This window comes from Niveispirillum sp. SYP-B3756, from assembly GCF_009495745.1.
Classification (GTDB): Bacteria; Pseudomonadota; Alphaproteobacteria; order Azospirillales; family Azospirillaceae; genus Niveispirillum.
The window spans coordinates 573652-630508 of sequence record NZ_WIDQ01000002.1; the positions used below are offsets into that span (position 1 = coordinate 573652).

Annotated in this window: 51 protein-coding genes and 1 pseudogene (2 of these 52 running past the window's edge); 21 read left to right on the plus strand and 31 right to left on the minus strand. The window is 63.7% G+C overall.

From position 1 onward, the window contains the following. Nucleotides 1-1091, minus strand: partial view of an MFS transporter gene (locus GE253_RS06430; protein WP_247878503.1) — the 5' portion only. 91 nt of this gene lie to the left of the window's left edge; only the first 1091 of its 1182 coding nucleotides appear in the window; its start codon is at nt 1089-1091; its stop codon lies beyond the left edge, outside the window. A gap of 99 nt (nt 1092-1190) precedes the next feature. Here GE253_RS06430 and GE253_RS06435 point away from each other — a divergent pair, with 99 nt between their 5' ends. Continuing rightward, entirely contained in the window at nt 1191-2063 is an 873-nt protein-coding gene (locus GE253_RS06435; protein ID WP_153203288.1) for a LysR family transcriptional regulator, read from the plus strand. Between the two features lie 214 nt (nt 2064-2277). Here GE253_RS06435 and GE253_RS06440 read toward each other — a convergent pair whose 3' ends face one another. Together GE253_RS06440 and GE253_RS06445 are read right to left on the minus strand one after the other, a co-directional pair. Beyond that, entirely contained in the window at nt 2278-2715 is a 438-nt protein-coding gene (locus tag GE253_RS06440) for a YkvA family protein (RefSeq protein ID WP_153203289.1), read from the minus strand. A 55-nt stretch (nt 2716-2770) separates the two neighbouring features. Beyond that, nucleotides 2771-3967: a citrate synthase family protein gene (locus tag GE253_RS06445; protein WP_153203290.1), complete on the minus strand. Its 1197-nt coding sequence runs from the start codon at nt 3965-3967 to the stop codon at nt 2771-2773. A 90-nt stretch (nt 3968-4057) separates the two neighbouring features. Here GE253_RS06445 and GE253_RS06450 point away from each other — a divergent pair, with 90 nt between their 5' ends. Both GE253_RS06450 and GE253_RS06455 read left to right on the plus strand, forming a co-directional pair. Continuing rightward, on the plus strand, nt 4058-5131 hold the full coding sequence (locus GE253_RS06450) for a citrate synthase/methylcitrate synthase (protein ID WP_153203291.1): 1074 nt from the start codon (nt 4058-4060) through the stop codon (nt 5129-5131). Between the two features lie 98 nt (nt 5132-5229). After that, the gene (locus tag GE253_RS06455; RefSeq protein WP_153203292.1) at nt 5230-7017 is read left to right on the plus strand and encodes a di-heme-cytochrome C peroxidase; all 1788 of its coding nucleotides are present in this window, start codon (nt 5230-5232) and stop codon (nt 7015-7017) included. 48 nt (nt 7018-7065) lie between these two features. Here the strand turns inward: GE253_RS06455 and GE253_RS06460 are convergent, their stop codons facing one another. Further along, nucleotides 7066-7950 carry a LysR family transcriptional regulator gene (locus GE253_RS06460; protein WP_153203293.1) on the minus strand — a complete coding sequence of 295 codons (885 nt, stop codon included), beginning with the start codon at nt 7948-7950 and terminating at the stop codon, nt 7066-7068. Nucleotides 7951-8056: 106 nt separating this feature from the next. Here GE253_RS06460 and GE253_RS06465 point away from each other — a divergent pair, with 106 nt between their 5' ends. From GE253_RS06465 to pcaD, 7 genes are read left to right on the plus strand one after another with little or no spacing between them, the layout of a single operon-like run. After that, a complete protein-coding gene (locus GE253_RS06465; protein ID WP_153203294.1) occupies nt 8057-9202 on the plus strand; it encodes a muconate cycloisomerase family protein in 1146 nt (381 codons plus the stop codon). A gap of 14 nt (nt 9203-9216) precedes the next feature. Next, nucleotides 9217-9507: a muconolactone Delta-isomerase gene (catC, locus tag GE253_RS06470; RefSeq protein ID WP_153203295.1), complete on the plus strand. Its 291-nt coding sequence runs from the start codon at nt 9217-9219 to the stop codon at nt 9505-9507. A 54-nt stretch (nt 9508-9561) separates the two neighbouring features. Beyond that, nucleotides 9562-10479: a catechol 1,2-dioxygenase gene (catA, locus tag GE253_RS06475; RefSeq protein WP_153203296.1), complete on the plus strand. Its 918-nt coding sequence runs from the start codon at nt 9562-9564 to the stop codon at nt 10477-10479. Between the two features lie 51 nt (nt 10480-10530). Then, the gene (locus GE253_RS06480) at nt 10531-11244 is read left to right on the plus strand and encodes a CoA transferase subunit A (RefSeq protein WP_153203297.1); all 714 of its coding nucleotides are present in this window, start codon (nt 10531-10533) and stop codon (nt 11242-11244) included. Next, nucleotides 11244-11891, plus strand: coding sequence for a 3-oxoacid CoA-transferase subunit B (locus tag GE253_RS06485; protein ID WP_153203298.1), 648 nt, complete (start codon nt 11244-11246; stop codon nt 11889-11891). Before GE253_RS06480 ends, GE253_RS06485 begins: the two co-directional genes overlap by 1 nt. After that, complete coding sequence (gene pcaF, locus GE253_RS06490; RefSeq protein ID WP_153203299.1) at nt 11888-13087, plus strand: 3-oxoadipyl-CoA thiolase; 1200 nt, start codon at nt 11888-11890, stop codon at nt 13085-13087. The genes GE253_RS06485 and pcaF overlap by 4 nt, the downstream gene beginning before the upstream one ends. After that, nucleotides 13084-13875, plus strand: coding sequence for a 3-oxoadipate enol-lactonase (gene pcaD / locus GE253_RS06495; protein ID WP_211101364.1), 792 nt, complete (start codon nt 13084-13086; stop codon nt 13873-13875). The genes pcaF and pcaD overlap by 4 nt, the downstream gene beginning before the upstream one ends. 63 nt (nt 13876-13938) lie before the next feature. Here pcaD and GE253_RS06500 read toward each other — a convergent pair whose 3' ends face one another. The 8 genes from GE253_RS06500 to antA all read right to left on the minus strand — a co-directional run bounded on the left by GE253_RS06500 (nt 13939) and on the right by antA (nt 21987). Next, a complete protein-coding gene (locus tag GE253_RS06500) occupies nt 13939-14925 on the minus strand; it encodes a transporter (RefSeq protein ID WP_153203300.1) in 987 nt (328 codons plus the stop codon). Between the two features lie 125 nt (nt 14926-15050). Beyond that, a complete protein-coding gene (locus tag GE253_RS06505) occupies nt 15051-15572 on the minus strand; it encodes a flavin reductase family protein (protein WP_153203301.1) in 522 nt (173 codons plus the stop codon). Between the two features lie 16 nt (nt 15573-15588). Further along, nucleotides 15589-16827, minus strand: coding sequence for a styrene monooxygenase/indole monooxygenase family protein (locus GE253_RS06510; RefSeq protein WP_153203302.1), 1239 nt, complete (start codon nt 16825-16827; stop codon nt 15589-15591). Between the two features lie 102 nt (nt 16828-16929). Beyond that, the gene (locus tag GE253_RS06515; protein WP_153203303.1) at nt 16930-17715 is read right to left on the minus strand and encodes an SDR family oxidoreductase; all 786 of its coding nucleotides are present in this window, start codon (nt 17713-17715) and stop codon (nt 16930-16932) included. 16 nt (nt 17716-17731) lie between these two features. Continuing rightward, on the minus strand, nt 17732-18979 hold the full coding sequence (locus GE253_RS06520) for a dienelactone hydrolase family protein (protein ID WP_153203304.1): 1248 nt from the start codon (nt 18977-18979) through the stop codon (nt 17732-17734). A gap of 109 nt (nt 18980-19088) precedes the next feature. Then, nucleotides 19089-20111, minus strand: coding sequence for an anthranilate 1,2-dioxygenase electron transfer component AntC (gene antC / locus GE253_RS06525; RefSeq protein ID WP_153203305.1), 1023 nt, complete (start codon nt 20109-20111; stop codon nt 19089-19091). A gap of 11 nt (nt 20112-20122) precedes the next feature. Beyond that, nucleotides 20123-20614, minus strand: coding sequence for an anthranilate 1,2-dioxygenase small subunit (gene antB, locus GE253_RS06530; RefSeq protein ID WP_153203306.1), 492 nt, complete (start codon nt 20612-20614; stop codon nt 20123-20125). Then, a complete protein-coding gene (gene antA, locus GE253_RS06535) occupies nt 20611-21987 on the minus strand; it encodes an anthranilate 1,2-dioxygenase large subunit (protein WP_153203307.1) in 1377 nt (458 codons plus the stop codon). The genes antB and antA overlap by 4 nt, the downstream gene beginning before the upstream one ends. A gap of 319 nt (nt 21988-22306) precedes the next feature. Here antA and GE253_RS06540 point away from each other — a divergent pair, with 319 nt between their 5' ends. Next, entirely contained in the window at nt 22307-23350 is a 1044-nt protein-coding gene (locus GE253_RS06540) for an AraC family transcriptional regulator (protein WP_153203308.1), read from the plus strand. A 14-nt stretch (nt 23351-23364) separates the two neighbouring features. Here the strand turns inward: GE253_RS06540 and GE253_RS25780 are convergent. From GE253_RS25780 to GE253_RS06565, 5 genes and pseudogenes are all read right to left on the minus strand, one after another. After that, nucleotides 23365-24312 (minus strand): annotated as a pseudogene (locus GE253_RS25780) (AraC family transcriptional regulator); the annotation flags it as partial. 178 nt (nt 24313-24490) lie between these two features. Next, on the minus strand, nt 24491-25039 hold the full coding sequence (locus GE253_RS06550) for a DUF4166 domain-containing protein (protein WP_153203310.1): 549 nt from the start codon (nt 25037-25039) through the stop codon (nt 24491-24493). A 3-nt stretch (nt 25040-25042) separates the two neighbouring features. Next, nucleotides 25043-25513 carry a DUF2269 domain-containing protein gene (locus GE253_RS06555; protein WP_153203311.1) on the minus strand — a complete coding sequence of 157 codons (471 nt, stop codon included), beginning with the start codon at nt 25511-25513 and terminating at the stop codon, nt 25043-25045. Then, nucleotides 25506-26804, minus strand: coding sequence for an SDR family oxidoreductase (locus GE253_RS06560; protein WP_153203312.1), 1299 nt, complete (start codon nt 26802-26804; stop codon nt 25506-25508). The genes GE253_RS06555 and GE253_RS06560 overlap by 8 nt, the downstream gene beginning before the upstream one ends. Continuing rightward, entirely contained in the window at nt 26804-27148 is a 345-nt protein-coding gene (locus GE253_RS06565) for a hypothetical protein (RefSeq protein ID WP_153203313.1), read from the minus strand. The genes GE253_RS06560 and GE253_RS06565 overlap by 1 nt, the downstream gene beginning before the upstream one ends. Nucleotides 27149-27311: 163 nt before the next feature. Between GE253_RS06565 and GE253_RS06570 the strand changes: the two genes are divergently transcribed. The 6 genes from GE253_RS06570 to GE253_RS06595 all read left to right on the plus strand — a co-directional run bounded on the left by GE253_RS06570 (nt 27312) and on the right by GE253_RS06595 (nt 34738). Continuing rightward, entirely contained in the window at nt 27312-29147 is a 1836-nt protein-coding gene (locus GE253_RS06570; protein WP_173012531.1) for a sensor histidine kinase, read from the plus strand. Next, on the plus strand, nt 29144-30508 hold the full coding sequence (locus GE253_RS06575; protein ID WP_153203314.1) for a sigma-54 dependent transcriptional regulator: 1365 nt from the start codon (nt 29144-29146) through the stop codon (nt 30506-30508). Before GE253_RS06570 ends, GE253_RS06575 begins: the two co-directional genes overlap by 4 nt. Further along, the gene (locus GE253_RS06580) at nt 30505-30951 is read left to right on the plus strand and encodes a DCC1-like thiol-disulfide oxidoreductase family protein (RefSeq protein WP_153203315.1); all 447 of its coding nucleotides are present in this window, start codon (nt 30505-30507) and stop codon (nt 30949-30951) included. The genes GE253_RS06575 and GE253_RS06580 overlap by 4 nt, the downstream gene beginning before the upstream one ends. Before the next feature lie 119 nt (nt 30952-31070). Next, nucleotides 31071-32693 carry an ABC-F family ATP-binding cassette domain-containing protein gene (locus GE253_RS06585; protein ID WP_153203316.1) on the plus strand — a complete coding sequence of 541 codons (1623 nt, stop codon included), beginning with the start codon at nt 31071-31073 and terminating at the stop codon, nt 32691-32693. A 26-nt stretch (nt 32694-32719) separates the two neighbouring features. After that, nucleotides 32720-33331: a TetR/AcrR family transcriptional regulator gene (locus GE253_RS06590; protein WP_211101365.1), complete on the plus strand. Its 612-nt coding sequence runs from the start codon at nt 32720-32722 to the stop codon at nt 33329-33331. Nucleotides 33332-33514: 183 nt separating this feature from the next. Beyond that, nucleotides 33515-34738: an NAD(P)/FAD-dependent oxidoreductase gene (locus tag GE253_RS06595; protein WP_153203317.1), complete on the plus strand. Its 1224-nt coding sequence runs from the start codon at nt 33515-33517 to the stop codon at nt 34736-34738. A gap of 64 nt (nt 34739-34802) precedes the next feature. On the opposite strand, the gene uxuA is transcribed toward GE253_RS06595, so the two are convergent. Next, the gene (uxuA, locus tag GE253_RS06600) at nt 34803-35981 is read right to left on the minus strand and encodes a mannonate dehydratase (RefSeq protein WP_153203318.1); all 1179 of its coding nucleotides are present in this window, start codon (nt 35979-35981) and stop codon (nt 34803-34805) included. Nucleotides 35982-36579: 598 nt separating this feature from the next. Between uxuA and GE253_RS06605 the strand changes: the two genes are divergently transcribed. Next, a complete protein-coding gene (locus GE253_RS06605) occupies nt 36580-38862 on the plus strand; it encodes a TonB-dependent receptor (protein WP_153203319.1) in 2283 nt (760 codons plus the stop codon). A gap of 45 nt (nt 38863-38907) precedes the next feature. Beyond that, a complete protein-coding gene (locus GE253_RS06610; RefSeq protein WP_153203320.1) occupies nt 38908-41592 on the plus strand; it encodes a glycoside hydrolase family 2 TIM barrel-domain containing protein in 2685 nt (894 codons plus the stop codon). 153 nt (nt 41593-41745) lie between these two features. On the opposite strand, the gene GE253_RS06615 is transcribed toward GE253_RS06610, so the two are convergent. Then, on the minus strand, nt 41746-42528 hold the full coding sequence (locus GE253_RS06615; protein ID WP_153203321.1) for a FadR/GntR family transcriptional regulator: 783 nt from the start codon (nt 42526-42528) through the stop codon (nt 41746-41748). Between the two features lie 290 nt (nt 42529-42818). Between GE253_RS06615 and GE253_RS26465 the strand changes: the two genes are divergently transcribed. Next, nucleotides 42819-42950 carry a hypothetical protein gene (locus GE253_RS26465; protein WP_282183187.1) on the plus strand — a complete coding sequence of 44 codons (132 nt, stop codon included), beginning with the start codon at nt 42819-42821 and terminating at the stop codon, nt 42948-42950. Here the strand turns inward: GE253_RS26465 and GE253_RS06620 are convergent. From GE253_RS06620 to GE253_RS06630, 3 genes are all read right to left on the minus strand, one after another. Next, nucleotides 42943-43476, minus strand: a complete 534-nt coding sequence (locus GE253_RS06620; protein WP_153203322.1) for a flavin reductase family protein — start codon at nt 43474-43476, stop codon at nt 42943-42945. The genes GE253_RS26465 and GE253_RS06620 overlap by 8 nt on opposite strands. Nucleotides 43477-43494: 18 nt before the next feature. Next, nucleotides 43495-44694, minus strand: a complete 1200-nt coding sequence (locus GE253_RS06625) for an acyl-CoA dehydrogenase family protein (RefSeq protein WP_211101366.1) — start codon at nt 44692-44694, stop codon at nt 43495-43497. Nucleotides 44695-44771: 77 nt separating this feature from the next. Then, nucleotides 44772-47075: a TonB-dependent receptor gene (locus GE253_RS06630; protein ID WP_153203323.1), complete on the minus strand. Its 2304-nt coding sequence runs from the start codon at nt 47073-47075 to the stop codon at nt 44772-44774. Nucleotides 47076-47330: 255 nt separating this feature from the next. Between GE253_RS06630 and GE253_RS06635 the strand changes: the two genes are divergently transcribed. Further along, complete coding sequence (locus GE253_RS06635) at nt 47331-48260, plus strand: LysR family transcriptional regulator (protein ID WP_153203324.1); 930 nt, start codon at nt 47331-47333, stop codon at nt 48258-48260. Nucleotides 48261-48307: 47 nt separating this feature from the next. Here the strand turns inward: GE253_RS06635 and GE253_RS06640 are convergent, their stop codons facing one another. From GE253_RS06640 to GE253_RS06680, 9 genes are all read right to left on the minus strand, one after another. Next, nucleotides 48308-48865, minus strand: coding sequence for a cytochrome b (locus GE253_RS06640; protein WP_153203325.1), 558 nt, complete (start codon nt 48863-48865; stop codon nt 48308-48310). Nucleotides 48866-48920: 55 nt separating this feature from the next. Further along, nucleotides 48921-49697: an SDR family oxidoreductase gene (locus GE253_RS06645; RefSeq protein WP_153203326.1), complete on the minus strand. Its 777-nt coding sequence runs from the start codon at nt 49695-49697 to the stop codon at nt 48921-48923. Continuing rightward, nucleotides 49694-50866 carry an MFS transporter gene (locus GE253_RS06650; protein WP_153203327.1) on the minus strand — a complete coding sequence of 391 codons (1173 nt, stop codon included), beginning with the start codon at nt 50864-50866 and terminating at the stop codon, nt 49694-49696. The genes GE253_RS06645 and GE253_RS06650 overlap by 4 nt, the downstream gene beginning before the upstream one ends. A gap of 40 nt (nt 50867-50906) precedes the next feature. Beyond that, entirely contained in the window at nt 50907-52466 is a 1560-nt protein-coding gene (locus tag GE253_RS06655) for an acetolactate synthase large subunit (protein WP_153203328.1), read from the minus strand. After that, nucleotides 52463-53833: an aminotransferase gene (locus tag GE253_RS06660; protein WP_153203329.1), complete on the minus strand. Its 1371-nt coding sequence runs from the start codon at nt 53831-53833 to the stop codon at nt 52463-52465. Before GE253_RS06660 ends, GE253_RS06655 begins: the two co-directional genes overlap by 4 nt. Further along, on the minus strand, nt 53823-54752 hold the full coding sequence (locus GE253_RS06665) for an alpha/beta hydrolase (RefSeq protein ID WP_153203330.1): 930 nt from the start codon (nt 54750-54752) through the stop codon (nt 53823-53825). The genes GE253_RS06660 and GE253_RS06665 overlap by 11 nt, the downstream gene beginning before the upstream one ends. Nucleotides 54753-54755: 3 nt before the next feature. Continuing rightward, a complete protein-coding gene (locus GE253_RS06670; RefSeq protein ID WP_153203331.1) occupies nt 54756-55364 on the minus strand; it encodes an amino acid synthesis family protein in 609 nt (202 codons plus the stop codon). 431 nt (nt 55365-55795) lie between these two features. After that, nucleotides 55796-56599: an SDR family oxidoreductase gene (locus GE253_RS06675; protein ID WP_153203332.1), complete on the minus strand. Its 804-nt coding sequence runs from the start codon at nt 56597-56599 to the stop codon at nt 55796-55798. Beyond that, nucleotides 56599-56857, minus strand: the 3' end of a protein-coding gene (locus tag GE253_RS06680; RefSeq protein WP_153203333.1) for a hypothetical protein. The gene runs 542 nt beyond the window's last position; the window shows 259 of its 801 coding nt (coding positions 543-801); the start codon falls outside the window, past its right edge; the stop codon is at nt 56599-56601. Before GE253_RS06680 ends, GE253_RS06675 begins: the two co-directional genes overlap by 1 nt.

Below are 56857 nucleotides of genomic sequence, written 5' to 3' on the forward strand. Positions count from 1 at the left end.
AGCTGCATGGCGGCGGCCGAACCGAAGCCGCCCCCGATGAACATGGAGCCCATGAACAGCGTGTTCAGCCGGGCGCGGGCCTGCGGCCGCAGGGAGAAGACGATATGCTGGTTCGAAATCAGGGCCGCCTGCACCGCCAGATCCAGCACGATCACCCCCAGCACCAGCCCGGTCAGGCTCTGCCACAGGCCAAAGATCGTCCAGGCGGCCAGGGTCAGCGCGGCACCGGCGCGCACCACCGCCGCCGGCCCGCCCCGGTCGGCCAGCCGGCCGGACAGCGGGGCGGCCAGAATGCCCACCAGCCCCAGCACACCGAACAAGCCGGCGACATCGGCACCCAGCGCGTAATCCGGCTGTTGCAGGCGCAGGGCCAGCACGGTCCAGAACACGCTGAAGGCACCGAACATCAGAGCCTGGGTCAGGGCCGCCAGCCGCAGGGCCGGCAGTTCCAGCCACAGATGCAGCAGCGATTTCAGCATGGCTCCATAGCGCAGCCGGCCCTCTGCCGGGCTTTTCGGCAGGTGCAGGGCCATCCAGCCGGCCATGGCCAGCGCCACCGGCACAGCCAGCCAGAACATGGTGCGCCAACCGCCATGGCTGGCCACCAGCCCGGCGACGGTGCGGCTGAGCAGGATGCCCGTCAGCAGGCCGGACATCACCGTGCCCACCACCGCACCCCGCTTGTGTGCCGGGGCCAGATGGGCAGCAAAGGGCACGATCTGTTGCGCCACGGTGCTGAACAGTCCGATCAGCAGCGATGCCGCGATCAGCGTGCCGGCCCCCGGTGCCAGGGCCGCCCCCGCCAGCGCCAGCGCCAGGGCCAGAAAGGTGCCCACCACCAGGGCACGGCGTTCCAGCATGTCGGCCAGCGGCACCAGCAGGAACAGGCCGGCGGCATAACCCAACTGGGTCGCCGTGGGCACCAGACTGACGCCGCCGCCCAACTCCTGGCCGATCAGCCCCAGCATGGGCTGGTTATAATAGATATTGGCCGCCGCCACCCCGGCCCCCGCCGCCAGGGCAAAGGTCAGCGCCCGGTTCAGCGGCTGCGCCTGGGTGACAGGGCCGGCGGTCATTGCGTGGGTGTCCATGAAGATCACTCCGTTAGCGGTTCATGGACCACACTCTGGATTATCTCCTGAAATGGCGGTAGTTTGCAGGATTGATATGCCAGCCTATCGGAAAACGATATGATCAACCTTGCCGATGCCGAGGTTCTGGTGGAGGCCGTGGCCAGTGGCAGTTTGGCTGCTGCCGCCCGGCGGCTGGGTATTGCCCCCATGGTGGCCTCGCGCCGGCTGTCAGCGCTGGAGGCGGAATTGGGTGTGCGGCTGGTTCACCGCACCACGCGCGCCCTGTCGCTGACCACGGCGGGGGAGGCATTTCTCCCCCATGCCCGCGCCCTGCTGGAGGGGGCGGCCGGCGCGCGCGATGCCGTGCGGCCGGAGGCGCTGGGCGCATCGGGCCTGCTGCGGGTCAGTGCTTCCAGCGCCTTTGCCCGCAAGGTGATTGCCCCGTTGTTGCCGCCCTTCCTGGCGGCCCATCCAGCCTTGCGGATGGAACTGGTGGTGACTGACCTGCGGCTGGATCTGGCGGCCGACGGGGTGGATCTGGCGATCCGTGTCGGCAAGCCGCTGGAAAACAGCCAGATGGCCCGCCGGCTGGGGGACAGCACGCGCCAGCTTTTCGCGTCCCCCGCCTATCTGGCAGCACGCGGTTGCCCGCGCCGTCTGACCGATCTCGCCCGGCATGATTGCCTGATCCAGACCAGCCTGCCTTACTGGGATTTTGTCACCGACGGGCGGGTGCTGCACCATCGGATGGAGGGGCGGTTGACCGCCAACAGCATTGATGCCGTGCAGGCCGCCTGTATCGCCGGGGCCGGCATCGCCTGCATGGCGGCATGGAACGCGGCGCAGGAGGTGGCGGCGGGGGCGCTGGTACCGGTGGAGCTGGCCGATGCGGTGGTGGAGCCCTGGGGCATCTGGGCCATCACCCCCAGCCCAAGACTGATCCCGCCCAAGGTACGGCTGTTCATCGCCGCCTTGCAGGAGAGGCTATAATACCAAAAGCCATTCCCTCAGTGTCTGTTTGAAATTTTTTCGTTTATTATCAATTCATTACTTTATCTTCACCGTCACCCCGGCGAAGGCCGGGGTCCAGAATCACAGGCGCCTTGCTTCACGAAACTGGACCCCGGCCTTCGCCGGGGTGACGGTGATACGGAATCTTAAATCGCGTAAGAGCTTGAAAAAAGAAAGCTTTCCGGACAGACACTCAGTTCTCAATCACTGGTCCGGCCTGGATTTCCGCTTCGTCCGTCGGGCTGACCTTGTGGCTCACCAGCCAGGCGCGGGCCTGATCCTGGTGGCGGGGCAGGACGGCGCCACTGACAGCCCGCAAGGCCAACAACAACACAGCCGCATCATCGGTGAAACCCAGCCCGACGATGAAATCGGGGATGACATCCACCGGCATGATAAAATAGGCCAAGGCCCCCATCAGGATGGCTTTGGCGCGGAACGGCGTTGCCGGGTCGGTGGCGGCATAGAAGGTGGCGATCAGCTTTTCCGCAAAGGGAATGCGAGCAAGGTTATCACGCAGCTTGCCCCAGAAGCGGGCCAGCACCAGCTTGCTGTCGCGCACCAGCTTCTGCGGATCGACGCGCAACGCCTCCTCGGCGGCCTCATCCATCTCGGGTGTCTGTTCGGGCATCCATCGTCTCCCTTCCCCGTTTCATATGTGGTCCGGGATGGGCGATGCCAAGCCGTCACCCTGGGCGGATACCGGTGTAACGCGCCCGTGGCCGGATCAGCACGGGCGAGCGCACCTGTTCCAGCAGATGCGCCATCCAGCCGACGGTGCGCCCCACGGTGAACAGGATCAGCGGGGCGGTGGGCGGCAGGCCCAGTCGGTCGGCCAGCAGCACCAGGGCAAAATCGATGGTGGGGGGCAGGCCGGCAATCTCCTTGCCGGCGCGGGCCAGTTCCAGCGCACGGCCCAGCCGCTGGTCCTGTGGCCAGGCCTGTTTCATCCGGCGCAGCAGCCAGTGCGCCCTGATGTCCCCCTCCGGATAAAGCGGGTGGCCAAAGCCATGCGCTTCCTCCCCCCGTGCCAGCAGGGCGGCCAGGGCCTGGGCGGGCATCTCGGGACCATCCAGCAGACGGGGCAGCAGGGCCGCCACCAGTCCCGTCGCCCCACCGTGGCGGGGGCCGCGCAAGGCGCCGATCCCGGCCGATATACAGGCATAGGGGTTGGCCCCGGTGGAGGCAACGCAGCGCACGGTGAAGGCGGACGCGTTCAGCTCATGATCCGCGCACAGCACCAGCGTGGCGCGGATCAGCGCCTGTGCTGTTGCCTCCCGCATGTCCCAGGCGTCGGCCAGCATCTGGTGCAGCGGCTGGCGGGTTGGTTCGGTCCCGGTCAGCACCGCGCCGGTCAGCCGCAGGATGCGCGCCCCGGTGCGGGCCAGCCCCGCCGGGGTACGGTTCACCGCCTTCAAATCCGCCGCCCCCGCCAGCGGTAACAGGATCAGCAGCCGGTCCAGCGGGTCCATCGCGGCGGGCAACTGCGCGGCCAGTGCCGGCAGGGGCATCGGCGCCTCCCCGGCGAAGGCATCTTCTGCGCACTCCCACAACAGGCCGGCGACAGTTTCCAGGCTGGCTTCCTGCGCCAGGGCCGTGGCGTCGCGGCCCCGATAATAAAGCCCACCACCGGTGATCAGGGTGATGGACGATTCCAGCACGGGGGCCCCCCAGTCCAGCGCCCGGTCGGGCGTGGCGTCGGCGGGGCGGTCGCGGCGGGCCACCAGCGCGTGCACATCATCGGCCCGGTAAAGCCGCGTCCGCCCGCCGCCCGTCGCCTCCGACCGGATCAGGCCGCGGCTGACATAGGCGTAAAGCGTGGCGAGGCTGACGCCCAGCTCGGCGGCAGCTTCCTTGGCGCTCAGGGTCAGGGGATTGTTCATGATATATTGATCAACTCAATCAAGATTGACCATATATGCACGCTCCCCCGACACTGTCCAGCGATCAAGGTTTCATTGTTGGAGGATGTCATGAATATCGGTCTGGATGGTGTGGTGGCGGCGGAAACGGTGTTGAGCCATGTTGATGGCGCCGCCGGGGTGCTGGTGCTGCGCGGTCTGCCGGTGGAGCGCGCGGCAGCCAGCCTGGATTTCGAAGGGGTGACAGCACTGCTCTGGCGCGGCTTCCACCCGCTGGCCGATCAGGGCGAGGCCAGTATCCGCCAGCATCTGGGCCGGGCGCGGCTGACGGCCTGGGCGCTGGTGCCCCGGCTGCTGCCGGGTACGCAGGGGCTGACCCCGGTGGAGGGGTTGCGGCTGATGCTGTCTGGTCTGCCCGACGCCATGGAAGAGGATGCCGCCATTCTGGTGACGGCGGCGGTGCCCGTCTTCATCGCTGCCCAGCACCGCCAGTCGCAGGGGCTGGCCCCGGTGGCGCCGGATGCCAGCCGGGGCCATGCGGCGGATTTCCTGCGCATGGTGACGGGGGAACCGGTCGACGCGGCGCTTGCCCGCGCCCTGGATACCTATCTGGTCACGGTCAGCGACCATGGGCTGAACGCCTCTACCTTCGCCGCGCGTATCGTGGCATCCACCCGCGCCGGCATGGTGTCCAGCATTGTGGCAGGGCTCTGCGCCCTGAAAGGCCCGCTGCATGGCGGCGCGCCGGGGCCGGTTTTGGATATGCTGGATGCGGTGGGCGATGCCGGCAATGCCGGCCCCTGGGTGGCGGGTGAACTGGCGGCGGGTCGCCGGTTGATGGGCTTTGGCCACCGTATTTACCGGGTGCGTGACCCCAGGGCGGAGGTGCTGAAGGCGGCCGTCCGCCGGCTGTCCAGCCCGCGTATCCAACTGGCTGAACAGGTGGAGGCGGCGGCCATCGCCGCCCTGCGCCAGCACCGGCCCGACCGGCCGCTGGAAACCAATGTCGAATTCTATACCGCCCTGCTGCTGGATGCGGTTGGCCTGCCGCGCGACCTGTTCACCCCCGTTTTCGCCATGGGCAGGGTGGCCGGTTGGGCGGCGCATGTGATGGAGCAGGAGGCCACCGGCCGCCTGATGCGCCCGCAATCGCGCTATATCGGCCCGGTTGCGGTGGCCGCCTGACCGCCTATCCCCCGCTCCCGCTTAGCGATTTTAATTCCGCTACAAAACAACCTGTGGCATAGGTTGTTCGGATAGAAATCCGCTGTGAGGGGGAAAAGATGCGGGCATGGGGGAAGATGTTGCTGGCCGGGGCTGCCTTGTCAGTCCTGGCCGGTTGCGGAGGGGAATTGCCGGATCGCCCGGTGGAGAAGGTGGTCTGGGCTGAACAGGGGTGGAGCGCGGAGGACCGCGACTTCTATGATTACACCGCCCAGGGTACGGTGATCGCGCCCGTCTCCTGGTTTATGGCCCTGGAGCGCCCCTTCAGCAGCGACAAATTGTCGGACAGCGGCTTCCTGTCCCAGCTGGGTTTCCTGCCGCAGGCGGTGACCCAGCGCAACCCGCTGGGTCTTCCCGTTGGTTTTGCCGTGCATAGTGACCAGGGGCCGCCCAAGGATAAGGGGATGGGGCCGGTGGTGGGCTTCACCTGTGCCGCCTGCCATACGGGGCAGCTCAGCTACAAGGGTACGGCCTTCCGGGTCAGTGGCGGGCAGGCGGGGGCCGATGTTACCGGCTTTTCCAGCGCCTTTGGCCTGACGCTGATCGAAACCTATTACAACCCCTTCAAATGGCGGCGCTTTGCCAAATCGGTGCTGGGCGACCGGTACGAGGATGAGGGGGCCTATACCGTTCTGAAGGCGGCCTTCAAGGCCGCCGCGCATAAGGCCATCGCCACCGTCTGGTACGGCTTCACCAAGGATATCTACCCCACCAAGGAAGGTTTCACCCGGCTGGACGCGCTGGGCCGCATTGGCAATACGGTGTTCGGCGATGACCTGCATCAGCCGGAAAATTATCGCACCGCCGATGCGCCGGTGAACTTCCCCTATCTGTGGGACATCTGGAAGTTCGACTGGGTGCAGTATAATGGCTCCGTGCATCAGCCCATGGCCCGCAATGTCGGGGAAGCCTTGGGCGTGCGGGCGCGCACCAATTTCGTCACCGTCAACGGGGATCCGATTCCCCAGCCGGACAACTGGGATAGCTCCATCCCGGTGACGAATTTGAAGGATATTGAGGAACGGCTGTGGCATCTGACCGCGCCGAAATGGCCGGCGGCGATCTTCGGCGCCTATGATCAGGCCAAGGCCGAACAGGGCCGCGCTCTGTTTGAAGAAAATTGTTCCCACTGCCATGCCCCGCGCCCGATCAAGGAAGGCCAGAACGAGAAGGCGAAATGGGCGGTCACCATGGTGCCGCTGGAACGGATCGGCACAGACCCGACGGCCGCCGGCAACTTCGCCGACACGGTGGTCGATCCCACGAAACTGACCGGCAAACCCGGTGATATCGATCCGGCAACGGGGCTTTATGTGGTGACCACTGGGGTCAAGGATCGCGCCTATGATCTGCTGGGTCTGAATGAACAGCAGCGTCAGGATTATGATGGATTCGGCCGGGAAAACCTTGTTCGCGCCCCCTGCGCCTACAAGGCCCGGCCGCTGGATGGCGTTTGGGCGACCCCGCCCTATCTGCATAACGGGGCCATACCCAATGTCTATGAACTGCTGAGCCCGCTGGCTGAACGCTCCAAAAGCTTCTGGCTGGGCAATTATGAATATGACCCGGCAACGCTCGGTTACGTCACCACCAAGATCAAGGGCGGGTTCGAGTTGGAGACGAACAAGACCGGCAATGCCAATAGCGGTCACCTGTTCAGCGACAAGACCGGTCCCGGCATCATCGGCCGCGCCCTGTCGCCCGAGGAGCGCCGGGCCATCATTGAATATCTGAAGGCCATGGACGACATGCCGCCGACCCCGCTGGAGCCGGTGGATGCCAATTGGGGTGACAGCTATGCCTGCCAGTCGCAAGCAAAATGGTGGGAAAAACTGACCAAGGGTTGATCAGCAGTGCGGGCGCCGGTTTGCCCGGTGCCCGCCTCCCGACCATAATCAGGTCTGGTAATTGGCCTGCATCACCTTGCGGAAGGTCTGCACCAGGGGGGAGGCTTCATCCTTGCGGTAATTGATGATGATGGGGGATGTCGCCTTCTGGCGCAGCGGCCGATAGGCGACATCCCTTCTTTCCAGCCGCTGCACCGATTGCGGCACAATGCAGATGCCGGCCTCCGCCGCCACCAGGCCGATGGCCGTCTGTAACTCCCGCACCTCATGCGAGGTGGGGTAAAGCGCATGGTCGTGGAACAGGGCCAGCACCTGATCGGCGTAGGACGGGCGTAGTTCGCGCGGATAGATGATCACCGGGTCGCGCGCCAGCTCGGCCAGATCCAGCGGGCCGTCCTGTGCCAGTGCCGGATGGCCCTGCGGCAAGGCGGCGACCAGCGGTTCCTCCAGCAGCACTTCGCGCCGCAAGGCGGGTTCATCGAAGCGGATGCGGCCGACGCCGATATCGATCTCCCCATTCTTCAAGGCGCCGATCTGCTCCACACTCATCATCTCCACCAGCCGCAGGTCGATATTGGGCAGGGCGGTGCGGAAATCGCGCAGGACGGAGGGCAGCCGGCCATAGATGACCGATGGCACGAAGCCGACGGTGAAGCGCACCTTCTCGCTCGACCGCAACCGGCGCATCATCAGCCGCAGATCATCCATTCGCTGCGTCACCAGTTGGGCCTGTTCGTGGAAGATCTGCCCGGCCGGGGTCAGTGCCAGGGGCCGGCTGTCGCGGTCGAACAGGGCCATGCCCAGTTCCGCCTCCAATTGCTGGATCTGCCGGCTCAACGGTGGCTGCGCCATATGCAACCGGTCGGCGGCACGGGTGAAATTGCGTTCTGCTGCAACGGCCAGAAAATAGCGCAGGTGCCGGAGATCGATCATTTCCATACTCTGTAGGTATCATCAGGGACCGAGATAGTCTTTCAAGGCGCGGCTGGCAACCGTTACCGTCTTGAAAGAAAGAAACGGGAATAACCCTGGAAGCGCCATGTCCAAGATCGTCTCCATCGATACCTGTCTGGTTGACCTGCCCACCATCCGCCCGCATGTGCTGGCGATGGCGACGATGCAGGTGCAGACCCTGGTGATCGTGCGCATCCGTACCCAGGATGGGGTTGAAGGGATCGGGGAGGCGACCACCATCGGTGGCCTGTCCTATGGTCCGGAAAGCCCGGAAGGCATCAAGCTGACGCTTGACCATTATATCACGCCGCTGCTGCTGGGGCATGATGCTTCCCGGCCGGCGCTGCTGATGGATCTGGTGGGCAAGCTGGTGGTCGGCAACCATTTCGCCAAATGCGCGGTGGAAACGGCCCTGCTGGATGCCGCCGCCCGCCGGGCCGGCCTGCCGCTGTCGGACCTGCTGGGCGGGCGGCGGCGCGACAGCCTGCCGGTGGCCTGGACCCTGGCCAGTGGTGACACGGGCAAGGATATTGAGGAGGCGGAGCGGATGCTGGCCGCCCGCCGCCACAACATCTTCAAGCTGAAGATCGGCAAGCGCGCTGTGGCGGCTGATGCCGCCCATGTCGCCGCCATCAAGGCCGCCCTGGGCGACCGGGCCAGCGTGCGGGTGGATGTGAACCAGGCCTGGGACGAACCGACCGCAGCCCGTGGCATGGCCCTGCTGGAACAGGCCGGCTGCGATCTGGTGGAACAGCCGGTGGCGGGGCATTTGCGGGGCGCCATGGCGCGCCTGTCGCAGCGTTTCACGCTGGCCGTGATGGCCGATGAAGGGTTGACCGGGCCCGCCAGCGCCTTTGCCCATGCGGCAGAGGCGGCGGCCGATGTGTTTTCGGTGAAAATCCAGCAATCGGGCGGGCTTTACGGTGCAGCGCGCGTCGGGGCCATCGCCGATGCGGCGGGGATCGGCCTCTATGGCGGCACCATGCTGGAAGGCGGGGTGGCGACGGCAGCATCCGCGCACCTGTTCGCCTGCTTCCCGCAGCTCTCCTATCAGACGGAACTGTTCGGCCCCCTGCTGCTGGTGGAGGATATTCTGGCCGAGCCGCTGACCTATGCCGATTTCGCCCTGACGGTGCCAACCGGCCCCGGCCTGGGCATCCGCCTGGATGAGGACAAGCTGTCCTTCCATCGCCGCGACGCCGACCGGCCGCGGCACCACATCCTTTCCTGATCAGGGGTGGCCTTATGCTTTTCCATGTCCGTATGGATGTGCGCTTGCCGCACGATCTGGCGCCCGAACGCGCCGATGAATTGAAACAGGTGGAGCGCGCCCGCGCGCAGGAGCTTCAGCGCCAGGGCAAGTGGCGCCACCTTTGGCGGATCGCCGGGCACTATGCCAATGTCAGCATCTTCGACGTGGCCGATGCCCAGGAACTGCACGATCTGTTGAGCACGCTGCCGCTCTTCCCCTTCATGGAAATCACGGTGACGGCACTGTGCCGGCACCCATCCTCCATCCATGCCGATGAGCGTTGATACCGTTTCCGTCACAATCAAGCAGAGCGCCCAAGCGCGCCAGGGAGAGGAAAGATGACCCAGCGTTTCGTGGACCAGGCCGATGTGCAGGCATTGCTGGACAAGTTGAGCGGCCAGGATCAGCCCCGGGGCGATGCAAGGCTGAAGGCGATCATCCGCCGCATCGTCGGTGACCTGTTCGCCACCATCGATGAATTTGACATCAGCGACGATGAATTCTGGGCGGCGATGAATTTCGCCATTGCCGGTTCGCGGGAATTCGGCCTGTGGGCTGCCGGGCTGGGCATTGAGCGTTTTCTGGATATGCGGGCCGACGCCAAGGATGCGGCGGCCGGCATTGCCGGGGGCACGCCGCGCACCATCGAAGGCCCGCTCTATGTCTCCGGTGCGCCGGTTTCCACCGGCTTTGCCCGGCTGGATGATGGCAGCGAACAGGGCGAAACCCTGCTGATGCATGGCACCGTCCGTGACGCGGATGGCAAGCCGGTCGAAGGGGCGACGGTGGAAGTCTGGCACGCCAACCGGCTGGGCAACTATTCCTTCTTCGACAAAAGCCAGAGCGATTTCAACCTGCGCCGCACCATCGTGACAGGGCCGGACGGGCGCTACGCCTTCAGCTCCATCGTGCCGTCGGGCTATGCCTGCCCGCCGGGCGGGTCGACGGAGGCCATCCTTCAGGCGATTGGCCGCCATGGCTGCCGCCCCGCCCATATCCATTTCTTCGTCTCTGCCGAGGGGCAGCGCCATCTGACCACGCAGATCAATATCGATGGCGATCCCTATCTGCATGATGATTTCGCCTATGCCACCCGTGACGAACTGATCCCGCCGGTCACCCGGCGCGATGCCGGGGCCGAGGCCCATGGCATCCAGGGTGCCTATGCCGAAATCGCCTTTGATTTCGTGCTGCACCCGGCGCGGGACACGGCGGAAACCGCTGCGTCCAGCCGCGCCCGCGTCCAGGCTGCCTGATCCATAGCCACAGCCCCGGCAGCCCCCTGGCTGCCGGGGAAGGAGAGCGGAATGTCCCGCAAGATCCATGCCTCGCCAGCCTCTGCGCTGGACGGGGTGCTGTTTGACGGCATGACCATCATGTCGGGCGGGTTCGGCCTGTCCGGCAATCCGGAAAGCCTGATCCCGGTGATCCGCACCGCCGGCGTGCGCGACCTGACGGTGATTTCCAACAATTGCGGGGCGGATGGTTTCGGCCTCTGGCAATTGCTGAATAATGGCCAGATCGCCAAGATGATCTCCTCCTATGTGGGGGAGAACAAGCTGTTCGAGCAGCTCTATATGTCGGGCGAGCTGCAACTGGAACTGAACCCGCAGGGCACGCTGGCCGAACGTATCCGGGCCGGCGGGGCCGGCATTCCTGCCTTTTATACCCCCACGGGTGTCGGCACCGTGGTGGCCGAGGGCAAGCCGGTGGAGGTTTTTGAGGGGCGACGTTACGTGCGCGAGACCTGGCTGCGTGCCGATCTTGCCATCGTCAAGGCCTGGAAGGCCGATCCGGAGGGCAATCTGGTCTTCCGCAAGACGGCGCGCAATTTCAATCCCGTCATGGCCACGGCAGGCAAGGTGACGGTGGCGGAGGTGGAGGAGATTGTGCCGGCAGGCGCCATCGACCCCGACCATGTGCACACGCCCGGCATCTATGTCGACCGGGTCGTGCTGTCCACCGTCAATGAAAAGCGGATCGAAAAGCTGACCACCCGCCCCCGGCCGGAGGAAGCCTGATGCCCTGGACCCGTGACGAGATGGCGGCCCGTGCCGCTCGTGAATTGCAGGATGGGTTTTACGTCAATCTGGGGATCGGCATCCCGACCCTGGTGGCCAACCACATCCCGCCCGGCATCGATGTGGTGCTGCAATCGGAAAATGGCATGTTGGGCATGGGGCCGTTTCCCTATCCCGATCAGGTCGATCCCGACCTGATCAATGCCGGCAAGCAGACCATCACCCAATTGCCGACGTCCAGCTTTTTCAGCAGTGCCGACAGTTTCGCCATGATCCGGGGCGGCCATGTCGATCTGACCGTGCTGGGCGCCATGGAAGTTTCGGCCAATGGCGATATCGCCAACTGGACCATTCCCGGCAAGATGCTGAAAGGCATGGGCGGGGCCATGGATCTGGTGTCCGGTGTGCGCCGCGTGGTGGCCGTGCTGGAGCATGTCAGCAAGAACAACGAACCCAAGGTGCTGGAACGCTGCACCCTGCCGCTGACCGGCGCCGGGGTGGTGGACCTGATCATCACCGACCTGTGCGTTTTCGCCTGTGACAAGGAAAAGGGCGGCCTGACCCTGCTGGAACTGGCCCCCGGTGTGACACTGGACGCGGTGCGGGCCAGGACGGCCGCCCCCTTCACCGAAAGGCTGACAGCATGAGTGAAGCCTTCATCTGCGACGCTGTGCGCACCCCCATCGGCCGCTATGCCGGCGCGCTTTCCGGTGTGCGGGCCGATGATCTGGCGGCCATTTCGTTGCGCGCACTGCTGGCGCGGGCCGGGATCGATCCGGCCGCCATCGATGATGTCATCCTGGGCTGCGCCAATCAGGCCGGCGAGGATAACCGCAATGTCGCCCGCATGGCGGCGCTGCTGGCGGGCTGGCCGGTATCGGTGGGCGGCACCACGGTCAACCGGCTCTGCGCCTCGGGCCTGCAGGCGGTGGGCGATGCCGCCCGCGCCATCCGGTCGGGCGATGCTGACCTGATTGTGGCCGGCGGGGTGGAAAGCATGAGCCGGGCGCCCTTTGTGCTGCCCAAGGCCGAAACGGCCTTCAGCCGCAACACCAGCATCCAGGACACCACCATCGGCTGGCGCTTCATCAACCCGGCCATGGCGGCTAGCCATGGCGTCGACACGATGCCGGAGACGGGGGAGAATGTGGCGCAGGACCACGCCATTTCCCGCGCGGATCAGGATGCCTTCGCGCTGCGCAGCCAGCAGCGGGCCGCCGCCGCCCAGGCTGCCGGCTTCTTCGCAGCGGAGATCACCCAAGTCACCATCGCCGGCCGCAAGGGGGAACTGGTGATCGACCGGGATGAACATCCACGGCCGGAAACCGACGCCGCGGCCCTGGCGAAGCTGAAACCCGTAGTGCGGCCGGATGGTACGGTGACGGCGGGCAATGCCTCGGGCGTCAATGACGGGGCGGCCGCCCTGCTGATCGCGGGGGAGGTGGGGGTGAAGACCCATGGGCTGCGCCCGCGCGCCCGCATCCTGGGCATGGCCAGCGCCGGCGTGCCGCCGCGCGTCATGGGTATCGGCCCGGTGCCGGCCACACAGAAGCTGTTGGCCCGGCTGGGCCTGACCATTGATCGCTTTGATGCCATCGAACTGAACGAAGCCTTTGCGTCCCAGTCGCTGGCGGTGCTGCGCGGGCTGGGGCTGCCGGATGATGCGCCGCAGGTCAATGCCATGGGCGGGGCCATCGCGCTGGGCCACCCGCTGGGCATGTCCGGTGCCCGGCTGGTGCAGACGCTGGTGCATCGGCTGGAGGTCGAGGGCGGCCGTTACGGTCTGGCGACCCTGTGTGTCGGGGTGGGCCAGGGCCTGTCCCTGGCGGTGGAGCGGGTATGATGCAGGACCGTTCATTTCTGATCCTGCGGGATGGTTGCCGACTGGCCTATCGTTTTGATGGGCCAGCGGAGGCCCCGGTGCTGCTGCTGTCCAATTCGTTGGGCACGGACCTTGGCATGTGGGATGCACAGATGCCGGCCCTGTGCCAGCGCTTCCGGGTGCTGCGTTATGACAGCCGGGGTCATGGTGCCTCTGCCGCACCGCCGGGTGCCTATTCCATGGACCGGCTGGGCTGCGATGTGCTGGAACTGCTGGGCGCGCTGGGCCTGGACAAGGTCGATTTCTGCGGCCTGTCCAAGGGTGGCATGGTTGGCCAATGGCTGGGCTGGCGGGCACCGGACAGGTTCCGCCGGCTGGTGCTTGCCAACACGGCGGCCTTTATGGGGCCGCCGGAGAACTGGCAGAAACGCATCGATAGCGTGCTGCGTGACGGGATGGGGCCGCTGGCAGAGGCATCGCTGGCCCGCTGGTTCACGCCGGGCTTCATCGCGGCCGGATCGCCGGCGCTGGCGGCGATCCGTTCCATGCTGCTGGCCAATGATCCGGTGGGCTATGCCGGTTGCTGTGCGGCCATCCGCGATATGGACCAGCGCCGCCTGCTTTCCTTGATCGATCTGCCCACTCTGATCATCGGCGGTAGCCACGATCCGGCCACGCCGATGGCCGAAGCGCGTTTCCTGCGGGACCATCTGCCCCAGGGCCGGTTGGTGGAGCTGGCGGCCGCCCATCTATCGAACGTCGAACAACCGGCGGGCTTTACGGCAGCGTTGCTGGATTTTCTGGGCTGACGCGTATTCTTGCAGGATGAAAAAGGGGGCATCGGCTTGGCCGATGCCCCCTTTTTCTGAAGATCAGAAGGAGAAGGCCGCCTTCAGCCAGAAGCGGTCGCCTTGGGGCATATTCTCCGCCACAAATTCATGCTGCCAGGCGCCGATGAACTGGATACCGTTCCAGGCATAGCGCACGCCGGGGCCAAAGGCGAACAACTGTCCACGATTGCCATCCAGGGCGGTTTGCAGGATGGCGTTGGCGGCAGCATTGCCCTTGATCTCATCATCCTCAATCTGCTTCACCCAATAACCCTGGGCGCCGATTTCAAAGGACTGGCTGATATTATAGCCGATGGCAAAATCGGCGGCGATTTCGTCACCCGAACGGTAATCCGCCCCGGTCGGGTTGATGCCACTGAAGGCGCCATCCTTGTTGGTGTAATTGTGATTATAGCGGGCCTTGATCGACAGATCGACCGGCCCGGCCAGATAGGTGACGGAGAAGACGCCGCTGAGGCTGGTATAGTTGCGGCCGACATTGGCCAGCGCTGTGCGCTTGTAAGAACCGGTGGGCACCGTCAGTTCCGGGGCCAGCACCATGTTCAGCGCCCCCAGATGCCAGGTGAGATAGACCGGGTCCAGCATGATGTCGCCGAAGCCGAAATCGCTGTCCTTCATCCCGTTGACGGAAACGCTCAGGTTCACCAGCGGCACGATGGCCTGGGTGCCCAGATTGCCCCCCAGGACTTTGACATCATTGAAGATATAGCCAAAGCGCGCGATATAGGCCGTGGCATCCAGATCAAATTTCTTCACCGCCGGATTGCGGTCACCATTGCCGTCATTCAGGCGGCTGGCGCTGTACCAGTTCAGATGGCTGACCAGATAGCCCCCACCTTGCGGCGGGGTGAAGCCGGCGAAAAAGCTCTCCGCCCCGGTCGGGTCATGGCTGCCACCACCTTCGCCGGCCATGGCGGGGCCGGCCAGCGACAATGCCAGCAGGCTGCCACCGCACAGCAGGCGGCGGACGGTGGGGACAAAACGCGAAATCTCTCTCTGTTCCATCATATTGGCTTCCTTCTTTATTTGGGGGTGAAGGTGGGTGGCCCTTCTGCGGGGCCGTTGGGATGTGGGGGACCGTTCCCGCACCCTGGGCGGGTGCGGGGGGTATCGATTTTGATGCAGGGGATGGGTCAGGCCGCGCGGGCCGGGTGCGGGGCGCTGCTGCGATATTGGCCGGCATGGAACAGCAGGGGCGCCCCGCCGGCCAGATCGAACCGTTCGATCCGGCCGATGAAGATTACATGGTCGCCGGCTTCCACCCTGTCGTGCTGGCGGCAAAGCAGGGTGGCCAGGGTGCCGTGCAGCACCGGCACGCCTTCCGTCGTCTCCCCATGCGCCACACCGGCGAACTTGTCGGCGGACGGGGTGGCGAAATGCTGTGACAGGCTATTCTGTTCCTCCGCCAGCACATGGATGGCGAAATGCTCGGCCGTCAGAAAGTCCCGCATACTGGGGGCGTTGTTGCCCAGACACCAGAGCACCAGCGGCGGGTCCAGCGAGACGGAGGTGAAGGAATTGGCCGTCAGCCCCACCTTGCGCCCGTCGGCGGCGCGGGTGGTGACGATGGTGACCCCGGTGGCGAACTGGCCCAGCAGGGAACGCAGGGCCCGCCGGTCATCGGCGGGCACGGGTTGCAAGTGGTTGGCGGACATTGCTCCTCTCCCCCGATCAGGCGGCGCGCGGCAGGGTGCGGCCCAGCAGGGCTTCGCTGGCGGCAGGGTCGAACCACCAGGGATGGAAGCGGCGCGGATCATCAAAGCCATTGCTGATCAGCGACGCCAGTTCCGGCGCGCCGGTGGCGCTGGCCAGCAGCTTCAGCACATGCGGCGGCGGCGGGGTCAGCAGGCTGTTGGTCCAGCTCACCACATGCTGGGCATAGGCCCAGAAATTCTCGAACGTGGCGTTCATCCAGGCCGCATTGAAGGGCTTGGCCCCACGCGCCAGAATGGCATCCAGATAGACCTTGCCGGCCTTGGCGGCGTTATTGGCCCCCTGGCCGGTGATCGGGTCATTCACCACCACGGCATCACCCACGCCAAAGACCAGCCGGCCGGACGGCAGGGTCAGCACCGGTTCGCGCACCGTGGGCGGGAAGCGGCCGGACAGGATGCCCTTGGCGTCGGTCAGGGCGATGTTGCGGCAGCGCTCCGCCTCCCAGGGGATATATTTCTCCAGAATGCCCAGGCTGGTTTCCAGATGCTGTTCGGGGGAGGTGATGCCCTGCCAGCAATCCATCGGGCCGCCGGGAATGCCCTCGAACACCATGATTTCGCAGGGGCCGGACAGGGTCAGGGCCGGGAAGACGAAATATTCACCGATGCCGGGGATCAGGTTGAAATTCACCCGCGAATAGTCCGGCATCGGCGTCATGCCGGTCACATAGGTCAGCGCCAGGGCCCGCATCGGCTGGTCGAAGCTGCTGCGCGCAGCGTCACGCTTGAACTGGCGCACCACCTCGCCCTTGCCGGCGGCCAGCAGCACCAGATCATGTTCGGCGGCGAGCACCTCCAGTTCGGCGATGCCGACATCCTGGATGCGCAGTTCCGCCCCCCGGCGCACGATCTCATCAATCCAGACGGGCATCTTCAGGCGCTGATCGACCGACTGCGCCTTCTTGTCCAGCCGGGCCGCCCAGGCGAACAGGATTTCGCCGAACGCTTCCGGATTGACGGCGTTCAGGCCGATCCCTTCCACCGGCGGGCAGGTATCTTCCCAGAAATTCAGGCCCAACTCCCGCTCGATCTCCAGCGAGGCATCGAACATGCACTGGCTGGAGGTGACATTCCCGGCGCGGATATCTTCGGCGGCGCGGTTGGTGACCAGGGTGACGTCGTAATTGCGGGCCAACAGGCCGGCGGCGATCAGCAGACCGGCCTGTCCGGCCCCGACAATGGCGATACGGCGCATGGGGGTAACTCCTTGATGAAGGAAGATGCAGAAGGCGAGGGGAGGGGGTTGACGGCCCGCATTGCGGGCCGCCTGAAGCCAGATCAATCAGGGACAGGTGTATTATTCCGCCAGACGCGGAATGGCGGGCTTGTTGCCCTCCGGCCCCATGGCGGAATAGCCGCCATCGACGGCGTAATCCGCCCCGGTCACGAAGCTGGCGGCGGGCGACAGCAGGAACAGCACGACATTGGCCACCTCTGCCGGATCGCCCAGACGGCCCAGCAGGTGGAAATCGGCGGCCACGCGGTCAGCCTTGGCCCGGTCACCGCCGGAGACTTCCGAAATCACCCGCGACCATGTCCAGCCGGGGGAGACGGAATTGACCCGCACCCCGTCGGGGGCGAAATCCATCGCCATGCTGCGGGTCAATTGCAGGATTGCCGCCTTGGAGACGGGATAGAGCCAGCGCCCCGTCTGCGCCACGCCGGAGGAGATGGAGGTGAAATTCACCACCGCCCCCTTGCGCGCCTTCAGATCGGGATAGGCGGCCTGGGTCAGCGCCACCAGGGAGACGAGGTTGATATCCAGTGCCGTCAGCCATTCCGCCCGCGGGGAGGCAAAGCCGTTATCCAGATAGGAGCAGGCAAGATTGACCAGCAGATCGACGCCGCCAAACCGGTCCCGCACAGCCGCCACCGCCTGGGCGATGGCGGCATCCTGGGTCAGATCAACCGGCATGAACAGCACGCGGGGGCCGATATCGCGGGCGATGCTTTCGCCGGCCGGGTTGATATCAAAAATGGCGACCTGGGCACCGGCATCGGCCAGGGCCTTGACGACAGCGGCCCCGATCAGGGTGGCACCACCGCTGACAATGGCGGTCTTGCCCTTGAAAGTAAGTTCCATGGCCTGATCCTCCTGATCAATCAACCGGCTTGCCTGCGCTGGTGGGCCAGCTTGGCATCAGACTGTTGGAAGGAAGGCTCTCATCGCGCAGCTTGTGCGCCGTCTCGGCCCCGGCTACGGGCAGGCCGGCGGGGTTCAGCAGGCCGATCTGCACCAGCACGCTGGCCTGATCCCAGTAGATATGTTCGTGATAGAGCTTGGAACCGCGGAACTTCACCACCCCCAGCATGGGGATTTCCACATATTTGCCGGTCGGCGCCACGCCGGGCAGCAGCCAGTCAATCTCCCGATCATGGGTGAAGCAGAGGATGAATTCATCCACCACCTGCGAGGCGCCAACCGTGCGGGAAATCGGTTCCAGCCGCATGTCGGCCGGATTGTTATGGATGAAATGGTGGCGGTAGAAGCGGCTTAACTGCTTGTACCCCACGCCGCCCGTCATGGTGGGGATGTGGTTGACATAGGGTTCGGCCACCATGGTTGCCATGGTATCGGGCACGTTGCGGGTGTCGAACTCATGCCGCACATGTTCGTCCCACAGGGCGGACAGGTTGTAATGCGGGCCGATGACCGGGCGCAGGGCGGTGATGCTGCGTTCATGCGCCAGCAGGGCGGCGGCCCGGTTGTAATGATCGCCGGCGGGGCGGGCAAAGGCATGGTCCACGCCGGGATAGACGAAGATTTCGACCTTGGGATTGCCGGCGGCGGCGGCCTGGATTGCCGCGCGCGCTGGGGCCGGGCAATAGGCATCCTCGCCGGCGATATGCAGCACCAGCCGGCCCTTCAGCCCGGCCAGCCGATCCAGCGCCTTTTCAATCCCGACGCCGTAATAGCCGATGGCGATATCCACGCCCGGCACGTCGCAGGCGGCCAGATAGGCCAGCTTGCCCCCCAGGCAGTAACCGATCACCCCCAGCCCATCGCCGGACCAGCCGGGCAGGCCGCGCAGATGGGCGGCCGTATCGGCGATATCGCGCAGGGCCGCCTGTTCATCAAAGGCCTGATAGAGCGTGAAGGCCCGGTCGAAATCAGCCGGCGTGTAGCCCAGATCCACGCCCGGCTGCTGGCGCCAGTAAAGATCGGGCACCAGCACGGTATAGCCTTCCTCGGCCAACTGGTCGGCCAGGGTGCGCATGGCGGCATTGACGCCGAAAATCTCCTGACACAGCACGATGCCGGGGCCGCGCCCATCGGCCGCGACGGCCAGATAGGCGGTGAATGTGCCATCCGCCCCGGTAATTTCCACGAAGTGACCCGTACCCATGTCCTGCTCCTGTTGAATTTATTTTGTCCAGCTTGCGGGAAGCTGCCTTGTCAGGCTATCCGCCCAGCGCAGCCTTTATCCGCGCAGCGCAGGGAAATGCATTTTTTGTTCAGCCCACCCCGCTGGCCAGGAATTTCTCGAAATACAGCTTATGGTCGGGGTGGGCGTGGCGGTCCAGCCAGCCCCGCACGCTGTCCACCATCGGCGGCGGACCGCAGACATAGATATCGGCGGCGCGGTTGGCGAAGAAACCGGGATCGAAATGATCGGTGACATAGCCACTCAGCCCCGCATAATTTTCCGGCGGCTGGGTGATGACTGTTACGAAGTCGAAATCAGCCAGCCTTTCCTTCAGCGCTTCCAGCCGATCGCCGGCGCAGAGATCATCCACCCGGTTGACCCCGTAATAAAGCCGGATGGGCGGCATGGGCTGGGTGCTGTCCGCCATCTCTTCCAGCATTCCCAGGAACGCGGCCAGCCCCGTACCGCCGGCGGCCAGCACCAGGGGACGTTCCACCTGACGCAGGAAGAAGCTGCCGAAGGGCGCTTCCAGGGACAGTTCCACGCCCGGCCGGCATTCATCGGCCAGAAACCGTCCCATCAACCCGCCCGGCAGCAGCCGGATCAGGAACTGCAGCCGGTTTTCCGCATTGGGCCGGTTGGCGAAGGAATAGGCCCGCGTCTGCGTCCAGCCCGCTGCCGAGAGGCGGGCATATTGGCCGGGCAGAAAGTCCAGCTGCGGCCCGGCCACCTGCACCGACAGGATGACGGTTTCCGCCGATACCCGCTCCACCCCGGTCACCACGGCCCGGCGCGGGGCTTCGGCGGCGACCTGGCACAGGCGGGAAGGGATGTCGAAGCTGAAGGCCGCGTCGGACGTCACCCGCGTCTGGCAGGCCAGCACGGCGCGGGCGGCCAGATCGGCTTCGCTCAGCGTTTCCTCATCCACATAATCCAGGGCGTAGGTGCCACTGTCGCAGCGGCCCCGGCAGGTGCCGCATACGCCTTCCCGGCAATCCACCGGCAGGGAAATGCCGTGTCGCATGGCGGCATCCAGCAGCAATTCCCCGGGCCGGGCGCTGGCGAACACGGTCTTGCCGTCGGCAAAATTGATGGCGAGCCTGTGTGTCATGCTGCCCCCCATCACAGATGGTAGAAATCAAGGACGGAATTGATGGTGTCGTTCAGCAGCAGCACATGCTTGCGCAGGATACGCCAGTCATCGCCCTCGGCCCGCAGATGATAGGTTGCATGGCCATAGAACTGCTCGCTGTTGCCCAAACGGTGATACAGCGTGTGCCAGTTCGCCTTGACCTCCAGCCGATCATCGGCCAGCGGGGCGATGCGGACATTGCTGATCTGGTGCAGGGTGCGCGGCATGGGCGTGCAGGCGGCGGATTTGCCGGTGCGGATGCGGAAAACGCGGTCTTCCAGCCCGGCCCGGCTGCTGTAATAAATCAGTGACATGCCCGTGCGCGGGTCACGGGTATAGTCATGCTCGCTGTCCCATTGCGGCAGATGGAATTCCGCCGCCGGGTCGAACAGCGCCAGATAGGCGTCCCAGTCCTGGGCGTCGCACAGGGCGGATTTACGGTACAGGAACTGTTCGATGCGATATTGCAGTTCGGGGGTCATGCCTGCTGCTCCTGCTTCTTGGCCAGACCGTTCAGCATGAAGCGCTGCCAGTTGGCGTGCTGGTTGACGTAAAGCCCTTCATGGGTGAATTCCTGGCCCGTCAGGGTGGGGCGGATGCCCAGCGTTTCGCTGTGCCGGCTGGGGCCTTCGACCCAGCGGCCAGCACCACGGGAAATATCGTTCCAGCGTTCCAGCCGGGCCTGGAAGCCGCGCTGCGCCTCGCGGAATTCCACCAGATCGTCCGGCGTGCCCATGCCGGAGACATTGAAGAAATCCTCAAACTGGCGGATGCGGTTTTCCCGGTCGCTGGGGCTTTCGCCCTTGACGCCGATACACTGGCTGATGATTTCCGTCTTGTTCCAGGCCACCGGGCGGATGATGCGCAACTGGGAACTGATCTGATCCATGAAGAACAGGCTGGGATACAGGTTCAGATTGCGCAGCCGGTGCATCATCCATTCTGCCCGCGCCTGCCCATGGTCGGCCAGCAGGCGCGGCATCACCGTGGCATAGCCGGGACGGACGCTGGGGTTGGGCATGTCGCTGAACAGCAGCGAATGGCCATTATGGAAGGAGAACCAGCCATCATCGGTGGCGGCATCGCCGGCCCCCAGCTTGCTGTAATCCAGCGTTTCGGTAACAGCGCCGCTGGCGGCATTCACCTGATGGCGGTGCTGCACCGTGGCAACGTAATTATAATGCACGGTGCTGACATGATAGCCGTCCAGCCCGTTCTCGCACTGTAATTTCCAGTTGCCGTCATAGCTGTAGGTGGAACGGCCCGGCAGCACTTCCAGCTCCCCGGTGGGGGATTGCGCCACCATCATGTCCAGGAAGATGCGGGCATCGCCCAGATAGTCTTCCAGCGTGTCGGTGGCCGTCGTGTCCAGGCTGATGAAGACGAAACCGCGATAGCTGGCGATGCGCGCCTTTTTCAGGCCGCGCGCATTCTTGTCGAAATCCTCGGGATATTCGCCCGGTGCCTTCACCTTCACCAACCGCCCGTCAGACCGGTAGGTCCAGGCATGGAAGGGGCAGGCGAAGGTAGATTGCTTGCCCTTGCAGACCCGCGTCAGCGTGGTGCCACGATGCTGGCAGGCATTGACCAGGGCGTGCAGGGCCCCGTCGGCGCCACGGGTGATGATCATCGGCTGGCGGCCGGCCCGCATGGTGATGAAATCATGCGGGTTGGCGATTTCGCTCTCGTGACAGGCGTAAATCCAGTTCTTCTCGAAGATCAGTTCCATTTCGAGATCGAACAGGTCGGGTTCGGTGAAGATATCACGCGCCACCCGATATATGCCGTCCTGCGGACGGAAATCGAGGCAGCCGGTGATATATTCCTGCCATTGCGGTACGCTGCGGGGGTTCATCGGGCCTTCCTTCCAAAAAAGGGATGGCCCATGACGCCGTATCCGGCCCCGCCGCTCTAGCCGCTTTTCCCGAAATGCTGGCCGCTTTTTCCGCCTGTCCGGATTCCGCAGGTAAAAGCTGTCATACTTGCGCAATCTGGATAGCCGGGACCGACAGGTGCGGCATAATCGGTGTTATACTAATCTGCCAAGGGATTGCCCCTTGGCAGATTGGAGGCTGGCGACCGCCAGCCCTGCACTGAGGGAACATGAAATCTGCCTTGGTCGGTCACGATCGAGGCAGATTGGTATTATTAATTCCTGGTGTGGAGTGACGACCATGAAGACGACGGAACTGGCCATCGCCCATCACCAGATCGAACCAGCCCGGCAATGGATGAGCCGGATCTGCGGTCCGCATGATCTTGCCGCCCGTCAGGGCGGGTTGCTGGAGTTCCGGCACGAGGCGGTGCGCTTTCCCGATCTGGGCACAGTGATCGGCCGCATCCGTTATGGCACGGATGTCACCATAGGCGTTCGGCGGGGGGAGCATTTCGAATCCTTCAGCCTCAGCCTGCCGCTGGTGGGGCGGCAGTCGTTGCATTGTACCGGCGAAAACCATCTGTCCGATGTGCGCCGGGGGTTGATCGTCGGTCCCGACAGCGACCAGAATCTGGACATGGCCGAAGGCTGCCGGAAATTACAGGTGATCATCCCGCGCAAGGCATTGCATCGCGTGGCGGAAAACCTGTTGAGCCGCCCGGTCACCCAGCCAATCCGTTTTGATCCCATGATGGATCTGGGCCGTCCGGTAGTGACAGCTTGGTGGCAGATGGTGCGCCAGACACTGGAGGGCTGGGGGCATCTGGCCGCCCTGTGCCAGATGCCGGCCATGGCGGCCGATCTGGAGATGATGCTGATCAAAGGGCTGTTGCTGGCCCAGCCCAACAACCTGTCGCCCGCCCTGGACCCGGCCCTGGCCTCTGACTGTCCAGATTTCGTCTGGCGGGTGGAACGCTATCTCAACCAGCATTTACAGGATGATATCGATCTGGCGGATATCGAGGTGGTGGCCGGCGTTTCCCGCCAGAAGCTGTACGATGCGTTCCACACCTGGCGCGGCTGCACGCCGCTGGCCTATCTGAAGCGCCGCCGGCTGGAGGCGGCACGGCAGATGATTTTGGACAGCCCGCGCTCTGGTCGCACCGTGGCGTCCATCGCGCTTTCCTGGGGCTTCAACCATTTCGGCCGTTTCGCCAATGCCTATAAGGAGGCGTTTGGCGAACTGCCCTCTGAGACCGCGCTGCGCCGCCGCGAGGGGGAGGAGATCGGCGACCCCCGTTCCCGCGTGATGGAGGGGGATTCCCCGAAGCGGCGCTTATAATCCTGAGCGAAGCGGCCCAGATGGCTGAAACCCCAGCGTAGCGCCACCTCTGTCACCGCATCCTTGCCCTGCAACAGATCCTCCCGCGCGCGGGCCAGCCGCAGGTCGCGCAGATAATTCAGCGGCGTGGTGTTGCGATAGGTCTGGAAGCCGGCGTGCAGTGTGCGCACCGATATCCCCGCCTGTTCGGCGATGGTTTCAATGCTGAGCGGCTGGGCCAGGTTGGCGCGGATGAATTCCTCCGCCCGGCGCACATAATAGGGGGAGACAGGTGCCGCCGATCCGCCCGCCAGGGCGCTGCTGAACGTGCTAGGCACCCCGAACAACAGGCTGTTGAACAGGGTTGATTTGAAGGAACGCAGCGCCATCGGGTGATGCAGCGGATGCTGGTCATCGGCCAGGGCCTGGATCAACAGCCCGATCACCTGTCGCACACCGGCACCGCCAGCGGTGGTGAAATCAAGCGCTGGGGCAAATTCCGGCATGGAAGCCGGCTCGCAGCCCAGCAGCTGGCGGCAATGGTTCAAGATATCCTGCGCTTCGATCCGCAGGATCACCTGCGGGCTGCTGGCGCCCCAGCGCATCCGCAAGGGCATGTTGGGGGAGACGAAGGAGGCCAGCCCGGCATGGGACACAAACCGGTGCCCCCCGCATTGGATGGTGGCTTCGCCCTGCAACGGGATCTGGATCAGATAGAAATGTTCCAGCCGGCCGGGATCGATTTCCACATCCCCGCCATATTCCAGCAGGCTTAAGGAAAGTTGACCACGCGCGAGATGGTACATGCCGGCTTCGACGGTGGCACCACCCTGGGCAGGGCGCAGATCATGCGGCTTGAAGACCTGCCCGACCGCCTTGCGTACCTGATCGGTTTCAGTGAAGCGAAATAATTCATGCGCCGGCTGCGCCAACAGCCGGCGCACCGATCCCCCGTCGGGAGGTGCTCCCGCAAGCAGTTCCATGACCCGTACTCCCGTTCAGCGCTTGTTTGGCTGGCCGGGCCTTTACGACACCTTGATCCCTTGGGGAAATGGCCATGCCTTATTTCAAATCCATCCTATTTCTCCCCGATATGGTTTGGAAGAAAAATCGTCTGTGGCGCCCGATCACCACAATGTCGAGGCATCGTCCGGGTCAGTTTCACGGGGCCACAAGCCGTCCACGGTAATGAATGATGCGCCCCAGCCAGGGCAGGGTGATTGGAATATCGAAAGCAAAACCCGCATCCTCCTGCCGCTCTGTCGCCGCACAACGCGGCGCCAGCCAGCCGGGCATGGGGATGCCCAGAAAGCGACAGCCCACCAAGGTCAGGTGCAGCGCCTCGGCCGTCACTTCGAGCTGAAACAGGTTGGTGATCATTCCCATCTGCTCGATCAGCAGGCCCTTTTCCGCCCCCGTGCCGGCCGTCAGGCGGCTGGCATAGTGGCGGTTGCCGAAGCGGCGCTGCCACTGTTCGGCGGTGGGCGTGCGGTCGAAAATCACGGTGACCGGCACGTTGCGCCCAGACCTGGGCAATCCCGTCAGGGTGCAGATCAGCCCGGGCAGCAGACCCGGCATCACATCGACCTGGGCCAGGCCTGACAGTTCCAGGCGGCCGCTGCCGTCATGCACGCGACGGACAGCGTCTGGCAGCAGGTCCATGGCCGGGCCCAGCAGGCGGCGGAAAAGCGGCGTCTCGTGCATGGCCATGGCTCAGACCTCCGGCTTGGCGATCATCAGATAGAAAATGGCGAGCACGCCGATAAAGGCGGGCCATCCCAGGGTAAACCAAAGGGCGGCATAGCGATGATAGAGCGGCGGCAGGCCGGTGCCGGTGGCCAGCGCTGCCTCAGCCATGCGCCGCATCTGGATTTGCAGCCAGACCACAGGCAGCCAGCAGCCCCCCACCAGCAGATAGAGCAGGACGGCCACCAACAGCCAGCCGCTATCCATTGGGTATCCTGCGAGACGGGCCAGCCAGACGCCCGTTATCGGCTGCACGATGACGGCCGGTGTGGTGAACAGCCAGTCGGCTCGGACGACATTGCGGTTCACCACGGCGGCAGCTGACAAGTTGCCGGATCGGTTGGCCATCCAGCCATGGAAAGCGGTGCCCAGGCCGGTGCCGAACAATAAGGTGGAGCTGAGAATATGGACATATTTCAACAGGACATAGTCATCCATTTTCCGCCTCCATCGCCATCATGACCAGCGTGGCGCCGGCGACGACCAGATTTTTTGTGATCGCCCCGAACGGGTGCAACCACAAATCGGGCAGGTAGAGGCTGATCAGGACGGTGTAACCAACCATCAGCACCAGCTGGGCGGCCCCCACCGCAACGGGCCGCCAGCGGCAGAGCAGTGCCAGCCCCAGTGTCAGGTCCAGCAAGGCGCCCGTATAGAGAGCCACGCCGGCCGACAGACCCGTCAGCCCCAGCGGTGCCAGCAGCGCGTCGCTGTCCGATACCGGGTAGAGCCCCAGTGAGACGATGCCCGTCCAAATCCAGAGTGCCGCCAGCAGCAGGCGCAGCGGCAGGGCCAGTGGCAGCAGCCGCGCCCGCCAGCGGTCCGCTGCCATCGCCGGATGCCGGGCCAGCGCCACCGGCAAGGCGCGTGCCGGGCGGCCCAGCAATTCACGCACCGGCCTGTCATCGCCGACATTGCCGGCTTTCAGCATGATCAGACTGTCCCGCGATGCCGGCCCCAGCCCGAAACGGTCGCCCAGCACCGCCCCCAGCATCAGCAAGGTGGGGGGCAGGGGCAGGAAGGGGGCCGGGCGAAGGCCCAACCAGTTGCGCAGGGCCCTGGTAACCCCATCCGTCGTCATCGCGACCGGTCCGGCAAGGTCCAGCCGGCGGGTGAAGGGCCCCGCGCGGTGCAACAGGTGGATGATCACCTCGACAACATCATCAACATGGATCGGTTGCACCTGCCAGGTACCGGGGCCCAGACGCAGGGGCAGGGGGGCGGCCGCCAGCGCCAGCAACATCTCTGTGCTGGCCCCGCCGCGCCCGATGATCAGTGACGGGCGCAGGATGGCCCAATTCATGTGCTGGCCGGTGGGGTCCAGGCTGGCCAGATGATCGTCGGCCGCCTTCTTGCTGCGGTGATAGGGGCTGATCCCGGTTTCGTCGGCACCCAGGGCTGAAAGCTGAATAACTTGGCGGACACCAGCGGCCAGACAGGCATTGAACAGGGCTTTGGCCCCCTGATCATGCACGGCAGCGAAACGGCCGGCCCCATCGCGGATCACGCCCGCCAGATTGATCACGGCGTCGATGCCGTGTAACCGGGCTTGCCAATCGGCCGCCCTGTCGTGGGCCAGGTCGCATGACATCGTGGCTGTTTCAGGAAACCGGCGTTGCAGCCGGGCGGGATTGCGGCCGGCGACGATGACCGTATCCTCCCCCTCCATCAGCCGGGCCAGCAGGTGCCGGCCGACAAAGCCGCCGGCACCGATGATCAGAATGCGCATCACATCACCTCCCGCCGCAGCGGCAGGTCATTGCCGCGCGGCGTGCGCGTCCAGATGGCATAGCCCATTCCCAGCAGTGCCACCATGATGCCGCCCAGGGCGTAAAAGACCACAGTGCGCAGGACGCGCACCGCATCGCCGGTAAGATCGACGGCTGAGACCGCCAGCAGCGGCACCAGAATCACCATCGTCACCGACCAGATGGCCCAGAAACGTGACCTTTGTTCAATACCGCAAAGGTCACTCAGCAGCGCCAGCAGCGGTCGCCACAAGGCCGCTGCGGCAAGCGAGGACAGGGTCAGCGTGATGAACCAGCCCATCAGCGTCAGGGAAAGCGAGCCCATGGCAAATCTCCGTTTCGTCCGTATCGGCGCCCCCGGACCTTCTTTGCGATTGGTATGCCATGTGCTGTATCGGCGGCGTAAATGCCGGATTCAGGCGCTTTCAGCCCCGGTCGCGCTGGTGGCACTGTTAACGGCGTGAACAGTTCCTGGTAGGATGCTGTCAATGATGTTTACAGAAACCATGCTCCCCACCCTGTTCTATGTCGGTGCCCTGGTGTTGTCGGGGCTGGCCGGTATCGGGCTGGCTTTGCTGTTGCTGCTGAAGGCAGCCCCGGTGCCAGGGGCACGCCTGCTCGCCCTGTTCCTGGTTGGTGTGGCGGCCTGGAGCGGCGGGCAAGCCCTGCCGCCCCTGTTCGGGCCGGTCAGCGATGGGGTGGTCGGTCTGCTGTTGGCGCTGGCGCCGCTGCCGTCCGCGGTGTTTGTGCATCTGGTGCTGGCCTTCGTGCGTTGCGGTGCCCCGGGGCCGCTGGTGCGGGCCGCCTATGGGCTGGCGGCGGCGGCGACGGTTTTGGGCCTGCTGGTCGATCCGGGTCAGGTGATGGCGTGGCGCGACTTCTGCGGTGTCTTCATCCCCAGTACCGCCGGCTGGGTGGTGATCGCTGTCTGCGGGCTATTGTCGGTTACCGGGCATCTGCGGCTGTTCAAGGGCTGGCTGGACCTGACGGGCCTGCGGCGGCGGCAGGCGGCAGCCATCGGCTGTTCCAGCCTGATCGGGCTGATCAGCCTGACGGGGTTTGCCTTTCCGCCCCTGGGCATCGATGCCTATCCCTGGCCGGTGCTGGGCCTGCCGCTTTATTCGGTGGCGCTGGTCTATGGCATTCTGCGCTATCAGTTGATGGATGTGAACCTGTGGGCGCGTCGGATGCTGGTCTGGCTGCTGCTGATGGGGTTGATGGCGGCGGCTGCCACGCTGGTAATGGCGCTTCCCCTAGCGTCAGGCACGCCGTTTGCCGGTGTGGAAACGTGGCTGCTGATGACGGTCATGACCTTGATCGCGCCGGCGATCTGGAAGCCTCTGCGCCTCGTCGCCGATCGGTTGGTTTTTCCCGGTGGGGATGTCTCGGCGGCTGACCTGGAAAAATGGCGGGTGGCCTTGGCCGCACCGGCTGACTGGCCGGCGCTGCTGGATCGCGCTTCCGCGCTGATCGGTGGGCGTCTGGGGCTGCCGGTCGCTGTGCGCCTGAAGGAAGCGGAGGGGCCGGTGCCCGCCCTTATCCTGTCGCGGGATGTGCGGGGCTGGCGTTGCGATCTGGTCGGCTGGCAGGATGCACCGCCCGGACCCCGCCACGCGGCCGGCCTGTTCGCCGGCTGCCTGGCGGAGGCGGCTGGACGGCTGGACCGGGCGGAAGCGCTGGCCAGGGCAGAGCGGGAACGCCAGCGGGAGGCGCGGTTGGTCGAGCTTGGTCAATTGGCTGCCACCGTGGCGCACGATTTGCGCAACCCGTTGAACATCATCACCATGGCCGCCACCGGCGCCCCGCCGGAGATACGGGCCGACGTCGCCGAGCAGGTGGGCCGTATGGAGATGCTGGTCCGCGACGTGATGGATTATGCCGGGACTGCCCGGCTGGATCGCCGCACCTTGTCGGTGGCGGATGCCGTGGCGCTGGCCCTGTCGGGGCTGCCGGGGCTGCGGGTGGAGACCAGCATCGACCCGGCATTGTCCGTTCAGGCTGACCCGCGCCGGCTGCGCCAGATGCTGGTCAACCTGCTGGAAAATGCCGCCGCCCATGGCCAACGTCTGGCCGTATTGGCGGAGCGGGTGGGGGGTGCCGTGCGAATCCATGTCTGCGATGACGGCCCGGGCGTTCCCGCCGACATCCGTGACCGGTTGTTCCAACCCTTCGTATCGCGCCGGCCCGGCGGCACGGGCCTGGGCCTGGCCATCGTCGCCCGCATCATGGAGGCCCATGGCGGAACGGTGGCGCTGGGCGACCGGTCGGGCTGGTCCACCTGCCTGACCCTGACCTTTCCTGATGACAGGGAGAACCGGATATGAACCCGTCGCGCATCCTGCTGGTTGATGACGAGCCGGCCTTCCAGCGCCTGGGCGCCGCCTGGTTGCGCGCGGCCGGCCATGTGGTGGAGGTGGCGGGCGATGGGGAGGCGGCGCAAACTGCCTTCCGCCGGCAGCCGGCCGATCTGGTCCTGCTGGATCTGTCCATGCCGCCGCACCATGACCCCGTGGCAGGACTGGATCTGATCACCGGTTTCGCGCCGTCGCCCGTGGTGGTGATCACCGGTCATGCCGATCATGCGCTGGCCTTGAAGGCGGTGGAACGTGGCGCCTGGGATTTCCTGGGCAAGCCGCTGGACCCCGACCTGCTGCGCGTCGTGGTCGACCGGGGGCTGGAGCGCGGGCGGCTGGTTGCCGAACTGCGACGCCTGCGTGAAATGGCCGGGGCGGCTGACGATCTGGGGATTGTCGGGACCAGCCCCGCCCTGGCCCGCCTGCGTGATCTGGTGCGCCGCATTGCGCCAACGCAGCTTTCCGTTCTGGTGCTGGGCCCCAGCGGCACGGGCAAGGAGCTGGTGGCCCGCGCCCTGCATGATGGCGGCCCCCGGCGCGATCAGCCCTTCGTTACCGTTCATTGTGGTGCCATTCCAGCTGAATTGCTGGAAAGTGAGCTGTTCGGTCATCTGAAGGGCAGTTTCACCGGTGCCCATGCCGACCGGCCGGGTCTGGTGGAAACCGCCCATCGCGGTACGCTATTCCTGGACGAGGTGGGGGAGATGCCCCCGCCCATGCAGGTAAAGCTGCTGCGTTTTTTGCAGGAAGGCACCTATCAGCCCGTCGGCGGGCGGGAACCGCGCAAGGCCGATGTCCGCACCGTTGCCGCCACCCATCGTGATCTGGAAGCGATGGTGGGCGAGGGTAGCTTCCGTGAAGATCTCTATTATCGGCTGAAGGGCATGGTGTTGCGCACCCCATCTTTGTCGGAAAGGCCGGAGGATGTGCCCGTGCTGGCCACCCTTTTCCTGCGCCGCGCGTCGGGCGGGGGTGCACGCTTCACCCCTGACGCGCTCGACTGGCTGGGGGGCCGTGACTGGCGGGGCAATGTGCGTGAATTGCGGGCCCTGGTGGAATGCGCCGTTGCCCTGGCGGGTCCGGCAGAGGCCGACGAGCGCTTGCTTGACGCGGCTGATTTGGCTTTTGCCGCCGGGGAGGAAGCCCGAATGCCGGCCGCCGCCGGCACATCCAACCGCCCGACACTGGATCAGGAGGTGGCGATGCTGGAACGTCGGCTGATCACCCAGGCGCTGGCGGAGGTGGGGCACAATCACACCCATGCGGCCCGGCTTCTGGGCCTGTCGCGCGTGGGGCTGTTGAAGAAGATGGACAGGATGGGCCTGCGATGAGCGACGCGAACCCCACTATACCGGACCCCGCTGCTCTGCTGCGGTTGCTGCGTGGGCCGACCTGCCTGTTTGATGGGGTGTGCAACCTGTGCAACGGGTCGGTGCGCTTCATCCTGGCGACAGAGGCTGACCACGACATCCTGTTCGTGGCCATACAATCGCCGGCAGGTAGGGCGGTGCTGGAAGCCATCGGCCTGCCGCATCTGACCAACAGTTTCGTCTATATCGATGAAGGCGTGGTTTCCTTGCGCTCGGTCGCGGCTTTCCGTCTGGCCCGACGATTGCGGGCCCCCTGGTCGTGGGTGAGGCTGTTCAGGCTGCTGCCGACTGGGCTGACCGATTGGCTCTATGACCGGCTTGCGGACAATCGGTATCGTCTGTTCGGCAAGCGTGACCTGTGTCTGGTCCCCTTGCCAGGCCAGTCGCACCGTTTCCTCAGTTGAGATCGTGGGCGACACCATCTGTACCCTTTGTCAGCCACACGGCCGAACAGAACAATGTCGCATCCGGCATCTTGTGGCATAAGGGGGCCCAATCTTAAGCACCTGGACCCCGGCCTCCCATGATCCGCCTTGAAAATATCAGCAAACATAATGGTCATCGCATTCTGTTCCTTGAGTCCTCCGCAGCACTGAACCGGGGGGAGAAGGTGGGGCTGGTTGGTCCCAACGGGGCCGGCAAGACCACCTTGTTCCGCATGATCACGGGGGAAGAACAGCCGGATACGGGGCAGGTATCGGTGGAGAAGCAGGTTTCCATCGGCTATTTCAGCCAGGATGTCGGCGAGATGGCCGGCCGCAGCGCCGTTCAGGAAGTGATGGATGGCGCCGGGCCGGTCAGTGAAGTGGCCAAGGAACTGGCCAGCCTGGAACAGGCCATGGCCGACCCTGATCAGGCCGACCAGATGGATGCGATCATTGAACGCTATGGTGAGGTGCAGGCGCGCTTTGATGAGCTGGGTGGCTATGAGCTGGAGGGCCGCGCGCGGGAGGTGCTGGCCGGGCTCAGCTTCAGCCAGGAAATGATGGACAAGGATGTCGGCGCCCTGTCGGGCGGCTGGAAAATGCGCGTGGCGCTGGGCCGCATCCTGCTGATGAAACCCGATGCCATGCTGCTGGACGAACCCAGCAACCATCTGGACATTGAAAGCCTGATCTGGCTGGAAGGGTTTCTGAAAGCCTATGACGGCGCCCTGCTGATGACCTCCCACGACCGGGAATTCATGAACCGGATCGTCAACAAGATCATCGAAATCGATGGCGGATCGCTGACCAGCTATTCCGGCGATTATGCTTTCTATGAACAGCAACGGGCGTTGAACGAAAAGCAGCAGCAGGCGCAGTTTGAACGCCAGCAGGCCATGCTGGCCAAGGAGATCAAGTTCATCGAACGGTTCAAGGCGCGGGCCTCGCACGCCAGTCAGGTGCAGAGCCGGGTCAAGAAACTGGACAAGATCGACCGGGTAGAGCCGCCGAAACGCCGCCAGACGGTGATGTTCGAATTCCCGCCGGCCCCGCGTTCGGGCGAGGATGTGGCGGTCCTGCGCAATGTCCACAAGGGCTATGGCAGCCGCGCCATCTATCAGGGTTTCGACTTCACCATCCGCCGCAAGGAACGCTGGTGCGTCATGGGTGTCAATGGTGCCGGCAAGTCGACCTTGCTGAAGCTGATTGCCGGGGTTGATCAGCCTGACAGCGGCACGGTCAATGTCGGGGCCAGCGTGAAGATGGGCTATTTCTCCCAGCACGCGATGGAGCTGCTGGACGGCGATCAGACCGTGTTCGAGGCGCTGGAAAGCGCCTTCCCGCAGGCAGGCCAGGGATCGCTGCGGGCGCTGGCCGGCTGTTTCGGCTTTTCCGGCGACGATGTGGAAAAGCGCTGCCGGGTGCTGTCCGGCGGGGAGAAGGCGCGGCTGGTAATGGCGATCATGCTGTTCAACCCGCCCAATTTCCTGGTGCTGGACGAGCCAACCAACCATCTTGATCTCGATACCAAACAGATGCTGATCACCGCCCTGGCGGCCTATGAAGGGACCATGCTGTTCGTGTCGCACGACCGGCATTTCCTGGCCGCCCTCTCCAACCGGGTGCTGGAACTGACGCCGGATGGCATCCATCAATATGGCGGCGGCTATACCGAATATGTTGCCAGCACCGGGCAGGAGGCCCCCGGCCTGCACAGCTGATCAGGGGTGCAGGGAAGTAGAGATGAATGATGTCACGTAAAACTGGATCGACCCATTCTTACCACCGTGAGAATCTGCGGCGTGATCTGCTGGAGGCCGGCTTTTCCTATGTTTGTGAACATGGGCACGATACGCTGTCGGTCCGGACGCTGGCCAGTATCGTCGGTGTTTCCTCCGGTGCCCCCTATCATCATTTCGCGGACCGGCGCGCCTTGCTGCTGGCGCTGGCCTGTGATGGCTATGACCGATTGAGTGGGGTGGGGGCGGATAATCTGCGGGCGATTTCCGATCCGTTGGAGCGGCTGAGGGCGATCAGCCGGCACTTCCTGCTTTTCGCACACCAGTACCCGCGGCTGTTTGACCTGATGTATGAGAGTGAGCTGACCCGGCCGCAACTCGACCCTTTGATTAAAGAGGCGCAACTTCGCGGCTTTGCCTTGTTGAAGGAGGCAATGGCGGAGGTCGTTCCAGACATACCGGAGAAGGATTTTGCGACGCGTATTCTGAGTGTGTGGTCCGCTTTATTCGGATTTGCGATGATCAGGAATAAAGAAATAATCAAGCCCTATGAAATGTCGCAGGATATAGCGGACTCTGTGGTGGAATACATTATTGGTATAGCCGCTTCCGTTCGGTAAATTTTCACCCCCATCTGGTGATGGGGGCGGTCAGCATCGCAAGCGCTGGCATTAAAAGCGCTCCCTGGGTGGCGCGTACCAAGGCGCTTGACAGTCCTGCGCACCCAATCTAAGCATTGCTTAGATTGGGTGCGCCACAATGCACCGGTCAAATAAAAATCAAACGAACTCTGGGAGGGCTTGATGAGCAAGGCTATCAAGGGGACCATTGCCATCGTTGGCGCTGGGCCGGGCGGCATGGCCGCTGCATTGGCGGCGATCAGGTTGGGATTTCAGGTCGTGCTGTTTGAACGCGCCGCGGAAATCAAGGCCGCCGGCAATATCCTGAACCTCTGGCCGCCGCCGCAGAAGATATTGAAACTGATCGGCGTCGATACGGATGATCTTGGCGCACCCTGTCAGACATTCTTTGAACGGTATGATGGCAAGCAGCGTGCCGAAGTGGTGCTGCCCGATGCGGTGGTGAGAGAATATGGCGGCGGGTTTATCGGCCTGCTGCGCTGGGGGCTTTACAAGCGGATGTTGGATGCGCTGCCGCCCGGTGTCCTGCGTCTCGGCCATAATCTGACCAGCATTCACGATGAGGGACGGCAGGTTAGGCTTAAATTCGCCAATGGCCAGGAATTTGTCGCCGACATCCTGGTCGGGGCGGACGGGATCAATTCATTTGTCCGCAAGCAATTATGGGGAGAGGAGCCGATCCGCCATCAGCGCCTGCATCTGGTTGGCGGCTATCTTTTTCTGAACAGTGCGCCGGAAGGCAAGGGGGTGATTGCCCATAACCGCACCACCCAGGTCAGCTATACCCCCATCCGGCATGAGGGGAAATGGGGATATGAATGGTGGGTGCTGGAGGCCTGCGACCCCAACCAGCCGCCCCCGGCGGATTTGCTGGCGTTCAGCCGGGAGCGGGCCGCCGGGTTCACCCGGAAGGTCAGGGAATTGATCGACGCAACCCCGGTTGCCCATCTCCAGCGCTGGGAAATTCGTGACCGTCCACCACTGAAACAATGGTCTAAGGGGCGGGTCACCCTTGTCGGGGATGCCGCCCATCCCACCTCGCCCTATGCCGCCTATGGTGCCGGCATGTCCATTGAGGACGGTTACTTCCTCGCCCGTGAACTGGATGCGGTTTCGCTAGATGATACGGCCGCAGTCCGTGGCGCGCTGCAACGGTTTGAGGATCGGCGCAAGCCGCATACGGCACAGGTCAGCCAGGGTGCCTTCCATACCGGGCGCATGTTCCACCATATGCCGAAATTGCTGCGACCGCTGCGGGACTGGGTGTTCGACAACACGCCGCTGCTGCAGAAATTCGTCGGTGACGCCATGCCGGGGCACATCCTGTCCCAACTTGCCGAAATCGAGGATGCCCCACCATTCCGGCGCATCAAAGCTGTCCCGTAAGCGGACCAGCTGCGGAGAAAATGTATTACACCCCGTGATCACTTTTGATCACGGGGTGGCGGTGTCAGCGAGACAGGCCGCGCTGGAAACGGATGCCGCGTTCCAGCCCGCGCAGTTCCGCCAGACCGCGCATCCGGCCCAGCAGCGAATAGCCGGGGTTGGTGACGCGGTTCAGATCATCCAGCATCTGGTGACCATGGTCGGGCCGCATGGGAATACGCCGCCCCTGCGCATCGGAAATGTCGCAGATGGCGGCCACAATGTCCGCCATACCGGCATCGCCTTCCAGATGGGCTGCTTCATGGAAGGATTTGCCATTCCCTTCGCGCTGGACCGAGCGCAGATGCACAAAGCCGATCCGGTCGCCCAGCCGCCGGATCATGCCCGGCAGGTCATTATCGGCCCGGACGCCGAAGGAACCGGCGCAGAAGCAGAGACCATTGGCGACGCTCGGCACCTGCTGGAACAGGTTGGTCACATCGGCCTCTGTGCTGACCACGCGCGGCAGGCCGAAAATGGGGAAGGGCGGGTCATCCGGGTGGACGACAAGCTGCACACCGCTCTGTTCCGCTGCCGGGCACACGGCTTCCAGAAAATGCAGATGGTTGCGCCGCAGCTGATCAGCATCGATATCGGCATAGGTCTGGATGGCGGTCAGGAACTGCGCGGAACTGAAGCTTTCTTCGCTGCCCGGCAGGCCGGCGATGATGGTGCGTTCCAGCGCCAGACGTTCTTCCCCGCTCATGGCGGCAAACAAGGCGGCGGCGCGCTGGCTGACCGCAGCCGAATAATCCGCTTCCGAACCTGGCCGCTTCAGGATGAACTGATCATAAGCGGCGACCGCGTCCCAGTCGAACCGCAGGGCGCGGGCGCCGTCGGGCATGGCATAGGAAAGGTCTGTGCGCGTCCAATCCAGCAGCGGCATGAAATTATAGGTGACAACCGGAATGCCGCAGGCGCCGAGATTGCGTAACGTCTGGCAATAGGCGTCGATCAGCTGTGCCCAGTTCCCAGCCCTGGTCTTGATCCCCTCATGCACCGGCACGCTTTCCACCACGTCCCAGGACAGGCCGGTCGCCTCGATCATCTGCTTGCGGGCCTGGATTGCCGCCATCGTCCAGACCGCGCCATTGGGCACCTCATGCAGGGCGGTCACGATGCCGGTGGCCCCGGACTGGCGGATATCGGCCAGACGGACCGGATCCTGGGGGCCGAACCAACGCATCGTCTGCTTCATGAACATTCTGGAAATCCTCTGCACAAGCCCCGCCCAACTGGCTCGCGTGCCGGGGCCGCCTCTCTGAAGGTACCTTTGCCATTCGCTCGGATGGTCACGCTGGATTGATGACCGTTAATGGTACAAAAATCAAGAAAATTGGTAAGGCCAAATTATTCGTTCGGACATACCCTCTTGATTGAGATGATGGCCGATTCGCATCGGCAACGGTGACCCTGCCTTGCTGGTGATTGAACGTATTTAGCAATACTTGATATCGGAAAAGCCGATAGATGCCCATTCCAGCTCTCAGGACAGGGCGGAAATCAGATGTTAGTGAATTGTTTTGAAAGAAACAGGTGGGGTTTGGTCCTACGGAGCTTCCCACTGGCATGGCCGGTCTGGCCGATATACCTGTGCTTGACGGCCAGTGAGATTGGGCATTATTGGTAATGCCAGTTTACCGATCCGGTAAATCCGGCGGTGGGGTGGGGGCCTGCGCGGACTGGATCGTCCTTGGGCGCTGAGCGGCCGCCCATGGAGAGCGCCACTGATCAGATCGTATCTCACCCAAGGCGGCCTGTATCTGTCCGTTCCAGATCAAAAATAAACTTTCAGGGAGTGAATGATGACGCGTTCCATGATGTGCTCTGCCGTGACCTTGATGTGTCTGGCAGCACCGGCCATGGCCCAAGGCACAGCCGACAATGCTGAATATGCGCTGGACGAGATTGTCGTTACCGCACAGAAGCGGCAGCAGAGCGCGCAGGACGTGCCTGTGGCGATGAGCGTCATCGGAGGCGATGCCCTGGCCAATGTCGGCGGCAGCAGATTGCAGGATCTGACCCAGCTTTCCCCCAGCCTGACCGTTACGCAAGGGGGCGACCAGAATAATAATTCCGTCGTTCTGCGTGGCATTGGTACGTCGGCCTTTTCTGTCGGTGTGGAAGCCGCCGTGCTGGTGGTGATCGACGATGTGGCCGTGGGCCTGTCCGGCCAGGGCTTCAACGACCTGCAGGATATTGAACGGATCGAGGTGCTGCGCGGCCCGCAGAGCACCTTGTTCGGCAAGTCGGCCTCTGCCGGCGTCATCAACATCACCACCAAGGCGCCGACCGACACGTTCAGCGGCTCTGCCGAGGTGACGGTGACCGATGATGATGAGCAGCGCTATGCCGCTGGTCTCTCCGGTCCGATCAGCAATGATTTGAGCTTCCGGCTCAGCGCCGCCATCGGCCGCTATGATGGCAATATCAAGAATGTGACCACCGGCCGGATGATCAATGGCCGCGACACGGAGAACTACCGGGGCAAGCTGCTCTGGCAGCCGTCGGACAAGTTCGATGCCGCCTTCTCCGCTTACTATTCAAAGACCGAGGCTGATTGCTGCGAGTTTGTTTCGATCCGCAAGACACCAGGTCTTCGCAATCTCTTCGGCGTCACCACCGATTCACAACTCGCGGGGATTACGCCCGGCCCCAATAATTTCGATGCTCGCGTCGATCCGGACCCGGTTTCAGACGCGAAGGATTATGGCGGTAATCTCAAGGTCAACCTGTATCTGGACGATCATGTGCTGACCAACATTACCGCCCGCAGCCATTATGCCGCCCATGATCTGGCGGATTTCGACGGGGCCAGCGGTCCCCTGTTCGGCTTGCCCAACGGTCTGACCCAGTTCGGTTTCTTCCGGGGGGACACGTTCAGCAACGAATTGCGTCTGGCAACCACCAGCCAGGCTGATCTGCAATATGTTGCCGGCCTCTATTATGCCGATAACAGCTTCACCCGTCGTTTCACCCGCACCGGCCCGGCCTCGCCGGGCGATTGGCGCGGGGAGACCGGGTCCAAGACCTATGCGATTTTCGGTCAAGCCGATTATGCCATCGCCCAGGGCACCAAGCTGATCGCCGGCCTGCGCTGGAGCCGGGAGGATATCAGCTTCACCTATGACCGCTACCTTAATGCCGGCGGCAACCCGCCCTTCAAGACCAGCGGGTCTGCTGATGATAGTGTGATCACCGGTAAGGCCGGTATCCAGCAGGATATCGCCGACGATGTGATGGGATTCGCCACCTATTCCCGTGGCTATAAGGGGCAGGCCTTCGACCTGACCACTTCCTTCACGCGGCCGGATAACCCGGCGCGAAACCCGGTACAGCCGGAAACCGCCAACAGCTATGAGCTGGGGATGAAGGGGAGTTTCCTGAACCGTCGCGCCCGGTTGAGTCTGACCGGCTTCCTGACCGATTATAATAACTTCCAGGCCCAATCCCAGGTGGCGGAGTTCGGGGGCAGCTTGTTCCTGGCCAATGTCGGCAAGCTGCGCACCAAGGGGGTGGAAGCGGAGGGATCGTGGCTGGCCACGGATAGCCTGACGCTGAATGGCAGTGTCGCCTATGTCGATGCCGTGATCCGTTCCTTCCCCACGGCGGAATGCTATTTCGGGCAGACGGCGGCGCAGGGCTGTACCGTACGGTCAACCGGCGGCCGCGCCCAGGATCTGGCCGGCCACACCCTGGCCAATTCCCCGAAATGGAAGTTCAATGTCGGGGCGGATTGGGAACTGCCGCTGGGGGAACTGCCCTTTACCAGCACGGTCAATGTCAATTACGCTTGGCAAAGCGAGGTGAATTTCGATCTGCGGGGTAATCCCAACACGGTGCAGGATTCCTACGGCATCACCAATCTCAGCATCGCCTTTGAGGATAAGGCGGAAGGCCGCTACCGGTTGACGCTGTTCGCCCGCAACCTGTTCGACAAGCATTATTTCTCCAGCGTGAATGACCTGACCAACGGCCTGATCGCCAATCCCTATCCGAACCCGTCCACGGCGATTGACCTGCGCGGACGGCGAGCACGCGATGCCAGCCGCTATCTGGGTGCGCGTTTCTCGATCAAATACTGATCCGAAACGCAGTACCAGCAGTCACACTCAGCTCGAAGGCTCCCGATGAAGCACGCACTGCTCGCCTCAACCTTCGCCGCCATGGTCGCACTGGGGACTTTCCCCGGTGCGGCCTGGGCAGAAGCCGCCGGCAAGGCCGACCCACGGATCACCATGGCGCTGAAGGAGGGCTGGCGGTTCCGCCTGGGTGATCTGCCCGGCGCGGAAAGGGTTGATTTCCCCGATGGCGGCTGGCCCACCGTTGCCGTCCCGCATACCTGGAACCGGGTCGGTTATTACAAGACACCCTCGCCAGACCGGATCAACAAGCCGGATAATCTGGAAAAAACGCAAGGCATCGGCTGGTATCGCCTGTCCTTCACCCCGTCGGCGGACTTCAAGGGCAAGCGCGCCTGGCTGCAGTTCGATGCCGTCAGCCGCCGGGCCGATATTTGGCTGAATGGTCTTTATCTGGGAAAGCACGATGGCGGTTTCTCCCGTTTCCGCCTGGATGCCACCGCGGCCCTGAAGCCGGGCCAGCCGAACCTGCTGGTCGTGAAGGCGGATAACAGCAAGCCGGTGCCGGGGGCGACAACGGCGGATATTTTCCCACTGGCCGGTGATTTCTTCGTGCATGGCGGTATCTATCGCAATGTTGCCCTGGTGGCGACCGGCGATATCCATGCTGCGATGCTTGATCATGGCGGCCCCGGCATCTATGCCACCACCAAGGCGCTGGACGGGACCAGCGCTGCAGTGCAGGTCGCCATTCAGGCGCGCAACAGCGGTGCCCGAAAGGCCAAGGTCACTGTTGCCACCAAGCTGGTGGATGCCGATGGCCGCGTCGTGGCAGAGGGCACGCAGACGGCCAGTCTGGCCCCCGGCGGCACGGTCAGCCTGGACCAGCCCCTGTCGGTGACGAATGCCAGGCTGTGGCAGAGCACCGATGATCCCTATCTCTATGATCTGGTGGTCGAATTTCAGGATGCGCGTGGTCAGGTGCTGGACCGGGTGAAGCAGAAATTCGGTATCCGTGAGGTGCGGTTCGACGCCAATAAGGGGCTGATTCTGAATGGCAAGCCGGTCCGCCTGCATGGTGTTGGCCTGCATCAGGATATGGAGGGCAAGGGCTGGGCGATGGAGGAGCAGGACATCGCCGCCGATATCGCCATCATCCGGGAGATGGGGGCCAACACCATCCGGCTGACCCATTACCAGCATGGCCCCATCATTCACGAGCTGGCGGACCGTTACGGGCTGATCCTGTGGGATGAAATCCCCCTGGTATCTGCCTGGGCTCCGCCCGGCGGCAAGGTGGCGACAGACGGTTTGCGGGCCAATGTGCGCCAGCAATTGCAGGAACTGATCCGGCAGAACCAGAATCATGCCGCCGTCGTCACCTGGGGCATCGCCAACGAGGTGGATTTTGGCACCACGCCGGTGGCCCCCTTCATTGGCATCACCCCCGGCTCCGATCCGGCCCCGCTGCTGCGGGAATTGCGGGCGTTGAGCACGGCCACCGATCCCAGCCGCCCCACGGTGCTGGCGACCTGTTGCGAAGGCGGCATGTTCGGCGACGCCTATATCCCGCTGGTGTCGGAAGAGGTGGAGCTGTCGGGCGCCAACCGCTATTTCGGCTGGTACTATGGCAAGCCTGCCGATCTCGGCCCCAACCTGGACGCGCTGCGCGCAGCGCGGCCCAACCAGCCGCTTTCCCTCAGCGAATATGGTGCCGGCGGTGCGGTGACGATTCACACGGATGACCCGCTGGGCGGGCCGGTGGATGCGCGCGGCCGTGACCAGCCCGAAGAATATATGAGCTATATCCACGAACAGGCTTGGTCGGTGCTGGGGCCGCGTGAGGATTTGTGGGCCAGCTGGATCTGGAACGCCTTTGATTTCGCCACCCTGGTGCGCCGGGAAGGTGACGCGGAGGATATCAATACCAAGGGGCTGGTGACCTATGATCGCAAGATCAGGAAGGACGCCTATTTCTTCTACAAGGCCAACTGGAACCCGGCCCCCACCGTCCATATCACCGGCCGCCGCTATGTCGACCGGGCCTATCCGGTCACCCCTATCCGGGTCTACAGCAATGCCCCCGCTACCGAGTTGCTGTTGAACGGGCGAAGCCTGGGGACGCGCAAGGACTGTCCCCAGAAGATTTGCATCTGGGAGAATGTGCCTCTGGATGAAGGGAATAATGAGGTGACCGCCACTGGGCTGTTTACCGAAGGGGCGGTCAAGGACAGCGTCCGCTGGACCCTGGCGAGCGGTTCTGTCGGCCGCTTCCGTATCGATAGCGGCGCGCTGGTCGCCGCAGAGGCCAGCACTGGCCGTTTCGGTTCCGATGCTTTCTTCACCGGCGGGACGGCCCGCAATGTGCAGCCCCCCAGCGGTTATGGCCCGCCACCGCCCCGCAAGCCGGTGAACGGCACCAGCGATACGGCATTGATCTCCAGCTATCGGGAAGGGGATTTCACCTATCGCCTGCCGGTGCAGGATGGCATCTATCAGGTCACCCTCTCCTTTGTCGAACCTGTCGCCGCAGCGGGGGAACGGCAGTTCGATGTCATCGCCAACGGGGAAAAGAAGCTTCGCGCCCTGGATGTTGCCGCCAGCGCCGGGGCGCCGCTGACCTTGGTGAAGCGGGATTTCACCGTCAAGGTCAAGGGTGACAGCCTCACCCTGCAGTTCGTCCCGATTAAGGGGCAGGCCATCGTCTCGGCGGTGGAGCTGGTGCGGAAATAACGGGAAAGGTGGCTTGATCCCATCGGTCAAAATTCTTGACCGATGGGATGACGGCGACTGCCGCCACGCGGCCCGTGCCGCTGGTATGATCCGGAAACTGGTCAGGCCAACCTTGCGTCAACTGGTATGGGGCGTCGGGCAGACCGGCGTCCTTCATCCGGCCAGTTTGGTATAGCGTTCGCGCTTCTTGCGCGCGGCACTGCGCGCTTCCTCAATGGCCTTTTCCTCCGTGGCGAACAGCAGGCTGTCCAGCACGGCGGTCAGATGCGCGCGCATGGCGTTGCGCGCCGCCGCCGGGTCGCGCGCGCAGAGCGCGTCATAGATGGCTGTATGTTCATCGACGACGGGCTTGATGTTGGCGCTGCGCGCTTTTTCATGCAGCAGGGCGCTTTCTGGTGACAGGGAACGCAGTTCCCACAGCCGTTCCACCGTCTCCAGGATTGCGGAATTCCGTGTCGCCCGCGCGATGGCAACATGAAAGGCGCGATCCGCCTTCTCTGTGCCGGAGGGATTGTTGTTTTCCCGCTGAATTTCCCCGATCAGGTTGGCGAGATCAGCCAGTTCATCATCGCGGATCTGGGTGGCGGCAAGGGCCGCCGCTTCGCCTTCGAACAGCAGTCGTGCCTCCGACAATTCGAAGGCACTGATGTTGAAGCCGGGCATATCGTTCTTGCCGGGCAGGCGTTTGACATAAGCGCCGGAGCCGACCCGTACCTCTACAAAGCCCTGTACTTCCAATGCGATCATCGCTTCCCGCACCGTTGGGCGGGAAACATTGTATTGCAGCGACAATTCCCGTTCCGCCGGCAGCCGGCTGCCCACGGTGTAACGACCAGAGGCCAGTTCCGTGATCAGGCGGCGCGCCAGATCCTGATAAAGCCGGTCACCCGACGGCATGTCGGGACGCGAAGGGCGATCCGCCACAGCATCACTCATAAGGCTCTCCAACCTGGCCTTACCCAATCGTTTAAGATGCCAGATCATTTGGAATTGGTCTGGCATCTTTCTATCATGGGGTTTCCCATCTGCCTAGAACGGCCCTGACGCGCCGCCGCTGGTCAACCGGATGCCGGCCTTTGCCGCCGGTCCCGGTAGCCCCCTGATCACCATCTGTACGGGTTTTGTCGTGGGAGACGGGCAATTACGCCTGGAGCGCCGTTGGAAAGGCAAGCCCGGTTGCAGCGATACGCTGCCTTTGTTCGGGCTGCGGCTGGTGCGGGTGCGTGATGGCACCGGCCATTGCCGCCGCCCATGGCAGCGGCGGCAATGGTGGTGTACTGGCCTTCAAGACCCTGGACCCGGAAGATGCCGAGCCAACCATTGCCGCTGCCCTTCCGTGCCCCTTCCTGATCAGGTGACTGGATGCAGGTGGTGATAGGCGCCGTTGCCATAAACCAGCGGGTGGAACGGATCGCTGATGTGGATGGCACCGGCCTTGCCGATGAAAATTCGGTGCGATCCGTAATCGATCATGCCGTCAACGCAGCAACGGATGCTGCATTGCGCATCCGGCAGATAGGGGATGCCATCATCAAAGCAACGCCAGTCATTGCCCAGGAAACGTTCCGGCTGCGCGCGGTTGCTGCCAAAGCTGCTGGCGATGTCCGCCTGATCCCCATTCAGCACATTGATGCAGAAGGCCCGACCGGGGGCCAGGGCGGCGCACAAGGATGAACGCTGGTTGATGCAAACCAGCAGGGAAGGCGGATCGGCTGACAGCGAACAGACGGCCGTGGCGGTGATGCCCAGCCTTGTCCCGTCGGCCAGACCGGTGATGATGCAGACCCCGCCAGCCAGCCGCCGCATGGCCAGACGGAATTCATCCGCCAGCGCCGGCATTGCGCTGGCGTTGGCGTTGGCGGATGGGGTGGCGATTTCACTCATGCGCCGATGCTCCCCTGGTCAGATATCCTGGTTATCGTTCTCGATGCCCAGCAGCATCGCCCCGCGATTGCGCCCATAGGGGTAGGGGTTGTTGGCGACATGCGCACGGGCGCTGTGGATGTCGAGGAAGGCCTGGCGGATCGGGTTGCCCCGGAACAGCGCCTTGGCCCCGCTAAATTCCATTAGCAGATCGATGCCGCGCACGCAGCGGCTGACCGTCGCCGTGGTGGCGGCCGCCAGGGCGGCGCGTCGTTCCAGCGGCCAGTCATTGGCCAAGGCCCGATCCAGCAGCTCGCTTAAATCCCGCTCCATCACCAGCACCTGTTCATCCAGGATGCGCTCCACCTCCGAAATGGTGAATTGAACGGAGGTGTCGCGGGCCAGCCGTTCGCCGGTATAGGTGGTCCGCCGCCCCCGCGTGGCCTCAATAAAGGCATCCAGCGCATGTTTCAGCGCGCCCAGGGAGGTGCTGGAAACCGTGCGGTTGAAGATCTGTGCAAAGGGGATTTTGTACAGCGGGGCTGTATTGATCGCATGGCCGGGGCAGCGCATGTCAAACAGATCCTGGTCCCGCACCGTGCGATATTCCGGCACGAAGGCGTTTTCCACCAGAATGTCATTGCTGCCGGTGCCTTGCAGCCCCATCACATCCCAATTGTCCAGCACCTGATAATCGGCACGCGGCAACAGGAAATTGCGGGGTTCGGGCGGGGCGCCCGGCGTTTCGGACGGGATATTGGCGCCCAGGATCACCCAGTCGCAATGGCCCGAACCGCTGGAAAAGCCCCAGCGGCCACTGAGCCGATAGCCGCCTTCCACCCGCGTCACCCGCCCGACCGGCATGTAGGAGGAACAGAGACGCACATTAGTGTCGCTGCCCCAGACCTCTTGTGCTGCCCGGTCATCGAACAGGGCCAGTTCCCAATTATGCACGGCCACCACGGCATAGACCCAGGCCGTGCTCATGCAGCCTTCCGCCAGCGCACGGGCGATGCGGCCATAGGCGAGTGGCGACATTTCATAGCCACCATAGCGTTTGGGCTGCAGCACGCGGAAAAAGCCCGCCTCCTGCAATTCGCTGATCGTTTCCGCCGATACCTGACCGGCCTTAAGCGTCGCCGCCTCCCGGCTGCGCAGGACGGGGATCATGGCGGCGGCACGCGCCACCAGCTCTTCTGCCGTCGGGTGATCCCGACGGACCATCACTTCAACCGACATGATGCATCTCCCAGATGTTTTTCTGTTGGCTCAAGCCCGGCCCTGCGACCCGAAGCAGGGCCGGGCTTGTTGCTTCCTTAAAACTCGGTTTCGATCGACAGGCCAAAGGTTCTCGGCCGGTTTACGAAGGCTCGCGCGAAATAGGGATTATTCTGCGCCTGGGAGCGGTTGATCCCGACAATGGCGCGCCGGTTGGTGATGTTGTCGACATAAAGCGAAGCCGTCCAGCTGTCCCCCGACACGGAGATGCGGGCATCCAGAATGTCGTAGGACGGTTTGCGGGTCAGGCTGGCCGGCACCGCGCTGTAATTATACTGGCCGCCGATATAGCGGTTGGAGATGCGGGCGCTCAGCGACAAATCATCACTGATATCATCGGCATATTCCAATGCGGTGGTGGCGGTCCAGCGCGGGACGTCGGGCAATTGCTGGTCCAGGGGTGAATTGCCCGGCAGGCTGATCCTTGTCAGGGCGGAGCGGGTATAGCCCACCGATTGTTGCAGGGTGAAACCCCAGCCCAACCGGGCTGACATTTCGGCCTCCGCCCCCTTGGAATAGGCGCGGCCGGAATTGGCGGTGAAATTATAGCCGCAGGACAGGGTCGTCTGTTGCTGGATGTCGGTCCAGTCAATGTAATAAAGCGCGCTGTTGAAGGTCACTTTGCCATCGAACAGCTTGGCCTTCTGCCCCAGCTCATAATTCCACACCCGGTCGGGGCCGAAGGTGGGGGGCTGCCCTTTCAGACCCAGCTCCTTGAAGGAATTGGTACAATCGATGGCCCCGCTGGTGGGAATGGGCAGGTTGGGGCCGCCTGGCCGGAAGCCTTCCGATGCCGTCGCATAGACCAGCAGGTCACGGTCGGGCGTATAGGTCAGCGTGGCTTTCGGCGTCAGCCCGCTGTCGCGGGCCGTACCGGAGAACAGGCCCGTCTGGGCCGCCAGACCGGTGGCATTCTGCGCATAGGAGAAGCGATAGGTGAAGTAACGCAGACCCAGCGTCAGTTTCCATTCCGGCAGGAACTGGTAATTGGCTTCCCCGAACAGGGCCTTCTGTTTCAGCGTATCGCGCTCTTCATCGGTGAATGCATTGTTGGTGCCGAACACCGGGATCAGATCATCCACCGTGTTGCGGATGTAAAGATCATCCCGATATTTGCTGTAATAGGCACCGGCCAGCCATTGCAAGGGCGAGTCATAGTTGGAGGAGACGCGGAACTCCTCATTGATCTGCCGCGATGAATGGCGTTCCGTCGTGTAATTGTCGGCCGCCAGCCCGGTCTTGCCCAGGGGGCCGAAGGCGAAGAACTGGCTTTCGGCATCATCCTCCTTGATGAAGGAGCCCAGCCGCAGCACTGAAGTGATCGATTGCAGCGATACCCCGCCGATATCGTACTTCACCCGCAAACTATAGGCATCGAAGCGCTGCGATGAGAGTTCATTCACATCGGTCGGCTGGTAATGCGCCATGCGGCCCGGCGGCATGTCGATGGCGGACAGGCCGCTGGTGGTCAGCTTCTGGTGGAAAATCGCCGGCTCGATGGTGAGATTTTCCGTGGGCGTGAACAGCAGCGTGCCTCGGAAGGCGCGCAGCCGGTCGCTATTATCATTCTCAATCACCCTGGCCACGGGGGCGGCCAGCACATTGCCGCGGTCATTACCTTGTGGCAGGGGGAAATTGTTCAGGATGACGCGGTCGATGAACCCGTCATTATGACGGTCCGTGCCAACCAGCCGGACAGCCAGCTTGTCATCCACCAGGGGGATGTTCAGCATGACATTGCCGGAATAATTGGTGCCGCCGCCTTTGGTGGATGACAGTTCCCCCTGGGCCTTGGCGTGGAAATTATTCATCTGCGGCCCATTGGTGATCAGGCGGATGGTGCCGCCCATCGAACTGGCACCATAAAGCGTGCCCTGGGGTCCGCGCAGCACTTCCACACGCGCCAGATCATAGAGCGTGGGGTCGATCTGCACCTTGCCGGCTGCCGCAATTTGTGAGGCGGGCGGCGTCACCGGCACATCATCCAGGTAAAAGCCGACGGTTGGCGAGGAACCGCCGTTACCGGACAGGCCCCTTATATTAAACTGGGTCCGGCCCGGCCCCGAAGAGGCGATGGAAATGCCCGGTGTCTGCGTCGCCAGCCGGGCCACGTCGGCGATCCCCTGTTTCAGCAATTGATCACCGGTGACGGCGGTAATGCTGATGGGGGTTTGTTGAATTGTGGAACTCCGCTTCTCCGCGGTAACCACAATCTCTTCCAGTTCGATGCTCTGGCTCTGCTGTTGGGCATGTGCCTGCGAAATTGACAATGTGCCCAACAAGGCAGCACTTGCCAGCAACCGTACGCGCAATTGCGACGGCTTGGATGAAATCTTACGCATGTCTCCCGTCCTTCTCCCAGAACTTGAAGTGAACTCTCCCTGATTTTTTATTTACACAGAGCTATCATAATCTCGTTTATGCTACAATCCATATTGAAGCGGAATGATTGGAAGATTTATGCAACAGTTGTCCGGGCGCCCATCGCGGCACCGGATTGGTTGACAGCGCCCAGCCGTATCCGGCATAGATGCGTAAATGCAACAATACGTGCGTAATTGGGCCGATTTACCAACAATTGAGGGAGAATAGCGCCGATGGACGAACGCCTGGAAATCGCCAACGCCGTCTCCATGATGTCGTTCGCTGCGGTGGTCAGCACTGGCAGCTTCTCGGCGGCGGCCGATGCGCTGGGCTATTCCAAGGCGGCGGTCAGCCGCCAGATCTCCCAGCTGGAAGCGCGCATCGGATTGCGTCTGCTGGAACGCACGACGCGCAGTATCGCGCTGACGCCCGCCGGCCGGGAAATTTATAGTCGTTGTTCTCGTATATTGGACGAGGTGAAGGAGGCCAACGACCTGCTGGCCGGTATCCAGGCGACACCGCGCGGGGATTTGCGGGTGCGCGCGCCTGTGGTGGCATCCCTGTTCCGGATCACTGAAATGATCCCGAAATTTCTGGAAATGTACCCGCAGATCAAATTCCACCTGGATTTGACTGACAGCAAGATTGACCTGATCAAGGGCGATTTCGATCTCGCCTTCTGGACCGGCGATACTTACGATTCGACGCTGGATTCGATAAAGCTGTGGGAATATGACATGGTGGTTGCCGGCGCGCGGGAATATTTCGCCAAGGCTGGCGTGCCCCGGACCCCGGCGGAGATCAAGGATCATGCCTGCATCATGGAAACCCATCTTTCCCGTCCGGGGGAATGGGCCTTGTCGCAGGAACATGTGATCCAGTTGCAGGGTGTGCGGCTGGTGTCCAACAGCGTGCGCGTGACGCGCGAAGCCTTGCTGGCCGGCATGGGCATCGCCTTTCTGCCGCGTTTCCTGATTGAGCAGGATTTGGCGGCGGGCCGGCTGGAAATGGTGCTGAACGGCCATGTCACGACGAAATTGCCGCTCTATCTGGTCTATGCCAAGGGCAATTATGTCTTGGCCAAGGTGAAGGCCTTCGTCGACTTCATGTCGCAATCACTCAATGAAGGCGAGATAGTGCCAGAATTTTGCGATGAATTCTGATCCGTGCCGGGGGTGCTTTAACCCCCGGCACGGTTAAAATGATACCCTTACAGCATCCGCGACAGGGAATCCTGCGGGTCTTTATCGAACAGCCGGTGCTTGATGGCACCGGCCACATGCAGGGCGATCAGGCCCAGCAGGCTATAGGCGGCCACGGCGTGGACCTGGCTGAAAATATCCGACAGGGCATTATTCTTGCCCAGCAGTTCCGGCAGATAGAGGCCGAAGAAATAGATGCCGTCGCTTTCCGGAAAGGTGCTGGACCGGGCATAGCCCAGCAGCGGCACGGCGATCATCAGCACATAAAGCGCCACATGGGTGATGTGGGCTGCAATTGTTTCCAGCCGGCCCATCCGGGGCGATGGGGCCGGCGTGCCGAACCGGCCGCGCAGGGTCAGCTGGATCAGCGCCAGCAGAAAGGCCAGGATGCCGAATGATTTGTGATAGGGATAGCCCCAGTCGAACTTCACCGCATCCGCATCATTCAGCGACACCATCCACCAGCCGAGAGCGATCATCCCCAGGATGGTTGCCGCGCGGCACCAATGGATGATGCGCAGGCTGAGATGATATCGCGGCCGTTCGCCCGTTACTGTGTTTTGCATGGTGCTGTCCTGCCCTCCATATTCTTTCCTGTACGGCGCCGTACAGGAAAGCCGTTCACAAGTAAATCCCGCGGGAGTAACCGGCATCGACCGCGATGGATTCCCCCGTGATAGGCACCGGCGTGGGGGAGAGCAGAAAGCCGACGACGCGGCCCAGTTCTTCGGGATGAATGACGCGGCGCAAGGGGATTTGCGCCACGAACTCCGCTTCCACCTGCGCCGGGGTGCAGTGCCTGGCGTCGGCTTCGGACTGGAACAGTTCCCGCAAATGCGGTGTCTCGACAATGCCGGGATGCACGGCATTGACCCGGATGCCGAACGGCCCCAGCTCATCGGACAGCGTTTTGGTGAAATGGCTGACGGCGGCGTTGCGCAACCCGCTGAGTGTGTTGGAGGAACGGCCGGTCAGCCCGCCAATATTGACGATGCTGCCCGCCCCCTGCCGCTTCATCACCGGCACCACGGCCTTGGCGCAGCGCAGATAGCCGACAACCTTGGTATCCAGATCGCCCAGCAGTGGCGACAGGTCCAATTCCTCAATCGGGCCTGCGATGGGGCTGGGGTTGGCCGCACCATTGACCAGCCCGTCAATCCGGCCGAACCGTTCCAGCACCGCGGCGACCATGTGATCGACACGGGCCTGATCGCGGGTGTCGGTGGCGACATAGGCGCGGTTGGCGGGATCGGCGGCGATCCAGTCGCGCGCCGCCTCATGCCCCTCCAGCTGCCGGCTGGCCAGCGCCACGCGCCAGCCCTCCCGCGACAACACCTGGGCAACGGCCAGCCCGATGCCGGCGGTGCCACCGGTGATGATGACGGCGGGGTGGCTCATGGCTTCAACTCTCCGGTGGCGGGATAGCGGCGGCGGCCCGCCGGCGTCATGCCGGCCAGCATCACGGCCACACTGGCGATCAGGGTGATGGTGCTGGTCCACAGCACCGGTGAGAAATCATGCCCGGTCAGCAGCAGGGCGGCCACGGCCGGACCGAAGCCAAAGCCCACCGTCTGGATCGATCCCATGGCGCAGACAATGCGCCCATCGGCATCGGCATCGCTGCACAGGCCGGAGAGCAGGGGTTGCGACAGGTTCCAGGCGAAGGTCATGCCCACGGCCGCCGCAATGAAAAGCCCCAACGAAACCTGACCGCGCAGGGCCAGGAAACTGATGACGGAGAGCACGCCGCTGACAACCAGCGGCCAGCCCCGGCCCCAGCGTGGGGGCAACAGCCCAGCCACACCGGCACCGCCGGCACCGCTGAGATTGGCCATGGCCAGCGCCAGGCCGATCTGCTCGGCCGTGATGGTACTGGCGTCGCCGATCTTCTCCAGATAGCTGAAGGTGGCACCCTGGGCCAGGAAATAGAGGAAAGAACCCGCCAGCCCGCCCAGTGCCAGCCGCCAATGGATGGGCGCACTGGCCCTTTGCGGGTGATCCGATCCCCCCTGATGCCCATCGGGCAGCCAGACCAGGAAGGCCCCCACCAGGGCGCTGATCAGGCCATTGGCAATGAACAGGGGCGATGATCCCGCCGATTGCTGCAACCAGGGCAGCACCAGCAATAAAAACGCGCTGATCAGCGCGCCGATGAATAGATAGATGGCAAAGGCACGGTCCGGCAATGCCGTCCGCCCCAGCGTGGCAAAGGAAAGGCCGATGGCAATCCCTTCACCGGCACCGGTCACCACACGCGCAATCAGGATACTGTCGAACGTGTGGCTGAAACCGGTGCCGATATTCCCCACTGCCATCAGCCCCAGACCCAGCCCTACCAGCACCCGCCAGTTGATGCGGGGGATCAGAAAGGTGCTGAGGCCGATGGTCAATGCCATGGCATTGATTTCCCAGGCGGCGACATAGCCGACTTCCTGGTTGTCCAGCGCCCCCTGCTGGCCGAACAGCGCCATGAAGCCGGGGACCATCCAATTGATCAACGCTCCCTGGATACCGATGGCGGTGGCCGCAACAATAACCCGTCCCTGACTTTTTGACCCTGCTCCCATAGCCGCCTCCCGAAGCGTTCTTTTTCAAGGGGGATCACTGTCAGTCCAGTTCAGCCTGGATCAGAAAGGGACCATCGGTCGCCAGACCTTTTTGCAGCCCGGCGGCGAATTCTTCCGGCGTCACCGCCTTGACCGCCGGCACACCGTAGCCGGTCGCCAGTGCCACCCAATCGACGGCCGGCTGGTCCAGCCGGGTCAGCCCTGCCACCACCTCGGCATCAAGCGGGATACCCGACCGCTTCAATTCCGTTTGCAGGATGGCGTAGCGATGATTGGCGGCGATCACGATGGTGATGGGCAGCTTTTCCCGCGCCATGGTCCACAGGGATTGCAGCGTATATTGGGCGCTGCCGTCCGATTGCAGGGCGATCACCCGCGTATTCGGGGCGGCCAGGGCGGCACCCAGGGCGCAGGGCAGGCCCTGGCCGATGGCACCACCGGTATTGGTCATCACCCGATGGCGCGGTGCCCGGTGGGCTTGGCGCAGATAGGGGCCGCCCAGGGTCGAGCCTTCGATGGAAACGATGGCATCTTCCGGCATCTGGGCCAGCACCTCTTCCACAATCCCGTCGGGCGACAGGGTGGCGCTGGCGGCGGGCACGGGCGGCGGGCAGGATGCAGGGCGGGAGTGGGGCAGACCCTGCACCGCGTCGGCCAGCCGTTCCAGCGCGTCCACCGCATCCTCGTCGGGCGTGGCCAGCAGGGTCTGGCTTTCCGCTGGCACCGGCTCGCTGGGCCGGCCTTCATAGCCGAAATAGCTGACGGGCGGGCGGGCGCCGGCCAGGATGAGTTCGGCCCCGGCGATCTGGCGCACGATATCTTCGGGGAAATAGGCCAGCCGTTCCAGCCGGGGCAAGTCGCCGCCCAGGCTGGCAATGGCCGGATAGGTTTCCATCAACAGCCGGGCACCCGTGGCCGCGGCCACCCGGCCGGCGGCCCGCACGCCGCGTTCGGTCAGCGCGTTGCCTCCCAGCAGCAGGACGATATCCCCGCCCTGGTCCAGTCGGGCCCGGCTGGCGGCAACCCGTGCCGCATCAACCGGGGAACGCGACGGCGACGCCAAGGCCGCTGCCTGTTGCAGGTCAGGTGCGGGGAATTGGGCCACCATCAGGTCGGTGGGGGCCACCAGGGTAACGATCTTGCGGTCGGCGGCGGCCTTGAAGGCACTTTCCACATCCACCGCATAGCTGGTATGGCTGTTCAGCCGCACCACCGCCCCCGACATCGGCCGCGCCAGCGTGTCGATATCCGAGGTCAGCGGCGCATCGAACCGCAGGTGCCAGGTGGCATGATCGCCGATGATATTGACCATCGGCGAGCCGGCCCGGCGCGCATTGTGCAGATTGGCCAACCCATTGGCGAGGCCGGGGCCCAGATGCAGCAGGGTCAGGGCCGGACGGCCGCTGACACGGGCATAACCATCGGCCGCCCCCGTGCACACCCCTTCGAACAGGCCCAGCACGGCACGTATACCGGGTTCCACCCGAAGCGCGCCGACCAGATCCAGTTCCGTGGTGCCGGGATTGGCAAAGCAGATATCAATCCCGGCCGCATGGGCATAGCGCACCAGGAAGGCGGCGCCATCCGTCTCAGTTGTCATCGAATACCCTCCGCCACCTGCTCCACGGCGCTGGCAAAGCGGCCGACGATTTCCTCGATATCGGCGGCGGTGGCCACCAGCGGCGGGGACAAGACCAGCGTGTCGCCCAGGGCGCGGGTGATCAGACCCTTCGACGCTGCCGCCTGCAGCACCTGACGGCCCGTGCGGTTGGCCGGGGGCAGGGGGGCCTTGGTGGCGCGATCCTGTACCAGCTCAACACCGATCATCATGCCGACGCCACGGATATTGCCGACCAGCCGATGGTCGCCCAGTGCTGCCCGCATCTTGGCCTGCAACTCTGCCCCGCGTGCCGCCGCATTCTCGACGATATGCTCTTCGTCGATGGCGCGCAGCGTCGCCAGGGCGGCAGCGGCCCCCACCGGGTGGGCGGAATAGGTGTAGCCATGGGCGAACAGGCCGGCGCGGTCTGCCTCGCTCTCGATCACATTCCAGATCCGTTCCGACACGAAGGAGGCGGACATGGGGAAGTAACCGCTGGTGACACCCTTGGCTGCCGTGATCAGGTCGGGCTTCAGATTGTAAATCTGGCTGCCCCAATAGGTGCCCAGGCGGCCAAAGCCGGAGACGACCTCGTCCAGCACCAGCAGCACATCGTACTTTTCCAGGATCGGCACGATCTCCTCGAAATAGCCTTCGGGCGGCGGGATCAGGCCGCCGGCACCGATCACCGGTTCGGCAAAGAAGGCGGCCACCGTATCAGGCCCTTCCTTCAGGATCGTCGTTTCCAGTTCGGCGGCGAGCTGGCGGGAGAAGTCGCGCTCGCTCATCCCTTCGGGGGCGTAGCGGTAATAGTTGGGGCTGGAGACATGCAGGATCGGCCCCAGCGGCAGGTCGAACAGACCATGCATGTTGGGCAGGCCGGTCAGGCCGCCGGTGACGACACCGGAACCGTGATAGCTGTTCCAGCGCGAAATGATCTTCTTCTTCTGCGGGCGGCCCAGCAGGTTGTTGTAATACCAGATCAGCTTGATCTGGGTTTCATTGGCATCGCTGCCCGACGCACCGAAGAACACACGCGCCATCGGCACCGGGGCGCGGGCCAGCAGGGCCTGCGCACATTCAGCGGCCACGTCGGTCGACATGCCGTTGAAGGTGTGGAAGAAGGACAGGCGCGCGCTCTGTTCGGCAATGGCCTGCACAATGTCCGGGCGACCATAGCCCAGATTGACGCACCAGAGACCGGCCATGCCGTCGATATAATCATTGCCATGGATGTCGCGGACGCGGACCCCCTGGCCTTCCGCCATGATGGTCGGGCCTTCACGCTTCAGGTCAGAGACCCAGGTGAAGGCGTGGAACAGCGAGGATTTGTCGATTTCGCCGGCCCGCTGGATATCAATTGCCATGAGAACCTCCTGCCTGAGTGGCTGTCTGCAAAGTTTCGTCAAGGAACCCGTGAACCAGGGTACCGAATGTGTCGGGGGCATCGTCATGGACATAGTGGCCGGCATCCGGCACCGTTACCTGACGGATATGGGGGTTACGGGACGCCATCGTCTCCACCGTCGCCAGGGGGCAGAAATCAGACCGCCCCCCGCGCACAATCAGGGTGGGAATGCGCAGGCTGTCCACCACCGGCCACAGATCGACGATCCGGGCCGGGTCGGGGTTCATGCGGGTCTGGCGGATGCCCTCGGCATCATAGCGCCAGGTAATGGTGCCGGCTGGCGTTGCCTTCAGGCTTTCCGCCACCCGTTCATCAATCGCTGCGTCACTGAGGGAAGGGCGGGCGGCGCGCCAATAGGCGCGCGCTTCCGCCCAGGAGGCGAAGCCGGCGGGCAGCTTCGCCATTTCATTGACGATGCGTTCCGCCCCGGCCCCCTGGATCGATGAACCCGGCGCGATATCCTCAATGATCAGGGCGCGCAGCCGTTCCGGATGGCGGCTGGCATAGACATAGGATGTCGTGCCACCCATTGAATGGCCGAGCAGGGTGAAGCGGTCCAGTTTCAACTGGTCCACCAGCGCTTCCAGATCGGCCAGATAGGCGTCGGTATAGTAATTGTGGCCGGGATCCCAGTCGCTGTCGCCCCGACCCCGCTGGTCCAGGGCGATTAGCCGGTACTGGCCGGCAAGCCGCCGCGCCAGATACCGCCAGGTACCCGAAAAGCCGCGCAGTCCGTGCAGAAGCACGACCGCCGGCAGCCCCGCATCCCCCCATTCACGCACCCGCAGATTCAGGCCGTTGATCAGGGTGAAGCTCTCCCGCTCTCCGGGCAGCCGTGCGGGCTGGGGCGGCGGTGCTTCTGCACGATCCTGTGTCATGGCTTAGCGCAATCCGTCCTTGGCCTTGATCTCGGATGCCTTGATGCCGCCGACACGCGGATAAAGCCGGCCACGGGTCGCCACCACCATGGCGATCAGCACCTCATCCGGGCTGGGCGCATCCGGGAAGTTCACGGATACGGTGTGATAGTGGGAGCGGACATAGAGCGCATCCTTGTGCGCCAGCGGAATGTCGATCTCCGTTCCCGGCCCGCCACGCTTGCCGGTCGACGGCACCCAGGCCAGCGCGCCGCCCAGGGCGTCGCGGATCGGGTTGGCGAAATCCGTGGTCAGGAAGGCGTTGCCATGCTCGTACTCGCCATTAACGCCGACGATGCAGGCCTTGCCATAGCTTTCGGCCTTGCGGCCCTTCAGCCCTTCCACCAGCCGCTTGCCGAACTCCACGCCAAGCGCTGCGGATTCCCGGATGACATCATCCACGGAATCCGTCCAGGTGCCGGCATAGGGGTTATGGATGGCGGCGGCGACGACGATCTTCACGACCGGGTCACCATCGGCCAGACGGCCGGATTCCAGGGCCAGCGTCTCTTCCTCGAAGCTGTACCATTTACGGATATGAAGCCCGTTAAAATTGGCTGGGCGGGATACCATGGTCTTTCCTCCTCACCGCTGTGCGTCACTGTTGTGACGATCACCATTGGATCGATAACACAACAATTCACTAATTTAAAGAGTTACAGTTCCGAATTAACAACAATTAGGCCGTAAGAGGGCTTGGTGTTGTTGATGGGGAACGAGGGGGTGGGGTGAGCCCGTGTCATCGCTTCGAAGCCGCAATGACGTCTCGCACAACGCCGTTTCACCGCGAAAGCGCCAACTTTGTCCCTTGGAATAGGGTGCCTTCCCCGCGAAAGCGGGGATCCAGGGTCACAAGTAACCAAGCATCGGGCTTCCTGGCCCTGGACCCCCGCTTTCGTGGGGGAGGCAGGGAGGGGCACCGGACAAAGTTAGCGCATATGTGAACGCGGGGCTCCAGTGTAGACAGAAATCAACGGCCCAGCGCCTTTGCCCCCAAACCTCCCTTACAGGAACACGGCGCGCGACAGGCCGCCATCCACCGCAATGGACTCGCCCGTGATGCCGCTGGCCAGACCGGAGGCCAGGAAGACGATGGGGTCTGCCACCTCTTCTGCGCGCAGCGGGCGGCGGATGGCGGCGGGATCAGAGGCTTCACGCTTGGTGAAAGCTTCCAGGCTGATGCCTTCGCGGTCGGCCATTTCCTGGAACCAGGATTCCACATGTTCAGTCCAGGTGACGCCGGGATGTACGATATTCACCGTGATGCCGAACGGGCCCAACTGGTCGGACAGTGTCTTGGTCAGATGCACCAGGGCGGTGTTGCGCAGGCCGCTCAACGCCTCCGTGGAACGCGCGGTCAGCCCGCCGACATTGATGATGCGGCCCCAGCCGGCCGTCCGCATATGGGGCACGCAGGCCTTGCAGGTGCGGAAATAGCCGATCAGCTTGGTGTTCAGGTCGGCGGCGAGCGCTTCCTCTTCCGCCTCTTCAATATTGTTGCGCACCAGACCGCCGGGGGCGGCGGCGCAATTGACCAGGATATGCACCGCACCAAAGCGCTGCACCGTTTCCGCCACCAGGGCATTGACGGACTCCTTGGAAGAGGTGTCGGCGGTGATGCCGACCACGGTGCCGCCGGTCTTGCTGCGAATTTCCGCCGCGGCGGCTTCCAACGCGTCCTTGCTGCGGGCGGCGATCACGACGGTGGCCCCTTCCTGGGCGAGACGCAGCGCCGTGGCCTTGCCGATACCGACGCTGCCGCCGGTGATGATGGCCACGCGACCGGCCACTTGCAGATCAAATGACATTAACGCTCCTCCTCTGCGGAAACCTGTTGAAAGGTGAATGATGCGGTGGCGGGACCGGGGAAGACAACGATGACAGTTTCATCGGCCTCCAGGGTGGTAATTCCGGTACAGCTGCCGGTTGCCACCTTCTGTCCCGCCCGCAGGAACTGGCCCCGTGCGGCCAGATGATTGGCCAGCCAGGCGATGGCGGCCAGCGGCCCGCCATCGATCCGGGCGGTGGAGCCTTCCACGTTGCTGCCGCGGTTGCGCTCCAGCCGG

Excerpts from the sequence above, each read along its gene's own strand:
- GE253_RS06435 (WP_153203288.1), top strand. The coding sequence starts at position 1,191 with ATGATCAACCTTGCCGATGCCGAGGTTCTGGTGGAGGCCGTGGCCAGT.
- GE253_RS06440 (WP_153203289.1), bottom strand. The coding sequence starts at position 2,715 with ATGCCCGAACAGACACCCGAGATGGATGAGGCCGCCGAGGAGGCGTTG.
- GE253_RS06445 (WP_153203290.1), bottom strand. The coding sequence starts at position 3,967 with ATGAACAATCCCCTGACCCTGAGCGCCAAGGAAGCTGCCGCCGAGCTG.
- GE253_RS06450 (WP_153203291.1), top strand. The coding sequence starts at position 4,058 with ATGAATATCGGTCTGGATGGTGTGGTGGCGGCGGAAACGGTGTTGAGC.
- GE253_RS06455 (WP_153203292.1), top strand. The coding sequence starts at position 5,230 with ATGCGGGCATGGGGGAAGATGTTGCTGGCCGGGGCTGCCTTGTCAGTC.
- GE253_RS06460 (WP_153203293.1), bottom strand. The coding sequence starts at position 7,950 with ATGATCGATCTCCGGCACCTGCGCTATTTTCTGGCCGTTGCAGCAGAA.
- GE253_RS06465 (WP_153203294.1), top strand. The coding sequence starts at position 8,057 with ATGTCCAAGATCGTCTCCATCGATACCTGTCTGGTTGACCTGCCCACC.
- catC (WP_153203295.1), top strand. The coding sequence starts at position 9,217 with ATGCTTTTCCATGTCCGTATGGATGTGCGCTTGCCGCACGATCTGGCG.
- catA (WP_153203296.1), top strand. The coding sequence starts at position 9,562 with ATGACCCAGCGTTTCGTGGACCAGGCCGATGTGCAGGCATTGCTGGAC.
- GE253_RS06480 (WP_153203297.1), top strand. The coding sequence starts at position 10,531 with ATGTCCCGCAAGATCCATGCCTCGCCAGCCTCTGCGCTGGACGGGGTG.
- GE253_RS06485 (WP_153203298.1), top strand. The coding sequence starts at position 11,244 with ATGCCCTGGACCCGTGACGAGATGGCGGCCCGTGCCGCTCGTGAATTG.
- pcaF (WP_153203299.1), top strand. The coding sequence starts at position 11,888 with ATGAGTGAAGCCTTCATCTGCGACGCTGTGCGCACCCCCATCGGCCGC.
- pcaD (WP_211101364.1), top strand. The coding sequence starts at position 13,084 with ATGATGCAGGACCGTTCATTTCTGATCCTGCGGGATGGTTGCCGACTG.
- GE253_RS06500 (WP_153203300.1), bottom strand. The coding sequence starts at position 14,925 with ATGATGGAACAGAGAGAGATTTCGCGTTTTGTCCCCACCGTCCGCCGC.
- GE253_RS06505 (WP_153203301.1), bottom strand. The coding sequence starts at position 15,572 with ATGTCCGCCAACCACTTGCAACCCGTGCCCGCCGATGACCGGCGGGCC.
- GE253_RS06510 (WP_153203302.1), bottom strand. The coding sequence starts at position 16,827 with ATGCGCCGTATCGCCATTGTCGGGGCCGGACAGGCCGGTCTGCTGATC.
- GE253_RS06515 (WP_153203303.1), bottom strand. The coding sequence starts at position 17,715 with ATGGAACTTACTTTCAAGGGCAAGACCGCCATTGTCAGCGGTGGTGCC.
- GE253_RS06520 (WP_153203304.1), bottom strand. The coding sequence starts at position 18,979 with ATGGGTACGGGTCACTTCGTGGAAATTACCGGGGCGGATGGCACATTC.
- antC (WP_153203305.1), bottom strand. The coding sequence starts at position 20,111 with ATGACACACAGGCTCGCCATCAATTTTGCCGACGGCAAGACCGTGTTC.
- antB (WP_153203306.1), bottom strand. The coding sequence starts at position 20,614 with ATGACCCCCGAACTGCAATATCGCATCGAACAGTTCCTGTACCGTAAA.
- antA (WP_153203307.1), bottom strand. The coding sequence starts at position 21,987 with ATGAACCCCCGCAGCGTACCGCAATGGCAGGAATATATCACCGGCTGC.
- GE253_RS06540 (WP_153203308.1), top strand. The coding sequence starts at position 22,307 with ATGAAGACGACGGAACTGGCCATCGCCCATCACCAGATCGAACCAGCC.
- GE253_RS06550 (WP_153203310.1), bottom strand. The coding sequence starts at position 25,039 with ATGGCCATGCACGAGACGCCGCTTTTCCGCCGCCTGCTGGGCCCGGCC.
- GE253_RS06555 (WP_153203311.1), bottom strand. The coding sequence starts at position 25,513 with ATGGATGACTATGTCCTGTTGAAATATGTCCATATTCTCAGCTCCACC.
- GE253_RS06560 (WP_153203312.1), bottom strand. The coding sequence starts at position 26,804 with ATGCGCATTCTGATCATCGGTGCCGGCGGCTTTGTCGGCCGGCACCTG.
- GE253_RS06565 (WP_153203313.1), bottom strand. The coding sequence starts at position 27,148 with ATGGGCTCGCTTTCCCTGACGCTGATGGGCTGGTTCATCACGCTGACC.
- GE253_RS06570 (WP_173012531.1), top strand. The coding sequence starts at position 27,312 with ATGATGTTTACAGAAACCATGCTCCCCACCCTGTTCTATGTCGGTGCC.
- GE253_RS06575 (WP_153203314.1), top strand. The coding sequence starts at position 29,144 with ATGAACCCGTCGCGCATCCTGCTGGTTGATGACGAGCCGGCCTTCCAG.
- GE253_RS06580 (WP_153203315.1), top strand. The coding sequence starts at position 30,505 with ATGAGCGACGCGAACCCCACTATACCGGACCCCGCTGCTCTGCTGCGG.
- GE253_RS06585 (WP_153203316.1), top strand. The coding sequence starts at position 31,071 with ATGATCCGCCTTGAAAATATCAGCAAACATAATGGTCATCGCATTCTG.
- GE253_RS06590 (WP_211101365.1), top strand. The coding sequence starts at position 32,720 with ATGATGTCACGTAAAACTGGATCGACCCATTCTTACCACCGTGAGAAT.
- GE253_RS06595 (WP_153203317.1), top strand. The coding sequence starts at position 33,515 with ATGAGCAAGGCTATCAAGGGGACCATTGCCATCGTTGGCGCTGGGCCG.
- uxuA (WP_153203318.1), bottom strand. The coding sequence starts at position 35,981 with ATGTTCATGAAGCAGACGATGCGTTGGTTCGGCCCCCAGGATCCGGTC.
- GE253_RS06605 (WP_153203319.1), top strand. The coding sequence starts at position 36,580 with ATGATGACGCGTTCCATGATGTGCTCTGCCGTGACCTTGATGTGTCTG.
- GE253_RS06610 (WP_153203320.1), top strand. The coding sequence starts at position 38,908 with ATGAAGCACGCACTGCTCGCCTCAACCTTCGCCGCCATGGTCGCACTG.
- GE253_RS06615 (WP_153203321.1), bottom strand. The coding sequence starts at position 42,528 with ATGAGTGATGCTGTGGCGGATCGCCCTTCGCGTCCCGACATGCCGTCG.
- GE253_RS26465 (WP_282183187.1), top strand. The coding sequence starts at position 42,819 with ATGGCACCGGCCATTGCCGCCGCCCATGGCAGCGGCGGCAATGGTGGT.
- GE253_RS06620 (WP_153203322.1), bottom strand. The coding sequence starts at position 43,476 with ATGAGTGAAATCGCCACCCCATCCGCCAACGCCAACGCCAGCGCAATG.
- GE253_RS06625 (WP_211101366.1), bottom strand. The coding sequence starts at position 44,694 with ATGTCGGTTGAAGTGATGGTCCGTCGGGATCACCCGACGGCAGAAGAG.
- GE253_RS06630 (WP_153203323.1), bottom strand. The coding sequence starts at position 47,075 with ATGCGTAAGATTTCATCCAAGCCGTCGCAATTGCGCGTACGGTTGCTG.
- GE253_RS06635 (WP_153203324.1), top strand. The coding sequence starts at position 47,331 with ATGGACGAACGCCTGGAAATCGCCAACGCCGTCTCCATGATGTCGTTC.
- GE253_RS06640 (WP_153203325.1), bottom strand. The coding sequence starts at position 48,865 with ATGCAAAACACAGTAACGGGCGAACGGCCGCGATATCATCTCAGCCTG.
- GE253_RS06645 (WP_153203326.1), bottom strand. The coding sequence starts at position 49,697 with ATGAGCCACCCCGCCGTCATCATCACCGGTGGCACCGCCGGCATCGGG.
- GE253_RS06650 (WP_153203327.1), bottom strand. The coding sequence starts at position 50,866 with ATGGGAGCAGGGTCAAAAAGTCAGGGACGGGTTATTGTTGCGGCCACC.
- GE253_RS06655 (WP_153203328.1), bottom strand. The coding sequence starts at position 52,466 with ATGACAACTGAGACGGATGGCGCCGCCTTCCTGGTGCGCTATGCCCAT.
- GE253_RS06660 (WP_153203329.1), bottom strand. The coding sequence starts at position 53,833 with ATGGCAATTGATATCCAGCGGGCCGGCGAAATCGACAAATCCTCGCTG.
- GE253_RS06665 (WP_153203330.1), bottom strand. The coding sequence starts at position 54,752 with ATGACACAGGATCGTGCAGAAGCACCGCCGCCCCAGCCCGCACGGCTG.
- GE253_RS06670 (WP_153203331.1), bottom strand. The coding sequence starts at position 55,364 with ATGGTATCCCGCCCAGCCAATTTTAACGGGCTTCATATCCGTAAATGG.
- GE253_RS06675 (WP_153203332.1), bottom strand. The coding sequence starts at position 56,599 with ATGTCATTTGATCTGCAAGTGGCCGGTCGCGTGGCCATCATCACCGGC.